Origin of the sequence: Xanthomonas codiaei, from assembly GCF_002939785.1 — a bacterium.
Taxonomy (GTDB): domain Bacteria; phylum Pseudomonadota; class Gammaproteobacteria; order Xanthomonadales; family Xanthomonadaceae; genus Xanthomonas; species Xanthomonas codiaei.
This window is the reverse complement of sequence record NZ_MDEC01000034.1, coordinates 1-51,265: the sequence shown is the minus strand read 5'-3', so window position 1 is coordinate 51,265 and position 51,265 is coordinate 1. Positions and strand designations below refer to the sequence as shown.

At 67.5% G+C, this 51,265-nt stretch carries 36 protein-coding genes, 1 other RNA gene and 2 pseudogenes; 19 read left to right on the top strand and 20 right to left on the bottom strand.

Annotated features, from left to right (window positions below; all coding sequences use genetic code 11):
• Positions 1-443: 443 nt before the first annotated feature.
• The 9 genes from XcodCFBP4690_RS19110 to mdcA form a co-directional block, all read right to left on the bottom strand.
• Positions 444-1,163, bottom strand: coding sequence for a GntR family transcriptional regulator (locus XcodCFBP4690_RS19110; RefSeq protein ID WP_104543483.1), 720 nt, complete (start codon positions 1,161-1,163; stop codon positions 444-446).
• 79 nt (positions 1,164-1,242) lie between these two features.
• Entirely contained in the window at positions 1,243-2,598 is a 1,356-nt protein-coding gene (locus XcodCFBP4690_RS19105; protein ID WP_104543481.1) for an SLC13 family permease, read from the bottom strand.
• An 87-nt stretch (positions 2,599-2,685) separates the two neighbouring features.
• Positions 2,686-3,606, bottom strand: coding sequence for a malonate decarboxylase subunit epsilon (mdcH, locus tag XcodCFBP4690_RS19100; protein WP_104543479.1), 921 nt, complete (start codon positions 3,604-3,606; stop codon positions 2,686-2,688).
• A 388-nt stretch (positions 3,607-3,994) separates the two neighbouring features.
• Entirely contained in the window at positions 3,995-5,041 is a 1,047-nt protein-coding gene (gene mdcB / locus XcodCFBP4690_RS19095; protein ID WP_410049711.1) for a triphosphoribosyl-dephospho-CoA synthase MdcB, read from the bottom strand.
• 104 nt (positions 5,042-5,145) lie between these two features.
• Positions 5,146-5,787, bottom strand: coding sequence for a malonate decarboxylase holo-[acyl-carrier-protein] synthase (gene mdcG / locus XcodCFBP4690_RS19090; RefSeq protein WP_104543477.1), 642 nt, complete (start codon positions 5,785-5,787; stop codon positions 5,146-5,148).
• A gap of 1 nt (position 5,788) precedes the next feature.
• Positions 5,789-6,493 (bottom strand): biotin-independent malonate decarboxylase subunit gamma, encoded by a 705-nt coding sequence (gene mdcE / locus XcodCFBP4690_RS19085; RefSeq protein WP_104543475.1) that lies wholly within the window; start codon positions 6,491-6,493, stop codon positions 5,789-5,791.
• Positions 6,484-7,404 carry a biotin-independent malonate decarboxylase subunit beta gene (locus XcodCFBP4690_RS19080; protein ID WP_104543473.1) on the bottom strand — a complete coding sequence of 307 codons (921 nt, stop codon included), beginning with the start codon at positions 7,402-7,404 and terminating at the stop codon, positions 6,484-6,486. The genes mdcE and XcodCFBP4690_RS19080 overlap by 10 nt, the downstream gene beginning before the upstream one ends.
• A gap of 121 nt (positions 7,405-7,525) precedes the next feature.
• Positions 7,526-7,843, bottom strand: coding sequence for a malonate decarboxylase acyl carrier protein (gene mdcC, locus XcodCFBP4690_RS19075; protein WP_104543471.1), 318 nt, complete (start codon positions 7,841-7,843; stop codon positions 7,526-7,528).
• 9 nt (positions 7,844-7,852) lie between these two features.
• A complete protein-coding gene (gene mdcA, locus XcodCFBP4690_RS19070; protein WP_104543469.1) occupies positions 7,853-9,499 on the bottom strand; it encodes a malonate decarboxylase subunit alpha in 1,647 nt (548 codons plus the stop codon).
• Between the two features lie 195 nt (positions 9,500-9,694).
• On the opposite strand from mdcA, the gene XcodCFBP4690_RS19065 reads away from it, so the two are divergent.
• Both XcodCFBP4690_RS19065 and XcodCFBP4690_RS19060 read left to right on the top strand, forming a co-directional pair.
• Complete coding sequence (locus XcodCFBP4690_RS19065; protein WP_104543467.1) at positions 9,695-10,228, top strand: PadR family transcriptional regulator; 534 nt, start codon at positions 9,695-9,697, stop codon at positions 10,226-10,228.
• 399 nt (positions 10,229-10,627) lie between these two features.
• Positions 10,628-11,416, top strand: a complete 789-nt coding sequence (locus XcodCFBP4690_RS19060; protein WP_104543465.1) for a siderophore-interacting protein — start codon at positions 10,628-10,630, stop codon at positions 11,414-11,416.
• A 410-nt stretch (positions 11,417-11,826) separates the two neighbouring features.
• On the opposite strand, the gene XcodCFBP4690_RS19055 is transcribed toward XcodCFBP4690_RS19060, so the two are convergent.
• Together XcodCFBP4690_RS19055 and XcodCFBP4690_RS19050 are read right to left on the bottom strand one after the other, a co-directional pair.
• Entirely contained in the window at positions 11,827-12,558 is a 732-nt protein-coding gene (locus XcodCFBP4690_RS19055) for a YceI family protein (RefSeq protein ID WP_104543463.1), read from the bottom strand.
• Positions 12,559-12,911: 353 nt separating this feature from the next.
• The gene (locus tag XcodCFBP4690_RS19050) at positions 12,912-13,502 is read right to left on the bottom strand and encodes a malonic semialdehyde reductase (protein WP_104543461.1); all 591 of its coding nucleotides are present in this window, start codon (positions 13,500-13,502) and stop codon (positions 12,912-12,914) included.
• A 117-nt stretch (positions 13,503-13,619) separates the two neighbouring features.
• On the opposite strand from XcodCFBP4690_RS19050, the gene XcodCFBP4690_RS19045 reads away from it, so the two are divergent.
• The 5 genes from XcodCFBP4690_RS19045 (at position 13,620) to XcodCFBP4690_RS19025 (ending at position 18,418) form a co-directional block, all read left to right on the top strand.
• A complete protein-coding gene (locus XcodCFBP4690_RS19045) occupies positions 13,620-14,585 on the top strand; it encodes a mitochondrial fission ELM1 family protein (RefSeq protein WP_104543459.1) in 966 nt (321 codons plus the stop codon).
• A 70-nt stretch (positions 14,586-14,655) separates the two neighbouring features.
• Positions 14,656-15,486, top strand: a complete 831-nt coding sequence (locus XcodCFBP4690_RS19040) for a DUF2145 domain-containing protein (RefSeq protein WP_167394709.1) — start codon at positions 14,656-14,658, stop codon at positions 15,484-15,486.
• A complete protein-coding gene (locus XcodCFBP4690_RS19035) occupies positions 15,483-15,983 on the top strand; it encodes a hypothetical protein (RefSeq protein ID WP_104543455.1) in 501 nt (166 codons plus the stop codon). The genes XcodCFBP4690_RS19040 and XcodCFBP4690_RS19035 overlap by 4 nt, the downstream gene beginning before the upstream one ends.
• 342 nt (positions 15,984-16,325) lie before the next feature.
• On the top strand, positions 16,326-17,768 hold the full coding sequence (locus XcodCFBP4690_RS19030; protein WP_167394708.1) for a carbon-nitrogen hydrolase family protein: 1,443 nt from the start codon (positions 16,326-16,328) through the stop codon (positions 17,766-17,768).
• A 92-nt stretch (positions 17,769-17,860) separates the two neighbouring features.
• Entirely contained in the window at positions 17,861-18,418 is a 558-nt protein-coding gene (locus XcodCFBP4690_RS19025) for a VUT family protein (protein WP_104543451.1), read from the top strand.
• Positions 18,419-18,577: 159 nt separating this feature from the next.
• On the opposite strand, the gene glnE is transcribed toward XcodCFBP4690_RS19025, so the two are convergent.
• Positions 18,578-21,403 carry a bifunctional [glutamate--ammonia ligase]-adenylyl-L-tyrosine phosphorylase/[glutamate--ammonia-ligase] adenylyltransferase gene (glnE, locus tag XcodCFBP4690_RS19020; protein ID WP_104543449.1) on the bottom strand — a complete coding sequence of 942 codons (2,826 nt, stop codon included), beginning with the start codon at positions 21,401-21,403 and terminating at the stop codon, positions 18,578-18,580.
• Positions 21,404-21,798: 395 nt separating this feature from the next.
• Between glnE and XcodCFBP4690_RS19015 the strand changes: the two genes are divergently transcribed.
• Positions 21,799-22,314 (top strand): cupin domain-containing protein, encoded by a 516-nt coding sequence (locus XcodCFBP4690_RS19015; RefSeq protein WP_104543447.1) that lies wholly within the window; start codon positions 21,799-21,801, stop codon positions 22,312-22,314.
• Positions 22,314-23,237 carry an SMP-30/gluconolactonase/LRE family protein gene (locus XcodCFBP4690_RS19010; protein ID WP_104543445.1) on the top strand — a complete coding sequence of 308 codons (924 nt, stop codon included), beginning with the start codon at positions 22,314-22,316 and terminating at the stop codon, positions 23,235-23,237. Before XcodCFBP4690_RS19015 ends, XcodCFBP4690_RS19010 begins: the two co-directional genes overlap by 1 nt.
• A gap of 229 nt (positions 23,238-23,466) precedes the next feature.
• On the opposite strand, the pseudogene XcodCFBP4690_RS19005 reads toward XcodCFBP4690_RS19010, so the two are convergent.
• The 5 genes and pseudogenes from XcodCFBP4690_RS19005 to XcodCFBP4690_RS18990 all read right to left on the bottom strand — a co-directional run.
• Positions 23,467-25,254 (bottom strand): annotated as a pseudogene (locus XcodCFBP4690_RS19005) (hypothetical protein); the annotation flags it as partial.
• 215 nt (positions 25,255-25,469) lie between these two features.
• Positions 25,470-25,890, bottom strand: a pseudogene (locus tag XcodCFBP4690_RS23475) (hypothetical protein); the annotation flags it as partial.
• Between the two features lie 374 nt (positions 25,891-26,264).
• A non-coding RNA gene (locus XcodCFBP4690_RS19000) (sX9 sRNA) lies at positions 26,265-26,340 on the bottom strand.
• Positions 26,341-26,400: 60 nt separating this feature from the next.
• Positions 26,401-28,578 (bottom strand): translocation/assembly module TamB domain-containing protein, encoded by a 2,178-nt coding sequence (locus XcodCFBP4690_RS18995; RefSeq protein WP_104543441.1) that lies wholly within the window; start codon positions 28,576-28,578, stop codon positions 26,401-26,403.
• 482 nt (positions 28,579-29,060) lie between these two features.
• A complete protein-coding gene (locus XcodCFBP4690_RS18990; RefSeq protein ID WP_104543439.1) occupies positions 29,061-30,134 on the bottom strand; it encodes a 3-deoxy-7-phosphoheptulonate synthase in 1,074 nt (357 codons plus the stop codon).
• Positions 30,135-30,802: 668 nt separating this feature from the next.
• Here XcodCFBP4690_RS18990 and yjjJ point away from each other — a divergent pair.
• Positions 30,803-32,188, top strand: a complete 1,386-nt coding sequence (gene yjjJ, locus XcodCFBP4690_RS18985) for a type II toxin-antitoxin system HipA family toxin YjjJ (RefSeq protein ID WP_167394707.1) — start codon at positions 30,803-30,805, stop codon at positions 32,186-32,188.
• 59 nt (positions 32,189-32,247) lie between these two features.
• Here the strand turns inward: yjjJ and XcodCFBP4690_RS18980 are convergent, their stop codons facing one another.
• Positions 32,248-35,061 (bottom strand): TonB-dependent receptor plug domain-containing protein, encoded by a 2,814-nt coding sequence (locus tag XcodCFBP4690_RS18980; RefSeq protein ID WP_167394706.1) that lies wholly within the window; start codon positions 35,059-35,061, stop codon positions 32,248-32,250.
• Positions 35,062-35,560: 499 nt separating this feature from the next.
• Here XcodCFBP4690_RS18980 and xopX point away from each other — a divergent pair, with 499 nt between their 5' ends.
• Positions 35,561-37,690: a XopX family type III secretion system effector gene (gene xopX, locus XcodCFBP4690_RS18975; protein ID WP_104543433.1), complete on the top strand. Its 2,130-nt coding sequence runs from the start codon at positions 35,561-35,563 to the stop codon at positions 37,688-37,690.
• Between the two features lie 117 nt (positions 37,691-37,807).
• Here the strand turns inward: xopX and groL are convergent, their stop codons facing one another.
• Together groL and XcodCFBP4690_RS18965 are read right to left on the bottom strand one after the other, a co-directional pair.
• A complete protein-coding gene (groL, locus tag XcodCFBP4690_RS18970; RefSeq protein WP_029218654.1) occupies positions 37,808-39,448 on the bottom strand; it encodes a chaperonin GroEL in 1,641 nt (546 codons plus the stop codon).
• Between the two features lie 142 nt (positions 39,449-39,590).
• Positions 39,591-39,878, bottom strand: a complete 288-nt coding sequence (locus XcodCFBP4690_RS18965) for a co-chaperone GroES (RefSeq protein WP_003483210.1) — start codon at positions 39,876-39,878, stop codon at positions 39,591-39,593.
• A gap of 451 nt (positions 39,879-40,329) precedes the next feature.
• Between XcodCFBP4690_RS18965 and XcodCFBP4690_RS18960 the strand changes: the two genes are divergently transcribed.
• From XcodCFBP4690_RS18960 to accC, 8 genes are all read left to right on the top strand, one after another.
• Entirely contained in the window at positions 40,330-42,099 is a 1,770-nt protein-coding gene (locus XcodCFBP4690_RS18960) for an endonuclease (protein WP_104543431.1), read from the top strand.
• A 484-nt stretch (positions 42,100-42,583) separates the two neighbouring features.
• Complete coding sequence (cutA, locus tag XcodCFBP4690_RS18955) at positions 42,584-42,907, top strand: divalent-cation tolerance protein CutA (protein WP_104543429.1); 324 nt, start codon at positions 42,584-42,586, stop codon at positions 42,905-42,907.
• Positions 42,908-42,923: 16 nt separating this feature from the next.
• Positions 42,924-45,245, top strand: a complete 2,322-nt coding sequence (locus XcodCFBP4690_RS18950; RefSeq protein ID WP_104543427.1) for a protein-disulfide reductase DsbD family protein — start codon at positions 42,924-42,926, stop codon at positions 45,243-45,245.
• 378 nt (positions 45,246-45,623) lie between these two features.
• Complete coding sequence (locus XcodCFBP4690_RS18945) at positions 45,624-47,747, top strand: prolyl oligopeptidase family serine peptidase (protein ID WP_104543425.1); 2,124 nt, start codon at positions 45,624-45,626, stop codon at positions 47,745-47,747.
• Between the two features lie 479 nt (positions 47,748-48,226).
• Positions 48,227-48,673, top strand: coding sequence for a type II 3-dehydroquinate dehydratase (aroQ, locus tag XcodCFBP4690_RS18940; RefSeq protein WP_104543423.1), 447 nt, complete (start codon positions 48,227-48,229; stop codon positions 48,671-48,673).
• Between the two features lie 97 nt (positions 48,674-48,770).
• The gene (gene accB / locus XcodCFBP4690_RS18935) at positions 48,771-49,262 is read left to right on the top strand and encodes an acetyl-CoA carboxylase biotin carboxyl carrier protein (RefSeq protein WP_104543421.1); all 492 of its coding nucleotides are present in this window, start codon (positions 48,771-48,773) and stop codon (positions 49,260-49,262) included.
• Positions 49,263-49,339: 77 nt separating this feature from the next.
• Positions 49,340-49,717: a four helix bundle protein gene (locus XcodCFBP4690_RS18930; RefSeq protein ID WP_228961641.1), complete on the top strand. Its 378-nt coding sequence runs from the start codon at positions 49,340-49,342 to the stop codon at positions 49,715-49,717.
• A complete protein-coding gene (gene accC, locus XcodCFBP4690_RS18925; protein ID WP_104543417.1) occupies positions 49,707-51,074 on the top strand; it encodes an acetyl-CoA carboxylase biotin carboxylase subunit in 1,368 nt (455 codons plus the stop codon). The genes XcodCFBP4690_RS18930 and accC overlap by 11 nt, the downstream gene beginning before the upstream one ends.
• The last annotated feature ends 191 nt before the right edge of the window (positions 51,075-51,265 follow it).

Genomic DNA, 51,265 nt, shown 5'->3' with positions numbered 1-51,265 from the left:
CCCTGGCAGGACTCCACTTCGTCGTCTTCTCCATCCTCATGCTTGGAAATGCCGCGTCTCTATTTCAAAGTTCATAACACGCTCTAAAGCAAGCCGAGCACCGCAGTCACGCGTGGCCGAAGAGGCGCCCTTGTCTGAGCGCAGCGAGTTTGGGCGCCGTGCCGCGCGTGGCGAGGAGCGCAGGAGACCGGCGCGGCTGTATCGCGCCGGATTGCGTCGGCGACAGCGGTTTTGGTGACTTTTGCCAAGACAAAAGTCACCCGCGCCGCCAGGCGCGGAAGCCTTTGCTCTTGCTCCAGAGCTCTTTGGTCTACAGCCCTTTGCGCCAACATCCTTTGCCCGAAGAGCTCCTTGCGTCAAAGTACCCGCACCTGCACCAAAAACCCTGCCTCACCCCTCTACGTCAAGCGCACGCTTCCAGGCCCTCGACAAGATCCCCACCACTACACCCCAGCCGAGCGCGGCAACGGCGCCGGCACGTTCAACATCCCACCGGCCGCCACATAGGCCGCCAGCGCCCGGCCCTGGCTCAGCAGATGCCCGTGCATGGTGCGCTCCGCGCCTTCCGCATCGCCGCGCCGCACGCACTCCATCAGCTGCCGATGCTCGGCCAGCGATTGCGCCATGCGACCCGGCGTGAGCAGCTGACGTCCGCGATGCATCTTGAGAATGCGGTGCAGGTCGTGGGTGACGCGGATCAGCCATGGATTACCGGCGTAGTGCTGCACCGTTTCGTGGATCAGATAATTGTTGCGGTAGTACTCGGCCAGATCGCCGGAAGCGGCCGAGACCTCCATCGCCGCATGCAACTCCTCCAGCCGCTGCACACCGGCTGGGTCGATGCGCTTGACCGCATCGTGCGCGCAGCGGCCTTCCAGCATCGCCATCACCGGAAACAGCTGGTTGAGGTCTTCCAGCGTCAGCCGCGTGACCCGGCTGCCGCGACCGGCGTCGAGCTGCACCAGGCCTTCGGCCGCGAGCAGCTTGAGACTCTCGCGCAAGGGGGTGCGGCTGATGCCGAGCTCTTCGGCCAGCGCAGGCTCGTCGATCCATTCGCCCGGCGGCAATGCGTAGTCGTAGATCTTCTGGCGCAGGCGCTCGGCCACTTCCTCGTACAGCGGTACGCGCTTCTTGGCGCTGCGCGAATCAGGGGCGAGGGTCATGGTGAGTAGGTCGTCGGCAGCGGAACGGAGGCCCCCATTCTAGCGGGGCGCCCCTGGACCCTGCCCGATGTCGCCAGCGTCACAGCCAACCCGGCACCACGAACACCAGCCACGCCACCAGCGGCCCCAACACCACCACCAGCCCGCTATAGACCAGGAAGCGGCGGAACAGGCCATCGCGCTCTTCCTTGGCGGCCGAGGCCACCACCAGCGCGCCATTAGTGGAGAACGGGCTGACATCGACGATGGTGGACGACACCGCCAGCGCGCAGATCACCCCGGCCGCGCCGAGCTGGCCCTGCATCAGGAACGGCACTGCCAGCGGAATGGTGGCGCCCAGCACCGCCGCCGACGAGGCGAATGCGGACACGATGCCGCCCACATAGCAAACCAGCAGCGCGCCGAGCAGCGGCATGCCGATCTGCGAGACGCCGGTGCCGATGTAGTCCACCGCCCCGGCTTTTTCCAGCACGGCCACATAGGTCACCACGCCACTGATCAACAGCACCGTGGACCAGCTGATGCCGTCCACCGCGCCCTTCTGCGCATTGGGCGAGATCAGCGCCAACGCCACGGCAACGGTGATCGACACCAGGCCGACATTGAGGTTGTAGACCAGCGCGGCGATGCCCAGGCCGAGCAGGCCGATCAGGGTGATCACCCGGTCGCGGGTGATGGCCACCGCCTCCAGGGCCAGTGGGTCGGTGGACAAGGTGCCGCCACCGGCAGCGACCAGCGCACCATGGCCTTCGATGGCGAAGCGGCGTTGCGAGGCCTGATCGCCGGTGACCGGCACGTACTGCGCATCGGCCAGCGACATCTCCTGCCGGCGCATCAGCTTGAGTCCGCCGAAGGCGCAGAAGCAGATGATCGCCATCATCAGGTTGAAGCCCAGGCTGGTGAGAAACACCGCCATTTCGGTGACATCCAGCCCGGCCTTTTCCACCACCTTGTTGGTGATGCCGCCATACACGCTGATCGGCGAGAAGCCGCCACCCTGCGCGCCATGGATCACCAGCAGGCCCATCATCAGCGGATTGATGCGGTACTGCTTGGCAAAGCGCAACGCGACCGGGCCGATGATGGCCACCGCCGCCGGCCCCAATGCACCGAAGGCGGTGAGCAGGCCGGTGATGACGAACATTACCCACGGAATGGCGACGATGCGCCCGCGCACCGCACGCACCGCCCAGTGCACCAGCAGGTCGATGGTGCCGTTCTTCTGCGCGATGGCGAACAGATAGGTGATGCCGACCAGGGTCAGGAACAGGTCGCCGGGAAAACCGGCCAGTACCTCCTTGCCGTCCAGCCCCACCCACACCCCGCCGACGATGAACGCCAGCGCGAAGGCCACCGCACCCATGTTGATGGGCAGTGCGGTCGCCACGACGAACATGACAACCAGACCAAGAATCGTTGCAATTTGCGGGGTCATGCGCCCTCCCAGACACCTGATTCGCGTACAGCACGGATGGCCACCCGCCATCCAAGGGTCACGCCGCGGATGCCACCTGCCAGTTCTTCATGCCGCGCGCTCGCAGGCAGCGGCGACCCACTGCACGACGCCATGGGTGCTGTGGAACTCATCGACCGAGCGCGCTTCGCACTCCGGTACGACCTCGCGCACCATGCGCGCCAATGCGCTGCCCGGGCCGAGTTCGAGAAACACGCGCGCACCGCGTTCGGCCGCCTGCACCAGCACGTCGCGCCAGCGCACGGTCTGCGCGATCTGTGCCGACAGGCTGTCGACGACCAGCGCTGGCGTGGTGACCGTGCGTGCATCGATACCGGCCAGCACGCGCAGCGCTGGCGTGCGTAGTGCCATCTTGTTCAATTCGATTGCGAACGCATCGGCTGCCTCGCGCAACCACGGCGTATGCGCGGGCACGCTGACCGGCAACACGGTGGTGCGCGCACCGCGTGCCTGCGCCTCGTCGCCCAGCGCCTGCAAGGCAGCGCGTGGGCCGCCGAGCACGGCATGGTCGTCGCCATTGATGATGGCAAGTGCGGCGCCATGGCTGTTGCAGAGCGATTCGAGCGTGGTGAGCGGCAGGCCGACCACCGCCATCAGCCCGGCCTGCGCGGGGCTGGCGGCATCCATCAGGCGGGCGCGGGTGGCGGCCAGCTGCAGGCAGGTGGCGATCTCCATGCTGCCGGCCACGGCGTGCGCGGCGAGTTCGCCAACGCTGTAGCCCAGCGCCATCAAGGGCGTCGGCAATTGCTGGCGCAGTGCCTGCCACTGCGCCAGCGTCCCTGCGCATACCAGCGGCTGGGCGATGGCATTGGCATAGCGGCCGGGGTCGGCCGCCAGGTGCTGGGACGAAGTGCCAAGTAGCTTGTCCGCGAGCACGACGACGTCGGCTGCAGCCGGCGTCTCCGCTGCCCGCGCGAACATGTCCGGATGCTGGCCGCCTTGGCCGGGGCAGAGGACGGCCAGGCTCATGGGGTTGCTCGGTGGCATGTGGTCGGATGATGGCTGCCAGAGCTACCCTCATCCGCCCTTCGGGCACCTTCTCCCGTGGCCGGGAGAAGGATAGTCATCTGCGCGGCGGCGGATGCTGCGGCGTGGCTGCGTGCGCTCGTTTGCTGGGGGAACGTTACGACTGCCGCAGCGCTGCCCTCATCCGTCCTTCGGGCACCTTCTCCCGTGGTCGGGAGAAGAGTGGTCATCCGCGCGGGAGCAGACGCTGCGGCGTGGCTGCATGCGCTCGTGTGCTGGGCGGACATTCCGGCTACTGCAGCCCTGCCCTCATCCGCCCTTCGGGCAGCTTCTCCCGTGGCCGGGAGAAGGAAGGCGATCCGCGCGGCGGCGGGTGGGGCGCTGTGGCGATTCATGCGTGCTCCTGGCAGTGCACAAACCACGCGCAGGCCAGCAGATCGGCACTGCCGCCGGGGCTGAGCCGGCGCTGGACAAAGCCATTGCCGATGGCAGCGAGCTGATCGCGCCAGTTCGGCTGCGCGGTGCCGCCATCGGCAAGAAAGCGCTGTGCCTGCGCCTTGGCATAGGCCAGTCCCTTGGCGCCACCGCGATGCAACAGATTGAGATCGTCCACCTGTGCGACCAACTGCATCAGGGTATGCGCGAGCGCGGCCTCTCGCGTGGCGCCGGTGGCCAACCGGGTACGCAAGGCCGGCAGCGCCACCTGGTGCAGCAGCGGATAGCCCATCGCCGCCTGCTCGCGCACGCCGCTGACCTTGTGCTGCGCACGCATGCGCTGGCCGTTGCTGCGCGGATCCAGCGGTGCGGCCAGCAAGGCCTCGCGCCAGAGCTGCACACCCTGGCAGACAGCGTCGGCTGCCGGCGCGCGCGCGTGGGCGGCGCGCAGGCGCGCGGCCTGCGCGGTGAGCAGGCCAAGGCTGAAGATGGCGCCACGGTGCGTATTGATGCCGCCGGTGGCGCGCAGCATTGCTGCCTCGGCGGCAATGCCAAGATCGCGCAGCCGGGCGAAGGGCGCGTTGTCGATGCCGGCCTGGGCGATGGCGACAAAATAGCCACGCAGTGCAAACAGGCTGCGCAGGAAGGTGGATGCGTCCATGTCAGTGTGGCTGCCGCTATCGAACGGCGTCACTAGGCCAGGCTTGGGCGCACACGCCAGCTCGGCATGCAACGCGCTAACCGCAAGCCGGCCAAGACGATGTGCCAGCGGGCTGGCGTGTACCTGGCCACAGGACGATGGCGGGTGGCGTAATGCTGCGTGCGCTGCGTGATCGCGCGCCAACGTGCGCAACGCGCGCGCTTGCACTGGCGCGCCGTTAGTTGGCTGCAGCGATGCCGCGGCAGTTGGCGCTGCGACGGGCTGATGCCGGTCATCCGCATGTCCAGGCTCAACGTCGTTACGTTCGGCAGTGGGCGTGGAGGCCTTGGATCGTTCCGTCATCGCCTGCCCTGCAAGGCGCAGCGAAGGCGGCCGACCGATCGGCTGCGCATCATCGCGCCTTGCGGCTGCACGTTGGGCATCACGCCTGCCTTGCAGCCGCGTCTTCATGCCGCGCTCCAGACCGGGAACAAGGCGGCCCGCGGCAGCAGGCGGCAGCCGCTGCTGGACTTCACCAGCACCTGCTGCGCACTGCTGGCGTATTCGCGCCAGTTCACAGCTATGTCGTCGGGCAGCAACAGCTCACCGTCGGCGCGTTGCCCATGGCGCTGCTCCCAACGCTGCAGCAACGCGACCACGGCATGCGCCTGTTCGGGTGTTTCGAGCGTCCATAGCAGATCCAGATCCGATTGCGCATGCACATAGGCCAGGCCGGTCAACGCCTGCCAGGCGAAGCTGCCGAACGCGCGCGGTTGCAGGCCATTGGCCTGACATTGCGTCAGCAGGGCCTGTAAGGCCGGTTGCGCCGTCTCCGGAGCGTGCGCGAGCACCGCCTCCAGTGCCAGCGGCGCAGTGCAGCGCGCAATGTCCTCAACACGCGCGCTCAGCGCCAGGCGCTGCTTGTCTTCTGCAGGCGGCAACGGCACGCCCAGGCGCAGGGCATCCGGCGCCTGCCTGGCGTCGCGGCGCGCCACCACCGCCGGCAGGCCGGCGGCAAACCACTGCTGCAGCCGCGGCTGCGCGCCGGGCGTGAGCGCCTGCCACTGCGCGGCAGGGCGCAACCACACCAGGGCGTGGCGGCCGATCATGTCAGGCCTGTCCTGCCGCCACGGTGGCAGCGACATCGCGTGCGAGTGTGCGGCCACCGCGTTGCGCGCCGCGTGCGCGGCGCTGGTCGCCATCGACAGGTGCGGCCAGTGCCTCGGCCAGCGCCTGTGCCAGGTCGCCTTCCCATAGCGAATCCATCGCGCCCATGCGCACGTAGTTCTCCACGCCCGGCGCAAACACCGGCGAGCGCTCGCTCAGCGCCTGCAAAGTCTCCACCGGCTGCTTGGTGACCCGCGCCATCGCACGCAGATCCATCACCCGCACCTGTGCCTCCGGCAGCGCGTGAATCCGGTCGGCCATCAGGCCGAAGGAGAGGAAGCCGCCGCTCACCGATTCGCCATAGACCAGGGTGACCAGCCGCGCGCCGCGCCTGCGCGCCAGATCCAGCGTGCGCGCCAGATGGGCGAAATACCCGTTGATGCCCAGCAATTCGTCGCGCCGGGCAAGCCGCTGCCCGGCGGTGTCGACCAGCATCACGATCGGCCGCTGCGGATGCGCGCGGGTGCTGGCCAGCACCGTGGCGGCCAGCGCCAGCGCGTGGTCCACGCCGACTTCCAGCTTGTTGGCGGTGCCGATCACCGTCACCTCGCCTGCAGCGGTGGTGGCGCTGCCGGTGAGCACATCGTCATTGCGGACGATGGCGTGGCCGAGCGGAAACAGCTGGTCGAGCAAGCGGCTCAGTTCCATGGCGTGCTCCGGTCCGCGGTGGCGGCAAGGAAGGCGTCGGTGTCCAGCAGCGGCAGGCGCTGCGCATCGGCGATGCCCTGGCGGGCCCAGATCTCCAGGCCGTCGCGGCAATCGCCATATGCATCGATGCGCGCGGACAGGTGCCGATGCGCGCGCTCCAGCGCCTGCAATGCGGCATCGCCGTCGGGTTCGGACAGCGTGTCCAGCGTGCTGGCTGCGGCGTCGGCAAAGGCGGCGATACGGTCGGCTACCAGGGTCTGCGCTTCGCCGAGCAGATAACGGTGCTTGCCGCCGGTGACGCGCCACACCAGTGCGCGGTCGCGCGCGTCGAACTCCTCCACGCCGCGCACGGTTTCGATCACATCCGGGCCGGACAGCGACAGGCGTCCCTCTTCGGACATGATCACCGCGCTGCAGCAGCGCGCCACGATGCCCATGCCACCGAAGGCGCCGTTGCCGCTGCCGATCAGTGCCAGCACCGGCACGCCGGCGGCACGGGTGGCCAGGGTGGCGCGCATGATCTCGGAGATGGCGATCAGGCCGGCATTGGCTTCGTGCAGGCGGACGCCGCCGGTGTCGAGCAACAGCAGTACGGCAGCCGGGCGCGTGGCGGTTGCGCGTTCGAGCAGGCCAGTGAGCTTGGCGCCGTGCACTTCGCCGACGCCGCCGCCCATGAAGGCGCCCTGCTGCGCGGCGATCAGCACGTTGCGGCCCTGCAACGTGCCCTGCCCCACGATGACGCCGTCGTCGAAGGCGCCCGGCACGTCGAGTTGGGCCAGGTGCGGGCTGACCAGGCGGCGGCGCGGGCCGACGAATTCGCCGAAGCTGCCGGCATCCAGCAGCCCGTCGATGCGCTCGCGCGCATCGGCTTCGTAATAGCTGCGCTCGGCCATGGGAACGGTGGTGCTCATGTGCGGCTCCGGATGGCTTGCGTAGGAGCGCAGCCGGGCGCAACCGAGGCGTTACCGGCCAAGCCCGTCGCGCCCGGGTGCGCTCCTACGCGATGCGTGGGGTGTGCTGGAGGGTGCTGGCTCATGCGGCAGCTCCCTGCAGCACATCGATGGCCTGGTCCAGGCGCAGGCTCACCACTGCCGGGGTGGCACCGACGTCGTTGATACTGATGCGCACATCGCGCAGCGGGTGGCGTGCGGCGAAATCGTCCAGCACCGCCTGCCAGATCGTGCCGAAGCCACGCGCGGCGGTGAGGATCTCGATCTCCATCGCGCCATCCAGCGGCACGCGCTCCACCAGCACTTCCAGGTTGCCGGAGGCGACCACGCCCACCAGCGCATGCTCCAGACCGGTGCCCGCACTGCGCTGGCCGTCAAAACGATAGCGAAGGGTTTCCATGCTCTGCCCCTACCAGTTGCGAAAACGTTTCGGCGGGTCGTACAGCCCACCGGACCAGCGCACCAGATCCTTGACCGTGCGCGCGGCAAGCAGGTCGCGGGTGGCATCGCGCGGGCGTATGCCCAGGTCGTCCGGGCGCTTGATCACGCCGCGGTCGCGCAGGTTTTCCACCATGCGTTTGTCGCGCGCCAGGCCTACCGCGGTGTAGCCGGACACGCCGCGGATCGCCTGTTCGCGTTCTTCCGGCGTGCGGCACAGCAACAGGTTGGCGATGCCTTCTTCGGTCAGCACATGGCTGACGTCGTCGCCGTAGATCATCACCGGCGGCAGCGGCAGGTTGGCGCGCTCGGCCAGTTCCCAGGCATCGAGGGTATCGACGAAGGCCGGCGCCATGTGCTCGCGGAAGGTTTCCACCATCTGCACCACCAGCTTGCGCCCGCGCGGCATCTCGCCCGGGCGTGCCGCCTCGCGCCCGGCCTTGAGCCAGGCAGCGCTGGCATGCCGGCGACCGCGTGCGTCCGACCCCATGTTTGGCGCACCACCGAAGCCTGCAATGCGGTCGCGCGTGGCGGTGGAACTATTGCCCTGCAGATCGATCTGCAGGGTGGAGCCGATGAACATGTCGCAGGCATACAGGCCGGCGGTCTGCGACAGCGCGCGGTTGGAACGCATGCTGCCGTCGGCACCGGCGAAAAACACATCCGGGCGTGCGGCGATATACGCCTCCATACCCAGCTCCGAGCCGAACGAGTGCACCGATTCGACGAAGCCCGATTCGATCGCCGGAATCAGCGCCGGATGTGGATTGAGCGCCCAGTGCCGGCAGATCTTGCCTTTCAGCCCCAGCGATTCGGCATAGGTGGGCAGCAGCAGTTCGATCGCGGCGGTATCGAAGCCGATGCCGTGATTGAGCCGCTCCACGCCGTACTCGGCGTAGATGCCCTTGATGGCCATCATCGCCATCAGCACCTGGATCTCGGAGATCTGCGCCGGGTCGCGGGTGAACAGCGGTTCGATGTAATTGGGCCTGGGCGCCTGGGTGACGAAGTCCACCCAGTCGGCCGGGATGTCCACGCGCGGCAAGGTGTCGAGAATCTCGTTGACCTGCGCAATCACGATGCCGCCCTTGAACGCCGTGGCTTCCACGATCACCGGCGTGTCTTCGGTGTTGGGGCCGGTATAGAGATTGCCGTGGCGGTCGGCCGCCTGCGCGGTGACCAGCGCGATGCGCGGGGTGAGGTCGATGAAATAGCGGCCAAACAATTCCAGGTAGGTATGGATGGCGCCGATCTCGATACGCCCCTCGCTCACCAGCCCGGCCAGGCGCGCGGCCTGCGGGCCGGAAAAGGAGAAGTCCAGCCGCTTGGCGATGCCGCGCTCGAACACATCCAGATGCGCGGCCAGCGACAGCACCGACTGCACCATGTGCAGGTCGTGCACACGCGATGGGTCGACCTCGGTCAGGCAGCGCGCCAGGAAATCGGCCTGCTTCTGGTTGTTGCCCTCCAGGCACACCCGGTCGCCGGGTTCGATCACCGCCTCCAGCAGCGCCACCACATCGTCGGCGGCCACCACCCGCCCGTGGGGCGCGAGCGCGGCGGCACGCTGCAGGCGCTGGCGGCGGCTTTCGGCCTGGGTGTCCCACTGTCGACTCATCGCATCGCCTCACCGGGCCAGGCCCGTAATGTCGAAGTAATTACATCGTAATTATGACGACTCGAGGTGTCTAGTCGCATTGCAGCATAGGGGTGGGCGGTGACGTCGGCCGGTCAGCGAGGCGACAGCCGGGCGCTTGCGATGCCCTCAAGTTCGATATATCGTTTTTCGCAGGATTCGATATATCGAAAATAGATGCGCTCCCGTCGTCATGGCCCACCCGAGCTGGACCCGTTTGCCAGCCGCGCACCTGAGCGCGACAACGGCCGGGTGCGCCCGCTGGAGCATGGCGATCTGCGTCTGCTGCTGCTGGCACTGATCGAACAACAGCCACGCCACGGCTACGAGTTGATGCAACAGATCGGCGCGTTGTTCAAAGGCCTGTACGCGCCCAGCGCCGGTGCGATCTATCCGGCACTGGCGCAGCTGGAAACCGATGGCCTGGTGCAGGCGGATCTGCAGCAGGGCCGCAAACGCCACCACCTCAGCGCGGCAGGGCGCCGCTACGCCAGCGAGCACCGCGATGCGCTGGACGCGGCGCTGGCGCGCAGCCAGCAACGTGCGCGTGCGTTGATCAAGGCACAGACACCTGCCCCGATCCGCGAGGCGATCCACCGCATCAAGCACGGCCTGTTCGCACGGCACGGGCAGTGGAGCGACGCCGAAACCGCACGCATCGCCACCCTGCTCAATGCCGCCGCCGACGCCATGGGGCAGGACGATGAGTGAGTGCGTGTGTTTGCCGCTGATGTCTTTCCAGCTTGCGCTGGTCCGGGATGCGGTCGGCTGCTGCTGTGGCCCCCCCCTGGCATGGGAGGCGCGCAGGACGCGCTCCGGTGCGAAGTGATTGCCGCAAGCGATAGCGCAGCCAGCAACAAATCACTGGAGTGGAGGTATCACGCGACGCTTCTGCATCGCTCCAACCGCATGAGGCGTCGCGCGTACCCTCATTCGCCGCTGCGCGGCACCTGCTCCCCCATGAAGGAGGGCAATGTCCGGAGAGGAGAAGGGATGGGCACTGCCTCGGCTGCTGCACCTGTTACGCCTCGGATTTCGATCCGTCATCGCGCTTCACCCACAACTCCCCAACGCCGTATCGCGACACGGTACCCACAGGAATCGCACTTCATGGCAACACATACCAACACCCAACTGCGTCGCGACTCGCGCCTGCGTACCGTGCAAGTGGTGCGCTGCGAGGCCATCACCCCGCAGATGCGCCGCATCGTGTTCGGCGGCAGCGAACTGGCCGGTTTCCAGAGCGAGGCCCCGGACGATCACGTCAAGCTGTTCTTCCCCAATGCCGACGGCGCCTTCGTCCTGCCGACGATGACTGCCGACGGCCCGCGCTACGACGCAGGCGCCCTTCCCTCGCCCGGCCGCGACTACACGCCGCGCCTGTTCGATCCGCAAACCGGGGAACTCAGCATCGACTTCGTGCTGCATGGCGACGGCGTGGCCTCCAGCTGGGCCGCACAAGCGCAGCCGGGCGATACGCTGTGCATCGGCGGGCCACGCGGCTCGTTTCTGGTGGCCGACGATTTCGATCACTACGTCCTGATCGGCGATGAAACCGCGCTGCCGGCGATCGGCCGCTGGCTGGAAGCGATGCCGGCGGACATGCATGCCGAAGTCTTTATCGAAGTGGCCGACGCCAGCGAGCGCCAGGAGCTGCCGAGCGCCGCCGACGTAGATGTGTACTGGCTGGAGCGCAACGGCTTCGATGCGGCCAGCAGCACGCTGCTGGAAGACAGCCTGCGCGATTACGAGCCGCACGATGGCGATACGTTCTACTGGATCGGCACCGAATCGATGCGCGCGCGTGCCATGCGCATGTTCATCGAAGAGCATCTGGGCGTGGACAAGGAATGGGTGCGCGCGAAGGGGTACTGGAAGGCGAACCCGGCAGCGGAGTAATGGCTTGCGTGCTCATTGCATCTTCGCGTGCCGCCTCCGCGCGTAGGAGCGAACCCGGGCGCGAAGGGCATTGCCGAGGACAGCCGCCTGCGTCGGTGAGCCTGTCGATAACGCGCTCGCGGCCAGGGCCGCTCCTACACAGGCTCGCGTGCTCACCGCATCATCGCGTGCCGCCTCCCCGCGTAGGAACGCACCCGGGCGCGATGGGCTTTGCCGATACGGCCGCCTGCGTCGGCGAATCTGTCGGTAACGCGTTCGCGGCCAGGGCCGCTCCTACGCAGCAGCGTCCAGAAGTGACGGAGCGTTTTGCGCACGCAAACAAAAGCCCGCCAATCGGCGGGCTTTTGCATTGACGCATTGCATTGACGCACCGGCGCGATCGCTCGCGCCGGCATGTCGGCAGCCGGCGCTTACTTCGCCGCAGCCGCCTCACCCGCCTTGGCCTGCAGGGCTTCGGTGGTGATGCGGATCTTGACCTCGTCGCTGACGTTCGGAGCGTACTGGCCCACGCCGAAGTCGCTGCGCTTGATCGTGGTGGTGGCGTCGAAGCCGGCCGCCGGCACTTTCTTCATCGGGTGCTCGCCGGCACCGTTGAGGGTCACGTCCAGCACCACCGGCTTGGTCTGATCCTTGATGGTCAGATCGCCGGTGACGGTCAGCTTGTTGTTGCCGGCCGCTTCGACCTTGGTGCTCTTGAAGGTGGCGCTCGGGAACTTGGCCGCGTCGAAGAAGTCGCCGCTCTTCAGGTGCTCGTCGAACTTGGCGGTGAAGCTGTTCAAGCCCGACAGCGGCAGGGTGACCTGCACGGTGGACTTGGTCACGTCGGCGGCGTCGTACACCAGGGTGCCGTCGACATTGCCGAAGTGCGCGCTGGGATTGGAGAAGCCGAAGTGGCTCCACTGCGCGATCACGTCGGTATGGGTCGGGTCCAGGGTGTAGGTGCCGGAGGCAACCTGCACGGCCGGGGCGGTCGAGGCTGTCGACTCGGCAGCGGCCGGTGCCGGCGCTGCGGCGGTCTCGGCCGGCGCGGTGGCGGCCGGGGTTTCTGCAGCCGGGGTGGCGGCGTTGTCGGCCGGCTTGGAGCAGGCGGCAATGGCCAGGGTCAGGGCGAGCGGCAGCAACAGCTTGTGGGTGGTCTTCATTGGAACTCCATGTGATGAGAGACGCGTTGGATCAACGCGGATGGGACAAAACGCAGACGGACGAGGACTGCAGGAAACTGGAAACGGCACACCTATCTTGCACGGCAGTGAGCAGACGGCGAAGGACGGCAGGCCCAGAACACGCAGTGGAGGCGACATCCCCGCCTCCGGGCATCGACCGCGCTCATCTGTGGGTGAGCGCAATCGCGTCATCGACGACATAAGACCATGCAGCAACACACATCGCGAACGACACCGGGCGGCTCCCATGGCGACGCTCATTCACTTCCGGGAAGACGCGCCGCAGCGTTGATGTCAGCCCGGATGCATCACGCGCGGCGCACTGCCATCGGTCACTCAAAGCGCGCCGCCTCATCGAAGCTCAGGCGCGGCGAGCGCGGGAACAGCCCGGCCGGGTCGCCGTAGCCGAGGTTGATCAGGAAGTTGGACTTGATCGGCGTGCCGGCGAAGAACGCCGCGTCCACCTTGGCATTGTCGAAGCCGGACATCGGGCCGGCATCCAGGCCCAGCGCGCGTGCAGCCAGGATCAGGTAGGCGCCCTGCAACGAGCCGTTGCGGAACGCCGATTCGGCGCGCCCTTCGCGCGGGCCGTCGAACCAGCTCTTGGCGTCGACATGCGGGAACAGGTACGGCAGCTTCTCGTGGAAGTCTTCGTCGTGCGCCACGATCACCGTCACCGGCGCGGCCAGGGTCTTGGCGGCGTTGCCTTCGGACAGCGCCGGTTTCAGCTTGGCCTTGCCTTCGGCGCTGGTCACGAACACGAAGCGCGCCGGCCCGCTATTGGCCGCGGTGGGGCCCCACTTGACCAGCTCATAGAGCTCGCGCAGCAGGTCCTGGCTGACCGGCGTATCGGCAAACGCGTTCTGCGTGCGGGCGGTGCGGAACAGCTGATCCAGTGCGGCGGCGTTGAGCGAGTCGGACATGAGCACTCCAGAAGAAGGGATGGCGCAACGGTAGGCTGCGGCGTCGGCGCCAGTGTGAAGACCCGCAGTGTAGAGTGGCGCGATTGCCGCCACACGCGTTCAATCTGAAACAAATCTATGTCGGATCTGAAACGATGGGGGCTGACCTGGGCGCTGAGCGACGGCCGCGCCGGCAATGCGCGCCAGGCCGAGGCGCTGGCGCGTGCGTTGCACCCCGATGCCTTCCAGCCCATCCACCTGCAGGCCAAGGCGCCCTGGCGCTGGGCGGCGCCGCGGCGGCTGCCCGGCGCGCAGCAGGCATTTGGCGCGGCGTTTGCCCTGCAGCTGCAGCAGCCGCCCGCGCTCGCCATCGGCTGCGGGCGGCAGGCAGCGCTGGCCACCCGGCTGCTGCGCGCCGGTGGCAGCCGCAGCGTGCAGATCCTGGATCCGCGCCTGGATCCGCGCCACTGGGACCTGCTGGTGGTGCCCGAGCACGATGCGCTGCGCGGCGAGAACGTACTCACCCTGCTCGGCAGTCTGCACCCGGTGGACGATGCCTGGCTGGCGGCCGGGCGCGCCATGTTCCCCGCGCTGGGCGGCTTGCCCGGCCCGCGGCTGGCGCTGCTGATCGGCGGGCCCACTGCGCAGGTGAGCTGGACGCCAGAGGCGCTGGCGGCGCTGTGCGCCCGCTTGAGCGCGCAGCTGCGCGCACTGGGCGGCAGCCTTCTGGTCACCCTCTCGCGCCGCACGCCGGCCGACGCCGTCGCCCCGCTGCGCGCGGCCTGCGCCGGCCTGCCGCATCTGCTGTGGTGCGACCAGCGCGATGGCCCCAACCCGTATGCCGGCCTGCTGGGCTGGGCCGATGCGATCGTGGCCACCGCCGACTCGGTCAACCTGCTCTCCGAGGCCTGCGCCACGCGCGTGCCGGTGGCCGCCGCATTCGGCGACCTGGCAAACGGGCGCGTGGGCTCCTACCTACACACGCTGCGGGACCGCCGGCGGCTGCACGACGCCGATGAAGTTCTCGGCGCCGGAGCCGATATCCCCCCGGTACGCGAGACCGCGCGCATCGCCGAGCAGGTGCGTGCGCGTCTGTCGCCCTGACCCACGCGCCCGACGATGGCGCCGGACACAAGGATGCTGGTCGATGAAGAAGCCAAGGAGCAGACCGACGATGAGGTGGGCGTTCGGGTTGGTATTGCTGGTCGCAGCGCCGTGGGCCGCCAGTGCAGCAACGCCGCAGTGCGTGCCGCGCTACCCCTCGCCGCATGCCACCGCGGCAATGTTCGACATGGCCGCCTCCACCGCGCAAGCGCTGGATGCTCTGCCCGACGCCAAGGTGGTACTGCTGGCGCGCGGCGGACAGGATCTGAGCCGATACGGGCTCAAACATAGCCACATGGCGTTTGCGTTGCGCGATGACGATGGTCTGTGGCGCGTGCGGCATCTGCTCAACCGCTGCAAGAGCGATGCATCGCAGCTCTATGTCGAAGGCCTGAGCAACTTCGTCGGCGAAAGCGCGTTGACCAGCGATCTGCGCGTGGGCGTCCCGACCCGTGCCGTGCAACAACGCCTGCATGCCTTGCTGGCCGGCAACGGCGAGCTGGCCCATCGCCTGCATGAACCCCGCTATAGCATGGTCGCCTACCCCTTCTCCACCGACTATCAGAACTCCAACCAGTGGGTGCTGGAAGTGCTGGCCGCGGCGCTGGCGGCCGATGCGCAACCAACGACAGTCATCAGCGATCGCCGCGCAGCGCAGGCCTGGCTGCACGCGGCGCGGTATCACCCCAGCATCCTGCATTTGGATTTGAAGCAGCGCGTGGGCGCACGTTTTGTCGCCGCCAATGCCACCACCACCGATCATCCTGTCGGCGAGCGCGTTTCCGGCAACTACTCGGTGGTCACCGTCGAATCGGTGTTCGACTTCCTGCATCAACGCGACGCAGTGGACAAGGAACTGTCGATTGCACGCACCGTCACCTCTGCTGGAGAAATGCCGTGAACCGTGCCGCGTTGGCCGCAGGCCTGTTGCTCGTCGCTGTGACGCTACCGTGCGCGCACGCTGGTGAGATGACCACGCCCGGCGAGAAGTCGGAATTCTATTCGGCCCTGGCGGTGTCCACGCCAGTGCTGGTCGTCGGTGGGGCGCTGGCCTCTGTGCTCTACCCTGCCTCCATGGCAGTGCAGACAGCGCGCGAAGCCAGCAGCCCACCACACGCCGGCACACTGCCGCCCATGCGGGTGCAAGCCGTGCAGACCTTGCCAGAGGGCACACGCGAGGTACAGCTGCAGGACCCGCAGCAGACCGACGCCACCCTGTCGCTGCGCTGGCCCGCGCGCCAGGACGACCCGGCAGCCGGGTTTCGGGTGGGCGACATGGTGTCGTTCCAGCCCAGCCCGGCCGGCAGTGGCTGGACTGTGCAGGATCGGCAAGGCCAGGCCCTGGCGTTCCTGCCGACCGGCGAGGCGGCGGCTCATACCAGCAGCCGCATCTGGTGACCCCGTCGCGCTGCCGTCGCAGCGCGCAGATGCTTGGCCGCGACGCTGCAGACGTGGTGCCGCGCCACAGGATGTCGCGGGTCACAGCGCCTGCAGCGACACACCCGCCGCCTGCGGCGAACCGATATCCAGGCCCGCCGACCGACGCTTTGCCGCTGCACGGGACACAGGTGAGCGCGCGTCACATGCCGCCAACCGATCGCCAGCGACTCCGCGACGCGACGCGCGGTGCCAAGACCGCACGCGTGCAGCCGTCATGACCGATGACACTGCCGCCGCGTTGGCCGGCATGCGAACACTGTACGCACCCTGGTGACGGAACCGATCATGCAGCCTGCGCCGATGCCGTTGTCACGCCTGTTACCGGCCTCGCTCGCCGCCGGGGCGGCGCTGTGGTTCGGGGTCGGTCTCGCGCCTGCATGGTGGTGGGCGTGGCTGGCACCGGTACCGTTGCTATGGCTGGCCCTGTCGATCGAACGCAGCGGCCAGGCACGGGTGGCGGTGGCGATCGCCACGCTGCTGGCCGCCACGCATTACACAGCCTACTTCGCCGTGGTGATGCCGCTGCCGGCTGCAATAATCGCCACGCTGGGCATGGCAGCGCTGTGGCATGTGGTGGTGATGGGCACGCGCGGTTTGGTGCGGCGTTTACACAGCGGCTGGAGCGTGCTCGCCTATCCGCTGCTGTGGGTGATGCTGGACTTGCTGATGGCGCGGCTGCTGCCCGATGGCAACTGGGGCAGCCCTGCCTATACCCAGGCAGCGGTATTGCCGTTATTGCAGCTCACCGCGCTGGCGGGCATGTCCGGGCTGCTGTTCGTGCTGTGCCTGCTGCCTTCGCTGCTGGCGTTGCTGCTGTGGCGTGGCAACCGGGTGCGTCGTCCAGCATTGCTGGTTGGAACCGTAGTGCTGCTGGTGGCGTCGGCCAGCGGCTACGGCCTGTGGCGGCTGCAGACGCCAGCGACCGGCACGCCGATGAAGATCGGCCTGGCCTCCATCGACGAGGCCATCAACGCATCGGCCACGCCGGCGTACTGGCAACCGATCCGCGACCGCTACGACGTACTGGTCGGCAAGCTGGCCGCGCAAGGCGCACATGTCGTGGTGCTGCCGGAAAAGATCGCGGTACTGCCACCGGCGGAGCTGGCGCGCTGGCAGGCGCATTTTGCGGCGCTGGCGCGCACGCCCCGGCTGTGGCTGGTGGTCGGCATAGGCGAGCACGGCGTGCATCCGCGCAACCTGGCCTGGTTGTTCGACCCGGACGGCCAGCGGGTGTTGAACTACGACAAGCACATCCTGGCGCCGCCGGAGCGCGCGCAGCACTACGCCACCGGCACGCAGTACGCGCTGCACGCCATCGGCGATGCGCGGTTTGGCCTTGCCATCTGCAAGGACATGCTGTTCGCGCGGCTGGCACGCGCCAATGGCCAGCGCAACGCGGCGATGATGCTGGTGCCGGCATGGGACTTCGACTACCGCGATGCCTGGATGTCCGCGCACATGACGGTGCTACGTGGTGTCGAAAACGGCTACGCGGTGGTGCGCACCGCGCGCGAAGGCTGGCTGATCGTCAGCGATGCGCAGGGCCGCGTGCTGCTGCAGACCGCCAGCGCACCGATGCCCGGGGCCAGCGCATTGGTCAGCGTCCCGGTGGGCGCGCAGCGAGCCACTCTGTATACCCGGATGGGCGACCTGTTCGGCGGGATCTGCGCGCTGGCGGCACTGCTGCTGGTTGCGGCGGCGTATCGCCGCAGAGCGTCTACACCATTGGCATCTGCGCGCTGAGCAACGCAGGCATCGCACTTCACCGCAGCCGCTACGCTGGCCCGACGGCAACGGCACACGGATAATCGGTGCACCACCTGCATGAAACCGCCATGTCCACTGCCCCCACGCCGCAGTTCGCACCGCTCACCGCCCGCGCAGTGACCTGGGCGGTGTTGGCGATGGGCGCGGTGGTGCTGCTGTCCAACATCCTGGTGCAGTACCCGATCAACGACTGGCTGACCTGGGGCGCGTTCTCGTATCCACTGGCATTTCTGGTCAGCAATCTGATCAACCGTCGCTTCGGGCCGCAGGCCGCGCGTACGGTGGCCTGGTGCGGGTTCGCGCTGGCGGTGCTGCTGTCGGTATGGCTGGCGACGCCGCGCATCGCGGCTGCCTCGTGCACCGCGTTCATCGCGGCGCAATTGCTCGACATCACCGTGTTCGACCGGCTGCGGCATGGTACTTGGTGGCGCGCGCCGATCGTGGCCACCACCTGCAGCGCCACGCTGGACACCGCGATTTTCTGGAGCATCGCCTTCGCCGGTGCGTCATTGCCCTGGCTGAGCTGGGCGGCGGGCGATCTGGCGGTGAAACTGGGCATGGGCGTGTTCCTGCTCGGGCCGTTCCGCGCATTGCTCTGGCGCAGTGCGCCGCGCCCGCAGGCCTGACACGCGATGCAGCGGCGTTTGCATGGCGGTCCGCGTTCGGGCTCCTGCGGCTCTGCGCGGGCATCTGCGACACCCGCGGTAACGGTTGCCTATCGCTGCTGCCGCCGGCGAAAAGCCGCCTGAAGAACAGGCGGGAAAGCCCCCGACCACAACACGCAGCTACAACGCAGCCACATCCTTGCCGATGGGAAATTCCAGCCCCTGCGCACGCGCTGCGTTGAAGATGCTGCTGCGCGCGTGCTGGATGGCCGGCGTGGGCGCGATCAGGCGCGGGCGCCGGTCCAGCGTGCAGGCCAGCCCGGCCTCCACCAGCGTGGCATGCGCTTGATGCAGCGGCGGCGCCAGATCGGCGGGCAACCAGTGCGCCTGCACCAGCGCATCGATCAAGGCCGGCGTCTGGCAGGTCTCCAGCAAGGCCGGGTGCTGCGCGGCCTGGCCGAGTACACCGGCCTGTAGCACGAATTCCAGATCGACCAGGCCGCCGGCGCCCTGCTTGAGGTCCAGCCGGCCAGCATCGCTGCGATCCAGTTCGGCACGCATGCGCGCACGCATCTTGCGCACGTCCTCGTGCAGCAGCGCGACATCGCGTACGCGGGTGAGCGTGTCGCGGCGCACCTGTGCGAACGCATCGCACAGCGCGGCATCGCCGGCCACCGCGCGGGCACGCACCAGCGCCTGGTGCTCCCAGGTCCAGGCGCGCTCGCGCTGGTACTCGCGGTAACTGGCCAACGACGACACCAGCGCACCCTTGCCGCCGTCCGGACGCAGCCGCACATCGATGTCGTACAAGCGGCCGGCGCCGGTTTCGGCAGCGAGCAGCGCCATCACCTTCTGCGCAAGTCGCGCGAACCAGCGCCCCGCATCCAGCGGCCGCTTGCCGTCGGAGTGTTCGCTCTGCCGCGGGTGGTTGTAGAGAAACACCAGATCCAGGTCCGAACCGAAACCCAGCTCCAGCCCGCCCAGGCTGCCGTAGCCCACGATGGCGAATGTACCGCCAGGCACCTGCCCGTGCGCGGCCACCAGTTCCCTGCGCGCCAGCTGCAACACCGTCTGCACCACCGCCTCGGCCAGCCAGGCCAGCTGGCGGGTGCTTTCCACCGCCTGCTGGCGGCCGTCGAGCGTGGCCAGCGCAATGCGGAAGCTCAGCGCCAGCCGGCGTTCGTTGAGCTCGCGCAGGGCCGCTTCGGTGTCCTCGATATGCACGGTGTCGGCGCAGGCGGCCTGCAGCGCGGCGCGATCGGGCAGCGCGCCGCCGATGCGGGTGTCGAGCAGCTCGTCCAGCAGCAGCGGATAGGCCGCCAGGCGCTCGGCCAGCAGCGCGCTGCGCGAAAGCACATCCACCAGCCGCGCCAGCGCGCTGGGCTGTTCGTCCAGCAGCGCCAGATAGCTGGTGCGGCGCAAGGTGGCCTGCAACAGGCCCAGCATGCGCCGCACCGCCGCGTCGGGCTGGCTGGCCCGGGCGGCGGCATGCAGCAGCGCCGGCACCACGCGGTCCAGCCGTGCACGTGCGGTATCGGACAGGGCACGCACGCCGGAGGACTGCGCGAAATCGCCCAGCACCTGGTGCGCGCTGCCGGGATCGTGCAACCCGATACCGAGCAGAGGCGCGGCATCGCCATCGGGCAGGGCGCGCCAGTAATCGGCCAGCCCATCGGGGGCGCTGGTGCGCACGCGCGGTGCCAGCAGTTCGGCGAATTCGGCAGCCACCTGCGTGCGATGCGGGGCCAACGCGTCCAGCACTGCCTGCCAATCCGTGTAGCCCAGGCCCAGCGCGATGCGCTCGCAGTCCAGAGGGGTCTGCGGCAGGGCATGGGTCTGCGCATCGCGCAGCATCTGCAGGCGGTTTTCCAGCCGGCGCAGGAACCGGTACGCCGCGGCCAGCGCCGCGCCGGTATCGGGTTCGATCTGGCCCGCGGCGACCAGCGCCGCGAGCGCGGGCAACAGCCGACGCTCGCGCAGCGCCGGCTCGCGCCCGGCGCGGATCAGCTGCAGCGATTGCGCCAGAAATTCGATCTCGCGAATGCCGCCCGGTCCGCGCTTGATGTCGTCCAGCCGGTCATGCCGCGCAACCTCGGCGGTGATGGCGGCCTTCATCTCGCGCAGGCCATCGAGCGCGGTGAAATCCAGATAGCGGCGGTAGACGAACGGCCGCAGGGTTTCCAGCCAGGCCTCGCCGGCGGCGATATCGCCAGCCACCGCGCGCGCCTTGAGCCAGGCATAGCGCTCCCAATCGCGACCTTCGCGCTGGAAATACTGGTCCATGCCGGTGAACGACAGCGCTACGCGCCCGGCACTGCCGAACGGACGCAGGCGCAGATCCACGCGGTGACTGAAACCCTCGGCGGTGGTTTCGTCCAGCAGCTTGGCCAGTTGCTGGCCCTGCCGCGCGAAATATTCCTCGGCCGCCAGCGGGCGCGGTCCATCGGATTGCCCGCCCTGCGGGTAGGCGTACACCAGGTCCACGTCCGACGAAAAATTCAGCTCGCCGCCGCCCAGCTTGCCCAGGCCGAAGACCACCAGCCGCTGCACGCTGCCGTCGTCGGCAATCACCTGCCCATGGTGGCTGGAAAATTGCTGCTCCAGCGCCTGCAGGCCGAGCTGCAGGCAGGTTTCGGCCAGGTGGGTGGTGCCGGCCAGGGTGGCCTCCACGCTGTCCAGGCCGAACACATCGCGCCACACCAGGCGGGTGGACGCGGCGGCGCGGTAGCGGCGCAGCTGCGCCGGCCACTCCTGCGGTTGCGTCGGATCCAGGATGGGCAGCGGCACTGGCGGCGGGTCGGCCTGCGCCAGATGCGCAAGCAGCGCCGGTTGCCGCGCCAGGGTCTCCATTGCGAAATCGCTGACGAGCGCGAGCTGCGCCAGCTGCTCGCCGACAGCCTCATCGGGCTGCGGCTGCCCGGCGGGCAGCGCCTGGCGGACACGCGCCACGGCCCGTTCGATCAGGGCGGTCAGCGCAGGAGAGGCGGATGCGGTGGAAAGCGACATGTGCCGATTCTGGCATCCCCACCCTGCAGCAGCACGTCTACATCACTGCGTGGATGTCTGGTCGTCTGCAAGCACTGCTCGCAATGGGATGGATGCAGGAATGCAACGAGACGCCTGAGCGATACAGCATGCTCGCCTGCACCGTGCATTGCGCGACACCTGCGGCCGATGCCAGCGCAGACTGCGATGGCTGTTCCTGCAGTGATGCAGCTGCACGCGCAGCGAACGGTATCGCAGTCCCGGCACCGGAACGCCTTGGCCGCCTGCAACGCAGAATGCAGCCAGATCAAACGCAGGGTCGCAGCGCCACACGCGTTTTCGCTGCATTGAACAGATCGCTTACGCCGCCCTGACAATGCCCGTGGTGCACTGCGTTTTTCGCACGAGGCCCTGCCATGCCCACGCTACTGCCTGCCGCGTTGCTGCCGTCGCAGATCCCGCTGGACAACGACGGCAACGATCTCGATCTGCCGCCCAGCCTGCCGTTCCTGCACCTGTGGACCGGCCCGGACGGCAACAGCCGGCTTAATCCCTCGCAACTGCCGGGCTTCGGCAGCAAGAGCGTGGGTGGCGGTGCAGCGCCGCAATGGCTGCGGCCCTTTCCCGGCGAGGTGCTCGGCATCCAGTTCGCGGTGCTGCCGGTGGGCTGGGTCGGCGACTGGCATGAGAGCCCGCATCCGCAATGGGTGATTCCGCTACGCGGCCGCTGGTTCATCGAGACCGGCGACGGCACGCGTGTGGAAATGGGTCCTGGCGATATCCACTTCGGCCAGGACCAGGGCACTGCCGATGCACGCGGCCACCGCTCCGGCCAGCTGGGCGACACTTCTTGCCTGCAGATGCTGGTGCAGTTTGCGCAAGCGCCGGCCGCGGCGGTTGCACATCCGTTCGGCCACGAGGCACCGCGTTGATGCAGGCGCACTGCCGTGTGCGTGCACCTGGCCCGGCGCAGCCAACGCACTGCGCACCGCCACACGCGCACGATGCGGCACTGGCTGCGCGCCTGGGCGATGCGCGGCTGTACACCCTGTACGACCAGGCCACCTGGTCCGAGGGCCCGGCCTGGTGGGAAGCGCAACGCACCCTGGTCTGGAGCGATGTGGTCGGCCGCCGCGTATTGGGTTGGCGCGAAGACGGCGCAGTGGACGTGTTGCTGGATGCCACCGCCTTCACCAACGGCAACGCCGTGGATGTGCAGCAGCGGCTGGTGCATTGCGAACACGGCCGCCGCGCGATCACCCGCAGCGACGCACACGGCCGCGCGCACCTGCTGGTGGGCCGTTTCGACGGCAAGCGGCTCAATTCGCCGAACGACCTGATCGCGGCGCGCGACGGGGCGATCTGGTTCACCGACCCACCGTTCGGCCTGCTCAAGCCCAGCCAGGGCTGTCCCGGCGAGCAGGAGCTCGATTTCCACGGCGTGTACCGACTACCGCCCGATGGCGGGCCGTTGCAATGCCTGGCCCGGCTGGATCACCCCAACGGGCTGGCGTTTTCGCCCGATGAACGGGTGTTGTATGTCTCGCAGACGCCGGAGCACGGGCCCGGCACACCGCAGATCACCGCCTTCGATTGGCGCGATGGTGCACTGCACGATCCACGCCGCTTTGCCGTGGTGCCCGATGGCATTGCAGATGGGTTCTGCGTGGACCGTCAGGGCTGGCTGTGGAGCAGTTCCGCCACCGGCATCTGCATCTTCGATCCCGCCGGGCGCCTGCTCGGGCAGGTGCCTACACCGCAGACCGCCTCCAACTGCACGTTCGACCCACCCCAGCGGCGGCTGTTCGTCACCGGTGGCAGTTCGCTGTGGATGCTGCAATTGCAGGGAAAATAAGCAGAAAAACGCGCGGCGTGGCCGCCCTGCGCACGCTTGACCCGGCAAACGCCAGGCAATAAAAAAGCCCGCTTGCAGCGAACTGCCAGCGGGCTTTGCTCCCTCCCCCACGTCGGGATGCAGGATCATAGTGCGCGCCCCGGATGCGACTTGCACGCTGCACTGCAAAACAACACCAGACAGTACAGAACTGGCTCAACTCTTCACATGATGCTGGCGCTGCAGGTACTCACCGCAGCAGATCCGGCTGCGCCCGGTACCACTGCGGCGCACGCAGCAGATGCCATTCGGGCGTGTCGTTGCGCAGGCCCACCGCCGCACTGAGCATGCCCCAGCGTGCGAGCAGGCTGCCGCTGCGCTGGCGGCCCTGCAAACGCAGGCGCGCATCGACCTGGAAGCGATCGTTGCGCGCCTGCAGCCGATCGACGATGACCGTCTCGCCCTGCCAATGCACGCGCCCAGTCACCTGCGCCTGGCCTGCATCCACCAGCCGCAACATCCAGTCCGGAATCGAGCGGTCGCGCGCATACAACGCCATCAGAAATGCCAGGTCGCGTACCTGGATGCGCACCCGCCCATCCACGCCGATCGGCTGCCGCCATTGCATGCGCGTGTCGTCCAGCACGATGCGCGCCCACCATCCATCGCGGCGCTGACCATCCGGGCCGGTGAAGCCGACATTGCGCAATTGCACGGTACTGGCATCGAGGCGAAAGGTTTCCTCGCGCAGATCGCCGCGCTGCAGGCGCAGATCCGCATCCACATCGCCACGCATCGCAAGCCCTGCAAATTGCAGCCGCGCCGCACGCGCACCGATGCGCAAACCACCGGTACCGATCCGTCCACCCGGTTCGATCTGCAGGTCGCCGCTGAGCACGCCGTTGCCGCCATCGAAGCGCAGTTGTTGTTGCGGCAGATAGCGGTTGTAGGCACGCAGATCAGGCACGCGTGCGTTGGCAAAGGTCAGGTGCGCGCGCGTGGCATCGCGCAGGCTGGACAGGTTGCGCGCATCGAGACGTGTGCTTAGGTCCAGCCGCAGATCGTGGCCTTGCACGAACGGACGTGCCGGTGCATCGGTATGTGCAATCGAAAACTGCTGCATCTGCAGTGCGAGCGCGGGCAGCAACTGGCCGTTGGCGTCGGCGGCTACGCGCAGATCGGCACTGGCCTGGCCCGCGATCGCATGGCCCATCACGCCGACCTGCGCACGCACATGCGGCACCTGCAGGCGGCTGCCGGCACCGAGGCGGCCACGATCGATCCGCAGATCCGCATCCACCAGGCCATCGCCTTCCAGGGTGAGCCAATCCACATCCGGAAACAGCGCCGGAATCCAGCTGAGCGAGGCCAGCTGCCAATGCAGGCGAGCATGCCCGGAGGTGCGCGGCAACAACGCGCGCAAACCGTCCAGCGGTACCTGCCTGCCCTGCACGCGCAGATCCGCATCCATAGTGAGTCCGGCATCGGCCGGCTCGGGCATGGCGATCTTCAGGCGCATGTCTTCATCCACCTGCAGCTGCGCGGTGAGTTCGCCCAGCAAGGCTGCCGGTGCGCGGGTGCTGTCGTGCAAGGGGGAGCGCCAGTGCCACTGGCTGCCTGGCTGCAGGGCACCGCGCGCCCAGCGCAGCTCGCCGTCTGCGCGCCCCTTCCCCGGCCGGGTCACGACGCGGTGGCGCCCCTGCGCATTGCGCGTGACATCCAGCGCCGCGGTGTCGCCGTGCACGGCCAGCAATGCATCGGTGAGCTGCAGCAACGCCAACCCACGCGCCTGATCGGGCCTGTGCCGGGCGATGTTGGCGTCCAGGCGAAGCTGTCCGTTGCGCAGCATTTCGCTCTGGCCCCATCGCACACGCGCACTGTCGAAGCTGGCGCGCGAGGGAAACAGCTCCATCGGCCCGCCGCGCAGCTGCTTGAACACCCCCAACTGCACCTGCCCCTGCCCTTCGATGTGGAGCTGGTGCAGCGACAACGCCTGCACCTGCTCGGCATCGATGCGGTCGAACTGCAGCGTCCACGCGCGAGCCACCGGCTGCTGGGCCGCACGCGGGCGCGTTCCCGGCCGAGCAGTTGTAGTTGACTGCGAAGCAGCGCCATCTGCCTGGTCGAAGGTTGTGCTGCCCGATGCCGTTGGCGTTGCAGCGACAGCGGATGCCGAAGGTGCGGCGCTGACGGTGGTGCGCGCTTGCCCGGCGGATCTCTCCGGTGTGGCGCGGGCTGTAGCGGCGGGCCGCTGTGTAGAGGGTGTGGCGCCAGCAGATGCGTTTGCCACAGCTGCCGGCAGCGTTGTGGCCTGCAGCGCGGCGCGCACGCCATGCACCTGCAACTCCGGCACCAGCAGTTGGCGGTGCAGCAGCGGCAGCAACCGGATCTGCCCGCGCATGCGCCGGGCGCTGACCGTCCAGCGCTGACGCGTGGAGCGGCCCTGCAGCGCCACGTCCCACATCACCAGCCGACCCGGCCACCAGGTCAGCGCCGGTCCCCACTGCATGGCGAATGTCTCCGGCTTGCGATTGAGCGCAGCTGGACCCAGCGGGGTATTGAGCAGCAGGTTGCCCAGCAACAGATAGCCCGCGTACAGCGCGATCGCGGCCAGCACTGGCCAGCGCAGGGCACGCGGCAGGGCGCGCCAGCGGGCGCGAGGCGGCATCGTCATGACGGCAGGCTCCTTGAGGACCGCGCACGCGGCGCCGCGCAGTGTGGCAAGTGGGCCGTGAGTGCGGTGCGCAGCGGGACGGCCCGCATGAGCTCGCCCGGCTTGCATGGTGGACGCGTGCATGTCGCCGGGCGGGCTGGTGGTTGCGGCCGACGACACGGCGAGCACCCACCGATGCATCGATCGGCCATTGCCGTGCCCATCCAGCCCACCACGCCCACGCGATGCGTGGCGCCACATTCAATACGCTGCAACGCTGCATCATCCGCACGAACATCGATTCCATGCCCGCCTGCCAGCCAACCGCCCTACACGGATCGCGCTCGGGGCGAAGCGGACATGCGCGTTTCACTCGACAGAGTGCGCCTTGGAGCGGCCAACAAACCGTAGCGAGCGGTCGTCGGGTGGATGCGGATGGCGTGGAGGAACCGCAGTGTACGCGTGGTACATGTCGCACCGGGCACCGACCGCGCCCGCCTGGCGGCGGCGCAGTAGTTTTGCTGGCTGCTTTTAGTTGCTCGTGGACACCGCAGGCAACAGTCCGGGCTGCGCCTCATACCACTGACGCGCGCCAGCCAGATGCCATTGGCGCTGCTTGCCGTCGAGTTCGATGCCGGCACCGAGCACGCCCCAGCGCAGGTAGAGATCGCCGCGTCGCTGTGCGTCCTCTAGCGTCAGGCGGGCACGCAAGGACAGGCGCTGGTTTTCGGCATGCAGATCGTCGACGGTGAGTTGGCGCTTGCGCCAGCGCACTCGCCCGGTGGCATCGAGTTGCCCCGAGTCCAGCAGGCCCACCACCCAGCGCGGATAATCGCTGCGCTGTGCGAACACCGACAACAGCGGTGCGGCATCGCGCATGTGCAACGCGGCATCGGCGTCCAGCTGGAACGGCGCGCTGGCCTGGATGGTGCCGGCACCGACCTGCAACTCGCCCCACCAGCCGGCGTCGGCGCTGTCTTCGCTCACTCGCATGTTGCGCAGGCGCACGCGGGTGCCGCTGAGGTCGAAGAACTTGTTCTTGAAGTCGGAACGCTGCAGCTGCGCCTGCAGTTCGGCGTCGCCGCGCATCTGCACGCCGGCCAACGCCAGATGTGCGCCCTGGCCGCGCAGATGCGCATGACCGCTGCCCACATCGCCGGAGGCGTTGAGCGCGACATCGCCGGTCAGGCTGCCGCGCCCGCCGAGCAGGCGCACGTTGTTGCCCGGCAGATAGCGGTTGTAGACGGTGAGGTCGGGCACCTGCGCATCGCTGAAACGCAGCTGCGCCTTCAGCGTGTCGCGCAGGCGCGCCAGCTCGGCGTCGCCATGCATGGCCAGCTGCAGGTCGCGGCCGTCCAGCAACACCTGCCGCGGCGCATTGCGCGGTGCGGCCTTGAAGGTGGGGATGCGCACGTCCAGATGCGCCTGCGGCGTGGCGGCGTCGTCGATGCGCCCACGCGCGTTGGCGACACCCGCCAGCCGCGTATCGAACACCTGCGCCACCGCTTCGACGCGCGGAATCTCCAAGCTGCTGCCACTGGTCAGCCGCCCCTGCGCCAGGCGCAGGTCGGCCTCGACCAGCCCGCCGCCTTCCAGCTGGAACCACGGCTTGCGCACGAACAGCTCGGCGATCCAGTTCAGCGATTCGAACTTCCAGCGCCCCCGCACCTGGCCGGACAGACGCGGCAGCAGCTGCGCCGGCTGCTCGAACGGAACGCTGCGGCCGGCGATGCGCAGGTCGGCGTGCAACTCGCTCCCCGTGTCTTCATCGCGCGGCAGACGCGCCTGCACGCGGATGTCCTGTGCCACGTCCAGTTGCAGCGCGAGCATGCCGCGGTCGGTGGCCCCCACCCCTGCCATCAACGGCAGCCGCCACACCGCATGGCTGCCCGGCTGCATCGCGCCGTTGGCCAGCGCGATGTCGGCCTCCACCCGCGCCGCGGACGGCCCGCTGCGGATATCCACATGCGGCGCACCGGTGTCGATCTTCAGTGCCACCGTGCTGGCTTTCAGCTGCAGGCGCGCCTGGGTGATGCCGAGCTTGCGCAGGCCGGGCGCGGTGTCGCGGTAATGGCGCGGAAACTGGAATTGCGCATCCAGCTGGGCGCCATTGAAGACCTGTACGCCGTCGTAGCTGACCACCGCATCCTCGAAACCGGCGTCGGAGGGAAACAACTCCGATGGCCCGCCCTTGAGCTGCTTCAGGAAACCGACCTTGCCGTTCCCCTTGCCGGCGATCAGCAACTTGCCCAGGCGCGCGCTGCGGATGCTGTTGCTGGTGATCGCATCGAAGCGCAGCGTCCAGCCCCGGTTGCCGCGCGGCGGTGGCGGGATGGGGGTGTCGGAGGTCTCCACTTCCGCGCTGACATTGGTGGCATGCAGCCACGGCAGGCGCACCTCGCGCCGGAACAGGGCCAGCAACGCGATGCGCGCATGCGCGCGATCGGCGTGGAAGACGTACACGGTGCGGTTGGCCTGCCCGCGCATGCGCACGTTCCAGGCCATCACCTCGCCCGGGAACAGCGTCAGTGCCGGGCCGGTCTGCATGGTGAACTTGTGCGGCTGCCGGTTGGTGCTGGCATCGAACAACGGGGTATTGAGATAGATGTTGCCGGCCAGCAGGTAGAGCAGGTACAGCGTCACCATCACGACCACTGCAAGGCGCCACGGCCGGGGCCAGCGCTGGAAGCGGTCGCGAAGAGAGGGCATGGGCACAGGCGCAAGACAGGTCTGCGCGCACTATCGCGGGTGCGCCGACGCCGGAGCGTGAATGCGGGCACAGGCTGGCAGCTCTCGGGTGCGCCCGCCCGATCGCGGTGCGGGGGACGCCTGGACCGGATCCCGGGCCTGCAGACCTCGTGCGCAGCGGCGGCGTCCACCGGATGGCGTTGCTGGGCGCGAGGTGGGCGATTCACCCTTCTGCAACTGCATGTCCTTGTGCGCCACACAGCGACATGCGCAGGTCATGTGCGCAGCGGATAAGGTTGCCACCTGTTCGTCTGCGGCGCAGACGGCGCCCTCCCTCCTGGCCGCCGCAGCGACGGGTCACCGTGGGTGGTGTGTTCGATCCGCCGGGCCGGCTCCTGGAGTCGGCCCGGCGTTTTTTAGTCGGCGCGGACCATCCACCCGCTCGGCGCCTGCACGGCCTTATCGGCGCATCCGGCACCCGCGACGCCCCCTGCACCCCTGCCTCATGCGGCCTCGTCGATGCGGCGCGCCCGACGCGTGCGCACCGCCGTCGTCAGCCGGTCCAGTACCTGCACCGAGGTGTCCCAGTCGATGCAGCCGTCGGTGATGCTCTGACCATAGGTCAGCTCGCAACCCGGCACCAGTTCCTGGCGGCCGCCGACCAGGTGGCTTTCGACCATGACGCCGACGATGCGCGTTTCGCCGCCTTCCAGCTGCGCTGCGATGTCCTCGACCACCTTGGGCTGGTTCTCGGGATTCTTGCTGCTGTTGGCGTGGCTGGCATCGATCATCAGGCGCGCCGGCAGGCCTGATTTGTTCAACACCTGGCTGGCCGCTTCCACGCTGGCCGCATCGAAATTGGGCACCTTGCCGCCGCGCAGGATCACATGGCAATCCGGGTTGCCGGCAGTGGCCGCCACCGCGGTGTGGCCGTCCTTGGTCACGGCCAGGAAATGGTGTGGATGCGAGGCCGCGCCCACCGCGTCCACCGCAATCTTGACGTCGCCGCCGGTGCCGTTCTTGAAGCCCACCGGGCACGACAACCCCGAGGCCATTTCGCGATGCACCTGGCTTTCGGTGGTGCGCGCGCCGATCGCGCCCCAGGCCACCAGGTCGGCGATGTACTGCGGCGAGATGATGTCCAGGAATTCCACGCCTGCCGGCAGGCCCAGGTTGTTGATGTCGCGCAGCAGGCCACGCGCCACGCGCAGGCCCTTGTTGATCTGGAAGCTGCCATCCAGGTCCGGATCGTTGATCAGGCCCTTCCAGCCGATGGTGGTGCGCGGCTTTTCGAAGTACACCCGCATCACGATCTCCAGCGCATCGCCGAACTGGTCACGCAACGGGCGCAGGCGTTGCGCGTACTCCATTGCGGCCACCGGGTCGTGGATCGAGCAAGGCCCGATCACCACTGCCAGGCGGTCGTCGCGCCCCTGCAGAATGGCGTGCAGGGCGGCGCGCGATTGGGTCACGGTCTCGGAGGCACGCTCGTCGCAAGGCAGCAGCGACAGCAATTGGGAAGGGGGGGCAAGCGCTTCGATCTTGCGGATACGCAGGTCATCGGTCACGGGCGGCATAACGTTGTCTCGGGTCGGCAGTGCATCGGGGAAGCCAGGCGAAGCGGCAACAAAAAAGCCGCCAGTGTGCGCTGGCGGCTTTTCGGGAATGCTGCTGAAGTCTCCTTCAGGGTAAGCGCACTCCTTCCTCCGCCAGCGGCATCGGAAAGCCGTAGTACCAAAAATAAAACTGGCTGCGGGGTGCGTTCATGGGATGCATTGATACCACGCGTTTTTGCGCGATGCCACTGTTTCATCGGCAACGGACCCTGTGCGTCGGAGCAATCAGATGCGTGACGCGGCAGGTAGAGAGAGATATGGCATCGACGGCTGACCAAGCCAACGTGATGCAGGCCGACCGCTGCTGACATGCCGATGGCCTTGCGTGCGGTGGCAGGATCACGGGATGTCGCTGGGCGGTCCAGGCCAGATCCTGGCGGCAGGCGGAACTCGTCTGGGAGTTGCGACATGAACAGTGCCGCGCTGCACGCTGTTTTTCCAAGGCGTCGCTGCCGCCTTGGAGCCCTGCACGGGGCTGCGCTCCCACCTCTGTTTCCAGTTCGAGAGCATCGAAAGTATCGTTTCACCCCTGATGTCTTATTTAATCCCTTGGATTGCCATTATCTATGCAATTCAGTGACTTGCTAGACAATTAGCCCTGAAGTATCGTTTCATAAATCGTTTCACAGGTGATCTGCATGCCCCTGCCCGAAGCAGTAGAACGCCTGGTCGCCACGCTGCGCACCGACGGCCCATTGCGCGGCGCCGATCTTGCCGCACGATTGGGCGTGAGCAAGGCAACCCTTTCTCGTCTGGTTGCCGCCGCAGGAACTTCGGTGCGGCGCTACGGCAGCGCGCGCGCTACCAGCTATGCCGCCGCGGGCGAGGTGCGAGGCGCGCGCGCCTGGCCGCTCTACCGCATCGACAGCCATGCTCGCGTTGCGGCGCTGGGCCAGCTGCATGCACTCCATCACGACCATTTCTTCGTGGAGCTGCTGCAGGAAAACCCGGTGCTCCTGCATCCGCCGATGCAGCTGGGTGTGTTCGAGTCGCTGCCCTGGTTTCTGGATGACCAACGCCCGCAGGGATTTCTCGGGCGCAATCTGGCACGTCGCGTCTCCGGGCCGTTGCGGCTTCCTGAAAATCTCATGCTGTGGTCGCCCAGTGACACACTCGTCGCGCTGCTGTCCGATGGTCACGACCAGCTCGGCGACCTGCTCGTTGGCGAGCATTCGCTGGCTCGCGCACTGTCGTCGATCGATCAGCCCGAGTGCATCGACATCCAAGCGCGTCCGCAGGCGTATCTCAAGCACGCCGATGCCGCACTGCGCGGCGAGGACGTCGGTTCGTCCGCTGCAGGCGAGCAACCGAAGTTCACTGCCGTGCTGCGCGAACATGACGTGTATCGTCCGGTCATTGTGAAGTTCTCCGACCGGATCGATCAGCCGGCCGGGCGGCGCTGGGCGGACCTGCTGCAGATGGAGCATCTGGCCAACCAGGTACTGCTTGCCGGTGGCATCGCAGCCGCAGCGACACAGCGGCTGCAGGCCGGTGAGCGCGTCTTTCTCGAATCCACACGCTTCGATCGCACCCCCACGCTGGGCCGCCACGGCTTTGTTTCGTTGATGGCGATCTTTACCGCGTTCTATGGGCAGTCGGAGGTCGGCACATGGCGCGCGCTTGCGCCGCTGCTCAAACGCGATGGTTGGCTGAGTGCGGAAGATGCCGAGCATCTTGAGGTGATCAGCTGGTTCGGCGTGCTCATCGGCAACACCGACATGCATCTGGGCAACGCAGCACTGATTCTTGCCGACACGTTGCCGCTGCGGCTCGCGCCGGTGTATGACATGTTGCCGATGGCGCTGCGGCCGGCGTCCAGTGGCGAAATCGTGCCGAGGGATATCGAGAGTCCCCCCCCCACGGTCGGCCAATTCGCACAATGGCGACGCGCGGCGGAGATGGCCGAACAGTTCTGGCAGCGCTCCATCGACGACGCGGCCTTGAGCGATCAGATGCGTGGCATCGCCACGCGCGCGTTGGCAAGCCTGCGCCGAACCGCATCGCGCCTTGCCTGATCGCCTTGCCACACGCCACGGCAACGGTGCCGTAGCGTGTCCGCAGCAATGACACTCACTCAGAACGTGAAGATGTACTCCGCCGCCACTTCGCGGCCGATCGGGTTGAACAAGGTGGTGTTGTAGAAACCGTAGCCGTAGAAGCGCTCCTTGTTCTCGTAGCCCACTTCGTTGAACACGTTGTTGACGTAGAAATTGACCTTGGCGTGGTCGGTGATCCTGTAGCCGGTGCTGAGGTTCCAGTAGATCGCCGGACCCACGCGGCCGAAGTAGCGCTTGCTGGTCTGGCCCAGATTCACGTTGCCGGTATCGGTGACCAGGCACTGGTCCGAAGCGCTGGGCTGGTAGCCGTCGTCGAAGCGGGCGCAGGTGCCCCAGTTGACCGCGCGCATCGAACCGAGCCGGCGGAAGTACACGGTCCAGTCCCAGGCGCCGCCGTTGTCCCAATGCACGCTGCCACGCACGCGGCTGCGCACGCGTTCGTCGCGGCGGTTCTCGTCGCTGTCGGTGCGGTAGATCTGCTCGCGGTAGGCGATCAGATTGTTGTATTCCAGCGACAGCTGGAAGTTGCCCCAGCCGGCCGTGCTCAGCCGGTATTTCAACGACGCGTCGATGCCGGAGGTTTCCATCTGCGCGAGGTTGATCGGTCCGCGTTCGATGCTGGCGATGGTGCCGTCGGCATTGCGCGCCACGCGCGAGGTGATGGTGTCGCAGTAGCCGGCGCCGCCGGGATTGTTCCAGGCGCCGCCGCTGATGGTGGTGCCGGTACGGCAGCCGGCTTCGGCCGACAGGATCTCGTCGCGATCCAGGTCCTTGATCATGTCCTCCAGCCGGATGCGGTAATAGTCCACGCTCAGCGACAGGCCTTGCACGATGTCCCACACCACCCCGCCGGTGAACGAGCGGCCGGTTTCCGAGCGCAGGTCCGGAGTGCCGCGCCGGTTCACGTCCACGGTGTAGAAGATGTTGTTGTTCTCGTCGTTGCAGCCGCCGGTCTGGTACGCGCCGGAGGTGATGCAGCGGTACTGGTCGATCACGGTCTGGTTGGTGGAACTGGGTTCGCCCAGCACGTAGTGCATGTCCGGTGCGCGAAAGCTGGTGGCCAGGGTGCTGCGCACCAGCAGGCTGTCCACCGGCCGCCATTCCAGGCCGGCGCTCCAGGTGGTGTCGCTCTGCTCGCCCACCTCGGTCTGGATGGCCGCAGACGAACGATAGTTGCTGTAGCGGTCGTAGCGGCCGGCGATATTGGCGCTGAGCGTGGACAGCAGCGGGATCTGGAATTCCAGCCCGGCCGAGCTGCGCAGGCGCTCGCCACCACCGCTGTCGACCACGTCCACCGGGTAGCACTCGTTGGCGCAGGGGTCGGGCGAGAGCTGATAGCCCTGCTTGGCGACTTCGGCCACGGTGGCGAAGCGGATCGGCCCGGCCCAGCCCTGCACCACGTCGCCACTGAGGCTGAAAGCGGCCTGGTTCACCCACGAATAGGCCGAGTTATGCGACTTGGCAACCAGGTCGTCGTACGCGTTACCGGACAACGGCGTGTACCAGCGCGCTTCGTTGACCGCGTAGATCGGATTTCCGCTCGCACCGGTGCCGAGCGGGCTGCCGAGAAAATACTCGGTAGCGCGCGCGGTATCCACGGTGCGGATGTACTCGTCCACGGTGTAGCGCGAACGGCCCACGCTCAGCTCCCAATCGAAGCGGTCGGCCCACACACCGCGCAGGCCCGCGCCCAGATCCCAGGACTGCTCCTTGTTGTAGTTGGCCAGGCGATCCCAGCCACCGGCTTCGCGGCGGGTGAGCTGGCGGATGGCAGTCAACTGGCGCCCGGTGCGCGCATCCTGGAACGGCCCGATCAGCACATACGGCGGGTCGTAGGTCCAGCGCCCGATGCTGCGGTTGGCCGACAGCGTGGCCCAGGCCTCGGTGGCCTGACCGAACTTCCAGGTGCCGTACAGATACGCCGAGTAATCCTCGCTGCCGGTGACCAGGCCCCAGTCGCCGTAATCGCGCGCCATGCCGCAGTAACTGCCGGCGTCGGTGAGCGCACCGGTGTTCTGGTTGTAGCTCAGCCGTTGGCCGTCGATGAACTCGCCGCCGAAGCGCGCGCAGGTGCCGGCCGGCGGCGCCAGGCGCTCGTTGGTCGTGGCGTCGACCAGGCTCAGACCGGTGAACGGATTGAAGCCATAACGGCGGTTCTGGCCGGTCCAGTTGGAGTAGGACATATCGTCCGAATCGTCCATCTGCGGGCGATCGCGCCCGCTCAGCGGGTCGCGCCGGGTGGCCTGCAGCGCGTAGGTCACGCTCCAGTTCTCGCCGGTGCGCCCGCCGGCCCAGGACGCGTCGAAGGTATCGCGCCCGCCCTCGGTGGCGGTACCGCCGCGCAGGCGGAATTGGTCGCCCTGGTAGTCGCGCTTGAGGATCACGTTGATCACGCCGGCCACCGCGTCCGAACCATAGATCGCCGAAGCGCCGCCGGTAAGGATGTCGATACGCTCCACTGCGGCGGCGGGGATGTTGCTGTAGTTGGAGAAATTGCTTTCGCCGCCACAGGGCAGCGGGTAATCGGCCACGCGGCGGCTGTTGACCAGCAGCAGCGTGCGGCCCGGCCCCAGGTCGCGCAGGTTGATCGGCGAGGCGTTGGGCGTGTGCGATCCCCACTGCGTGTCGGCTTCCACCGAGCCCTGCTGGTTCATGCTGTTGAGCACGTCGTAGACGGTGGCGAAGCCTTCCTGCTGGATCTGCTGCGCGGAGATGGTGACCACCGGTTGTGCGCCTTCGACCTGCGCACGTTTGATGCGCGAACCGGTCACGCTGACCGCATCCAGCGTGGATGTGGCACGCGGCGCATCCGTTTCGGTTTGCTGGGCCATGAGCGGCGGCGCGAACGCGGCGGTCATGGCAAGGGACACGGAAATCGACAAGGCAAGGCGATGACTGCGGCAGTTCATAAGATCCCCGGGAGAAGCCGGACATGGCCGGCGTGGCGGTGCGCTGCAACGACGCCTGCCAGCGATGCATGCACCGCTGCCCCTTGTCCGACGGCCCCCCGACCGCTCGGCGCAAACGCCTGCCAAGCGACGCTAAGGCTGCGATGACATCGGTGTCAACAGGTGGTGACAGAGTGTGACGGCGATCGATGATGCGGCCGGCTGGGGTGCCTCCACCACGATTCCTGCGCGCCCAGCGCACTCGACCCTGCGCAGGTGCAACAGGTCATGCGATCACAAGTTGCCACCGTCCTGCCTGGTTGGTTCTTCCTGCAACGCAGGAGTTCGCATCGCGTTATGCCGGCCGGGCAGGCTTGTTCGAATGATGCATGTGCGCCAGCCAGTACCCGCTGGCCGCTCCCTCCCATCAAGGAAACCCACCATGGAGATCAAGAAACAGCAAACCGCAGGCCCCTCTTCCCCGGCGCCATTGCACGACACCCATACCGACAACGCTCCGGTCGCCGACGCCACGTCGCCGACGCAAACGCCGCTCCACCCCAGCTTGTCGGCGCTCACTCCGCGCAGCCGTTCGCGCGCGTCCACCGCCGACTCCGAGCACGGCGCTTCGCCGGTGCCCTCGCACGACGCTGAACCGCCAGCCCATTCACCCGAACGCGCCGCCGGCCCGTCCACCGCCCCCTCGCTTGCCGCCCGCGCAAACGCTGCATTGGCAAGCGGCGTTCAGCAGGCTTACGCTGCGGTATCGAAGGGGGCGTCCGATCTCTGGTCGCTGGCGGATCTGCGCACCATGCTGCAGATCCATGCGGACGATCCTGCATTCCTGCAGATGGTGCGTCACACCGACCCGGAACAGCACGCGCCGCACAGTCTGGCCGCGTGCCGCCAGCAGATCACCCAGCTACGCGATGTCATCGAAGCGGCAACCGGTCTGGAAGCACGCTTTCGCCAGCAATTGCTCGGCGACATCAAGGCCGTGGAAGACGCGCTGCAGCCGCTGGAGCACGGCACACCTGCTGCCGGGCGGGCGCTGAAGTCGCTGGCCAACCTGGTCAATCTGTGGCCCCTGGTCGTTCCCAGTCCGTTTCTGGGCAACCAGGCCAAGACCTTCGCCTATTCCATCGCCGCGGCAACCAAGGGCGTGATGACGCTTTCGGCCTCTGCGCTGCGCCCCACCGCCGACGGGCTTCCGTTCCCGCTGATGGGCGGGCAGCTGGGGCGCGACGCCAACGAGATGCACTTCTACTCGATTTTGCTCAACGGATTGTTCCTCACCACCGAACTGCCCAAGAAATTCGGCAACCCGTCCATGCGGCACCAGGCCGAAGCAGTGGAAAACAACCCGGGATTTGCCGCGGCCGCATCGACCGCGTGCGCGGCGATGGTGCTCACGCCTTTCCTCTGGAACAGCCTCAACGTGCTCGGCAATCGACTGCAGCACAAGGTGTCGCACCTGGGCGCCGGCATTGCAGAAAGCGCCGGGTTTCAGAGCCAGGCGCAGCGGTTGCGTGCACGCCTGACGCCCGGCCAGATCAGCGCGCAACTGCGCACGCAACTCAACGAGATCTGCGCCGCTCTGGAGAACGGCCGAGAAGCGTTTCAACAGGCACGTCGCGCGTTCACCGACCCGAGCCAAGGGCACGAGCTCACCCGTACGCTCAATGCCCAGTGCACGCACCTGCTGGAGACGCTGGACCAATGCAGCAAGCGACTGAGCACTGCGCTACAAGTGGACCAGAACCAGAATCAGGACCAGCCAACCACCATCCCGCGCCAGGTCACCAACCACGACATTGCCCCCAAGCTGGCACTGGCGACGCTGGCGGCCGGAGTGACCGGGCTGACGGTCTACCTGATCCAACCGGATCGGATCGGCACGGTCGACCTGGTTGCCGACTCCATCCTTGTCACGACCGTGATGATGCAGTCGGCGCTCAACGCACATGCGACCCGCCAGGACGCAATGGAGCGCTTCAAGGCCATGTGCTCCGGCAGCTTGGTGATGGCGCTGGCCCTGGGCGTGGAGAAACTGTCCAAGACCTTGGCAGACAAGAGCCTGATCGAATCCTCGTCGGCATCGCCCTACTACGCCGGCGCGATCATGTCGCTGATGTCGATGACCATGCCGGGCCCGATGGCGCGTGGCGCAGAGCTGGCGATGAACTGGGGCGGCGCGCAGGTCATGCGGGTGTTCAGAGGGCCCGACGGCACCACGCTCGCAACCCGCATGCCGTCCTCGCCCGAGGAGCTCATCCAGAACGTGGAAGACACGGCCAGATATGTGCAGAGCCTGTCGCCGGACCAGGCACAGGAGTATGCGCAGCGGGTCGGCGAGATCGCCCTGCAGGTGATCGAGGACGCCGGCGCGCAGGCGCAGACCAGGCCCAGCAGCAGCGTCACGATCACCGAAATCGACGACATCGCCGATATCGAGGAGACGAACGACGACGCCGCGTTGGCCGCAGCCAGCGCCTCGCCTGAGCAACGCTCGCCTGCGCACGCGCATCGGTCGCCGGATCAGGCCGCAACCAGCACAGCGCCTTCGTCCTGACGGGACGAGCGCCGGTCATCGGCAACTGCCATGTGCATGCGCAAGCGTGAGTGACGCGCATAAAAAACCCCGCCGTTCGGCGGGGTTTTTTTAACGCAACAGCCGAATTGGCGCGGATCAGAAATCCATGCCGCCCATGCCGCCCATGCCACCGCCGGCCGGCATTGCCGGCTCGTCCTTCTTCGGTGCATCGGCCACCATGGCTTCGGTGGTGATCATCAGGCCGGCGATCGAGGCTGCGTTCTGCAGCGCCGAACGGGTGACCTTGGTCGGGTCCAGGATGCCGAATTCGACCATGTCGCCGAACTCGCCGTTGGCGGCGTTGTAGCCGTAGTTGCCGCTGCCTTCCTTGACCTTGTTCAGGATCACGGACGGCTCTTCGCCGGCATTGGCGACGATTTCGCGCAGCGGGGCTTCCATGGCGCGCAGGGCGATCTGGATGCCGTGGGTCTGGTCTTCGTTGGCGCCCTTCAGCTCGCCCACGGCCACCAGCGCACGCACCAGGGCCACGCCGCCGCCCGGGACCACGCCTTCTTCGACGGCTGCACGGGTCGCGTGCAGGGCGTCTTCGACGCGCGCCTTCTTTTCCTTCATTTCGATTTCGGTGGACGCGCCGACCTTGATCACCGCCACGCCACCGGCCAGCTTGGCCACGCGCTCCTGCAGCTTCTCACGGTCGTAATCGGAGGAGGTGTCCTCGATCTGGGTCTTGATCTGGCCCACGCGCGACTCGATCGCGGCAGTGTCGCCGGCGCCGTCGATGATGGTGGTGTTTTCCTTGGAGACCTGCACCTTCTTGGCGCGGCCCAGGTCCTTGATGGTGGCCTTTTCCAGCGCCAGGCCCACTTCCTCGGAGATCACGGTGCCGCCGGTCAGCACGGCCATGTCTTCCAGCATCGCCTTGCGACGGTCGCCGAAGCCCGGTGCCTTGACGGCCACGACCTTGACGATGCCGCGGATGGTGTTGACCACCAGGGTGGCCAGCGCTTCGCCTTCGACTTCTTCAGCCACGATCAGCAGCGGCTTGCCGGCCTTGGCCACGCCTTCCAGCACGGGCAGCAGGTCGCGCACGTTGGAGATCTTCTTGTCGTGCAGCAGGATGAACGGGTCGTCCAGGTCGGCCGACTGGCTCTGCTGGTTGTTGATGAAGTACGGGGAGAGGTAGCCGCGATCGAACTGCATGCCCTCGACCACGTCCAGCTCGTTTTCCAGGCCCGAGCCTTCTTCAACGGTGATCACGCCTTCCTTGCCGACCTTCTGCATCGCTTCGGCAATGATGTTGCCGATCGACTCGTCCGAGTTGGCCGAGATGGTGCCGACCTGGGCGATCGCCTTGTCGTCGGTGGTGGGCTTGGAGATGTTCTTCAGCTCGACCACGGCGGCCTTGACGGCCTGGTCGATACCGCGCTTGAGGTCCATCGGGTTCATGCCGGCGGCCACGGCCTTGGCGCCTTCGCGGATCAGGGCCTGGGCCAGCACGGTGGCGGTGGTGGTGCCGTCGCCGGCGTTGTCGTTGGTCTTGGAAGCGACTTCCTTGACCATCTGCGCGCCCATGTTCTCGAACTTGTCGGCCAGTTCGATTTCCTTGGCGACGGAGACGCCGTCCTTGGTGATGGTCGGCGCGCCGAAGCTCTTCTCGAGCACGACGTTGCGGCCCTTCGGGCCCAGGGTGGCCTTCACGGCATTGGCAAGCACGTTGACGCCACGGACCATGCGGGTACGTGCGTCTTCACCGAAACGAATGTCTTTAGCAGCCATTGTCTGAAACTCCGGAATTTGAGATTGGGGATTGGGGATTGGCTAGGGCGGGTTCCGGGGAGATGCGGGATCGGCTGCGCGAAGCGCACTGACCAATCCCGAATCTCGACTCCCGAATCCCGAATCCCGCCGGCAACGGCTATCAGCCGATGACGGCCAGGATGTCGTCTTCGCGCAGCACCTTGTACTCGACGCCTTCGGACTTGTAGCTGCTGCCGGCGTACTGGCCGTAGATGACCTTGTCGCCGACCTTAACCACCGGCGCGCGCAGGCTGCCGTTGTCCAGGGGCTTGCCGGCGCCGATGGCGACGACTTCACCCTTGGTGGACTTTTCCTTGGCCGAGTCCGGGATCACGATGCCGCCGGCGGAAACTTCGTCGGCTTCGATCGGCTTGACTACAACGCGGTCGTGAAGCGGCTTGATGCTCATAGAGAAAGACCCTCTTAAGTGATTGATTGGCCTGGAAATTATCGGCGATGTTAGCACTCGCACATGACGACTGCCAGCACAGCGCGCGGAAAAAACCCGACAGAGCGGGTGCGGGCCAGAGATTGTGCTGGGCGGGCGGGTTTCAAGGGCCGGGCGCAAAAAATTTTCATCCGCTCGACACGCGGGGGCCACCGTGCAGCCGGGAACTGCGTGAAGGTTCGGGCCGCGCGCGCGGGCCGCGCCATCGCGAACGGAGCAATGGGGCGATCGCCTGGGCCGGGGCACGCTCCACCGACCGGCGCGAGGCGGGCGCACCGCACCGGCAGGGCGCCGCGCCATGGCACCCTACCCTCCCGAGTCGACATTGCCCTGAAGTGGAACCAGGTTCCACCGACTGTCATGCGCAGGCTCTACAGTCGGCGACGCATTCCCCGATCACAAGGAGCTGTCGATGAGGTTGCCGTTCCGTAGTCTTGCCCTGGCCTGCGCCGTCGCCCTGGCCGTCCCCACCGCCCACGCCGCGGTGTTCATCAACGAACTGCATTACGACGACGCGGGCGCCTCCGGCGACAGCGGCGAAGGGGTGGAAGTGGTGGCCACTGCCGGCGAATCGCTGAGCGGCTACCGCATCCAGCTCTACAACGGCAGCACCCCAGGTGCGGCCACGGTCTACTCCACCACTGCGGTGCCGGCCGGCAGCTTGGTCAGCTGCGGCAGCCAGGTGCGTATGGCCACTGTGAGCTATGCCAGCAACGGCGTGCAGAACGGTCCCAACGACGGCGTGGCGCTGGTCGACCCCAGCGGCCAGTTGGTGCAGTTCCTCAGCTACGAAGGCGCCATCACCGGCAGCGGCGGCGCGGCGGCCGGGGTCGCCAGCCAGAACCTGCCGGTCAGCGAGAGCAACAGCAGCGCGGTCGGCAGCTCGCTGCAGCTGACCGGCACCGGCAGCAACGCGGCCAACTTCAGCTGGGCCGGCTCGGCGGCGCAGACCTTCGGCGCCTGCAACCGCGGCCAGAGCTTCAACGGCAGCGGTGGCGGCACGACTGGCGCGCCGACGATCACCAGCACCACCCCGACCCAGGGCGCCACCGGCTTCCCGGCCGCCGGCGATCTGGCAGTGGGCTTCAGCGAGGCGGTAACTCTGAGCAGCGGTGCCTTTGCGCTGAGCTGCGCCAGCTCCGGCAACGTGGCGCTGAGCTACGCAACGACCGGCACCCGGTTCACGCTGTCCACCAACACCGCCCTGGTCGGCGGCGAGCGCTGCACCCTGGCGATCACCGCCAGCGCCATCCGCGATGCCAGCGGCCTGAACCCGGCGGCCAATCAATCCATCGCCTTCACCGTGGCCACCGCCAGCGGCGGCGGCACCGGCTACTACTCGCGGGTGAACACCGCCAACGCCAGCCAGCTGCGCTGTTCGCTGCATGCCACCATCAAGGGCCACACGGTGTACCCGTACAGCGGCACCGGTACCAGCACCTGGACCATCCTGGAGATGGCCGACGAGGACCCCAACAACAGCGGCCGCATCCTGGACGCCTACCGCAACCGCAGCTACGCCAAGGTCAGCGACCGCGCCGGCACCGGCAGCGGGCTCACCTACAACCGCGAGCACACCTGGCCCAACTCGCTGGGCTTCGGCAGCGCCACCGGCGACCGCGGCCTGCCGTACGCGCCCTACACCGACACCCACATGCTGTACCTGACCGACACCGCCTTCAACGCCGACCGCGGCAACAAACCCTATGCCACCTGCACCAGCAGCTGCGGCGAGCGGGTGACCGAGGTCAACGACGGCAGTGGCGGCGGCAGCGGGCGCTATCCGGGCAATTCCAACTGGGTGCGCACGCCAGACGGCAACGGCGGCAGCTTCGAGGTGTGGGGCCGGCGCAAGGGCGACATGGCGCGTGCGGTGATGTACATGGCGATCCGCTACGAAGGCGGCACCGATGCAGGCACCGGGCAGTCCGAGCCGGACCTGGAGCTCACCGACGACCGCAGCCGGATCGTGCAGACCTCGGCCTCGCCCGCCTACATGGGCCTGCTGTCCACGCTGCTGGCCTGGCATCAGGCCGATCCGCCGGACGATGCCGAGCGCGCCCGCAACCAGGTGATCTTCAGCTTCCAGGGCAACCGCAATCCGTTCGTCGATCACCCCGAATGGGCCACTGCTAGCCTGTTCAACTCGGCCAAGCCGGCCAGCTGCCAGCTGGCCAACTGAGCGATACCGGCCCGGCGCGGGATGCGCCGGGCCGGGGCGCTGTGTCTGCAGCGACGCGTGACGGCAGCCGCATCGCTGCCCGGGCGGCCGCGCCCTCCACCCTGTCGCTGACGACCGGCACCATGGACGCTGCGCGATCTGCGCCAGCAGTCGCCCGAGAGCTGCCTCACCCACCCCGGCCTGGGGTGAGGCACCGACCCGGCACGCGCCGCGGTCACCGCCACCCCACCTCGGCGCCTCATCCGATGGCACCGTCCGCGCAGTGCCGCGCGGCCGGCTGTATCGAAGGCGGATGCCGCGTGCGGATCCGGCGCTCCGTCCAGCCAGCGCGGGTCATGCCATGTTTCACGACGTGAGAGCCACCCCGCCTCCCGCGAACGCCATCGTGCCCTGCAGGCACGCCGGCCGTGGGGCGAAATGGATGCCGCGTTCCGGAATCCCCGGTCGATCCCCCGCAGGCAGGAGGATTACACTGCCGGGTCCGATGACTGCCTCTTCCCTCCATCTGTTGCTCAGCACCTGCCCGGATGCCGACAGCGCCGACCGTATCGCCCATGCGCTGCTGGACGAACGCCTGGCCGCCTGCGTGACCCAACTGCCCGGCGTGCAATCGCTGTATCGCTGGAACGGGGCGATCGAGCGCAGCCAGGAAGTGCAGTTGTTGATCAAGACCTGGGAAGACCGCCTGCCGGACGCCATCGCACGGCTGCAGGCGCTGCATCCGTATGAACTGCCGGAGGCGGTGGCGGTCCAAGCCAGCGCCGGGCTGCCGGCCTATCTCGATTGGGTCCGCACCGAAACCCGCTAAGGAATCCTCAACCTCCATGAAGTCCCTGTCCCGCTGGATCGCCCGCCGCGTACGGTTGGCCGCCCCCCTGTTGGCCGCGTCGCTGGCGCTGCTGGCGCCCGCCGCGCAGGCGGTCAGCGAAGCCGACCTGCTGCCGGTGGACCAGGCCTTCGTACTGAGCGCGCAGGCAGACAGCCGCGACAGCATCGCGCTGCAATGGAAGATCGCGCCCGGCTATTACCTGTACCGCCACCGCATCAGCGTCAAATCCGGACAGGGCTTCAGCGCCGGCGAACTGGCCCTGCCGGAAGGCCAGAGCAAGCACGACGAGTTCTTCGGCCAGGTGCAGACCTACCGCAAGCTGCTGCAGGCCACCCTGGCCGGCAAGGCCGAGCCGTCGCTGCAGACCGCGGTGCTGCAGGTCCAGTACCAGGGCTGCGCCGACGCAGGGGTATGCTACCCGCCGCAGCGCCGCGAGATCCGCGTCGCCCTGCCCGACGCACAGGCCACCGCTGCCGCCCCGCCGCGCGAGAACCTGGGCGCACTGGTACCGCGCAGCGCCTCCGGCCCGCGGCTGTTCGGCGCCGCCGGCCAGGCCGCCGGCATGGAGGCGCTGCCGCTGCCGGCCGAGCAGGCGTTCACTTTCGAAGCCATCGTCGGCGACGGCAACAGCCTGCTGCTGCGCTTCACCCCGGCCCCGGGCTACTACCTCTACCGCGACCGCACCTCGCTGGCGGTGGAAGGCAGCAGCGGCGTGCGTACCGGCCTGCCGCGCTGGCCGCAGGGCAAGACCCACCGCGACGAGCACTTCGGCGATGTGGTGGTGTATTTCGACCAGGCCGAAGTCACCCTGCCGCTGCTGCGCGAGCGCGCCGAGCCGGCACGGGTGACCCTGGTGGCCACCTTCCAGGGCTGCCAGACCGACGGCATCTGCTACCCGCCGATGACCCGCCGCGTGGCGCTGGACCTGCCTGCCGGCACGGTGTCGCCGCAGAACCAGGCGCAGGCCGCGCCGCTGATGATTTCGCCGCTGGCCGCCGGGCAGACGCCTGCCGAACCCGCCCCGGCCCAGGCCCAGGCCGCGCAGGGCACTGCGCGTGCGGGGGCCGACGCCTCGGCCGACAACCCGCAGCGCACCCAGCCGCCACATACCGACAAGGGCCTGCTGGCGATGCTGGCGCTGGCGCTGCTGGGCGGGCTGGTGCTGAACCTGATGCCCTGCGTGCTGCCGATCCTGTCGCTGAAGGTGCTGGGCCTGGCGCATAGCGGCGAGAGCCGCAGCCACGCGCGCAGCCATGCCGTCTGGTATTCGCTGGGCGTGCTGGTGTCCTTCGCCGCCATCGGCGGGCTGGTGATCGCGCTGCGCGCGGCAGGGCAGGCGGCCGGCTGGGGCTTCCAGCTGCAACAGCCGTGGTTCGTGGCCGCGCTGGCCTATCTGATGTTCGCGGTCGGCCTGAGCCTGTCGGGCGTGTTCACCCTGGGCAGCAACCTGGGCGGCATCGGCCAGTCGCTGGCCGCACGCAACGGGCCGCTGGGCGATTTCTTCACCGGCGTGCTGGCCTGCGTGGTGGCCAGTCCCTGCATCGCCCCGTTCATGGGCACCGCGCTGGCCTATGCGTTCACCGCACCGGCGCTGCTGGCGATGCTGGTATTCCTGACCCTGGGCCTGGGCCTGGCGCTGCCGTTCCTGCTGATCGGCTTCATCCCCTCGCTGGCCCGCCGCCTGCCCACGCCCGGTGCCTGGATGGAAACGCTCAAGCAGGTGCTGGCGTTCCCGATGTACCTCACCGCGATCTGGCTGCTGTGGGTACTGGGCAAGCAGCGCGGCGTGGACGCGGTGGCGCTGATGCTGGTCGGCGCCACCTTGCTGGCGCTGGGGCTGTGGTGTTTCGAGCGCAGCCGCTGGAGCAGCAATCGCCCGGGCATGCGTCTGGCCGCGGTGATGCTGGTGCTGGCGATCGTGCCGGTGGTCGGGGTCACCCGCCTGCGCCTGCCTGCGGCCACCGCCGCCAGCGAAGGCGTGGTGGCGTTCTCGCCGCAGCTGCTGGACCGCCTGCGCGCCGACAACCGCGTGGTGTTCGTCAACATGACCGCCGACTGGTGCGTGACCTGCAAGGCCAACGAAAAGAACGTGCTGGGCAGCGCCGAGTTCCGCGACGCGCTGCGCCGCGTGGATGCGGTGTACATGAAAGGCGACTGGACCAATGTCGACCCGGCCATCAGCACCTTCCTGGACCAGCATCAGGCCGTGGGCGTGCCGCTGTACGTGGTCTACGGCCCCGGCGCTCCACCGGCGATCCTGCCCACGGTGCTGACCGGCGCGATCACCGAGGATGCGCTGCTGCGCGCGGCGCGCTGAGGCGGCATCTTCGAGGCCCCAATGCGTCTGGCGGGGGGCTGCACCGGTGTACATTGGGCCTGCGAGGCGATCCCAGGAACGTATGCGCCTTGCTGTCATCGGGCAGCCTGCCCGCTTGCCGACTCACCGCCAGACGCCGCGCATGCCCACGACCATCATTTCGTCGCGTCCGAGCCCACACGCGATTAACTCGACAGCATCCAGTCATTTCTTTTCCTAGAAAGTCGCCGCAGCGTGAAGCGCTTTCTCTATGAGCGCATTTCTCAACATTACTCACCGCGCGGTCACAGCGCGATATTCGACCTTATGCTGTCGCCCCCTCTCGGCGATGGCGACATAATGGCCCCCACGTCCACCCGCATCTTTTTCGGCGCAGCAATGCTTTTTGCCGGCATTGCAGGCGCCGATGCAGCACCTGCGACGCCCGGCATTGCGACTGCTGCGGCCGCCCCGGCCAACACAGACCCGTATCTCTGGCTGGAGGATGTCACCGGCACAAAGGCGCTCGACTGGGTGAAGCATCAAGATGCGCGCACCGAGCAACAGCTGGCCGGCACTGCCCAATTCCAGCAACTGGAAACACGTATCCGTGAAGTCATGGACTCGGATGCGAAGATTCCCGATGTGCAGAAAATCGGCGACAGCTATTACAACTTCTGGCAGGACAGGCAACACAAGCGCGGCATTTGGCGACGGACCACACCGGCCGAATACCGCAAGCCGTCACCGAAGTGGGAAACCGTGCTGGATCTGGATGCCCTCAACCAGAGCGAGGGCAAGGACTGGGCATGGCAGCACGAGGACATCGATTGTCTGCGTCCGGCCTATCGCCGCTGCCTGATCACGCTGTCGCGCGGCGGTGCCGATGCCGATGTCACGCGCGAATTCGATCTGATCGACAAGCGGTGGGTGCAGGACGGCTTCGTCCGGCCCGAAGCCAAGGGCGAGCTCTCCTGGATAGACCAGGACACCGTCTATGTCAGTACCGATTTCGGCGCTGGCACCACGACCGATTCGGGCTACGCGCGCGTGGTCAAACAATGGAAACGCGGCACTGCCCTGGATACCGCCACGACCGTCTACGAGGGCAGCCCGCAGGATATGCGCGTGAGGGCCTTCCATGACCACACCCCGGGGTTCGAACGGGATATCGTGATTCGCGAGTTGGGCATCCGCAACAAGCGCTGGTATCTGCGCGACCGCAACGGACGCCTGGCCCAGATCGAGGTACCGGACTCGGCGACCAAGCAGTTGCATCGCCAATGGCTCACGCTGGAGTTGCGCGAGCCGTGGAGCGTCGCCGGCAAGACCTATGCAGCCGGCACGCTGCTGGCCACCCGCTTCGACGATTTCATGGCGGGCAAGCGCGCGTTCGAGGTGGTCTTCCAGCCCACCGACACTGCCTCGCTCAGCAGCGCCGTCTGGACCCGCACGCACCTGGTACTCAACATCCTGGATGACGTCAAAACACGGCTGAGCGTGCTGACCCCCGGTGCGCACGGCTGGAAGCGCAGCGCGTTCGTCGGTGCCCCCACTTTCGGCGCTGCACAGATCAAGGCGCTGGACGACGTCGACAGCGATGCGGTCTGGCTCACCGTCGCGGACGACCTCACTCCACCCACGCTGTCGCTGGCGCAGATCGGCAAGCAACCGCAGCGCCTCAAAGCGCTGCCGGCGTTCTTCGATGCCAGCCGGTTCCTCATCGAGCAACACTTCGTCACCAGCCAGGATGGCACCCGCGTCCCGTATTTCCTGGTCCGCCCGAAGGCGCTGGCATTCGATGGCAGCGCACCGACCCAACTCTATGGCTACGGCGGTTTCGAGATCCCGATGCTGCCGTACTACTCGGGCGTCATAGGACGAGCGTGGCTGGAGAAGGGCGGGGTCTTCGCACTGTCCAACATGCGTGGCGGCGGCGAGTATGGCCCGCGCTGGCACCAGGCCGCACTCAAGCAGAACCGGCACAAGGCCTACGAGGACATGGCCGCCATCGCGCAGGACCTGATCGCACGCAAGGTCACCTCGGCCAAGCATCTGGCCGTGCGCGGCGGCAGCAACGGCGGATTGATGGCCGGCAACATGCTGACCCAGTATCCGCAGCTGTTCGGGGCAGTAGTGATCGAAGCCCCGCTGCTGGACATGCGCCGCTATAACCACCTGCTGGCCGGCGCGTCATGGATGGACGAGTACGGCAACCCGGACACTGCGGACTGGTCGTTCATCCAGACCTTTTCCCCGTATCACCTGTTCGATCCGAACAAGACCTATCCGCCCACGCTCTTCCTGACCTCCACCCGCGACGATCGCGTCCACCCCGGGCACGCACGCAAGATGGCCGCCAAGATGCTGGATGCGGGCAAGGACGCGGTGTTCTACGAAAGCATGGAGGGCGGCCACGCCAACCCTGGCGACAATGCCCAGGCTGCGCATCGTGCTGCGCTGATGTACGCCTTCCTGTGGCGGCACCTCGGGCGCGACACTGCGGCAGCAGAAGGCCGGTAAGGCCCGTCCGTACTGCCATCGGGCCGGCAACTGCGTCCATCGTGCACGGTGGTCACGAGCAGGCTGCGTGGATGCCACCCACTGCGGCGGGCCAGCCGGGCGCGCGCGGCCTGACCCAGGGCGCCTTGCGCCCGTTGGCCGGGACGGCCGAACTTGCTGGCGCGGACACAGAATCCCGACGCGGGGCAGCGGAAGATGCGCCTGGACCGGCGCTGCAGACCGCCGATGTCGGCGCCCGCTGCGCACTGGAGGCGCGCATCCGAAAAACGTGCCCCGGCAGCGGCAGGGGCGCGGAGCCGGCACTTCGGAACGCCACGGCATGCCGCTGCATCGGCACCGGCCGATGCCCGTCGCGCCTGACGCGGCCGGCACCCATCGCAAGAATTCAATCGCTTGTTTAAAACAGCTATAACTTCTGCTATCTGGACAGCATCGCCAGCATCGCGCAGACTTCCGGCCTTTCCGCTCTGCTGGATCTCATGGCCCACCTGCTGCTGCTGCATGGCCCCAACCTCAATCTGCTCGGCACCCGCGAGCCGGAGGTCTACGGGCGCACCACGCTGGCGCAGATCGATGCGGCGCTGGTGGACCGCGCGCAGGCCGCCGGCCACGCGCTGAGCTGCCTGCAGTCCAATGCCGAGCACGTGCTGGTGGAGCGCATCCACGCCGCCCGCGAGGACGGCACTGCCTACATCCTGATCAACCCGGCCGCCTTCACCCATACCTCGGTGGCGCTGCGCGACGCGCTGCTGGGGGTGGGCCTGCCGTTCGTGGAGGTCCACCTGTCCAACCCGCATGCGCGCGAGCCGTTCCGCCACCACAGCTATCTCAGCGACAAGGCCGACGGGGTGATCTGCGGCTTCGGCGCCGACAGCTACCGGCTGGCGCTGGAAGCGGTGATCGCGCGCCTGGAGCGCGACCCATGATCCCCGTCCTGCCGACGCCGGCCACCGCGCCGACGGCCTGACCCCATTCCGCCGGCGCCCGCCGGCACTCTCCACCGATTCACCTCAAGAGGCCCTCATGGATCTCCGCAAAATCAAGAAACTGATCGACCTGCTCGAAGAATCCAATCTCGCCGAAATCGAGATCAAGGAAGGCGAGGAAAGCGTGCGCCTGGCGCGCGTACCCAAGGGCACCCAGGTGATGAGCGCGCCGGTACAGTCCTACGCCCCCGCGCCGGCCGTGCAGGCGCAGGCACCGGCGGCGGCCAGCATGCCGATGCATTCGCCCACCGAGGCCTCCACCGGTGGCGCCAAGCACGCCGCCGCGCTGCCGGAAGGCCACGTGTTGCGCGCCCCCATGGTTGGCACCTTCTACACCTCCCCGTCCCCGGACAAGCCGGCCTTCGTCAGCGTGGGCCAGGCGGTCAAGGCCGGCGACACCCTGGCGATCATCGAGGCGATGAAGATGTTCAACCCGATCGAAGCCGACGTCTCCGGCACCATCGTGGCCATCCTCGGCGAAACCGGCCAGCCGGTGGAATTCGATCAGCCGTTGTTTGTGATTGGCTGAAGCGCGGGGATTAGGGAATCGTGATTCGGGATTCGCAAGAGCGACCGCACGAGCGCCTGACGGTGTGGCGCGATGCGATGTCGCTTGTCGAAGCGGTCTATCGCCTGAGCCACGATTTTCCTGATTCCGAACGCTTTGGACTGACGGCACAGATGCGACGCGCCGCGATCAGCGTTCCTTCCAACATCGCCGAAGGCGCTGCGAGGCGCTCCACTGCCGAGTACCTGCGTTATCTGTCGATGGCGCGCGGCTCATTGGCGGAGCTGGACACGCAACTGCAGATTGCAACGCGACTGCAGTTCACCTCGCCCGATGCGGCAATTGCCGACCTGCTGAATCGCACGTTTGCCAAGCTCAACGCATTGATCCGCACGCTGGACGAATCGCGACATGTCCGCGAGACCGGCGCCTTCTACGAATCCCCAATCCCGAATCCCCAATCCCATGCTAGATAAAGTCGTCATCGCCAACCGAGGCGAAATCGCGCTGCGCATCCTGCGCGCGTGTCATACGCTCGGCATCCGCACGGTCGCGGTGCATTCCACGGTCGACCGCAACCTCAAGCACGTGGCCATGGCCGACGAGTCGGTGTGCATCGGCCCGGCTGCCTCCAGCGACAGCTACCTCAACATCCCGGCGTTGATCGCCGCGGCCGAGGTGACCGATGCGCAGGCCATCCATCCCGGCTACGGCTTTTTGTCGGAGAACGCCGACTTTGCCGAACGAGTGGAGGAATCCGGTTTCATCTTCATCGGTCCCAAGGCCGACACCATCCGCCTGATGGGCGACAAGGTCGAGGCGATCCGCGCCATGAAGGCCGCCGGCGTGCCCTGCGTGCCCGGCTCGGGCGGCCCGCTGGGCGATGACATCGTCGCCAACACCAAGGTGGCGCGCGAGATCGGCTACCCGGTGATCATCAAGGCCGCCGGCGGTGGCGGCGGGCGCGGCATGCGCGTGGTGCATTCGGAAGCGGCGTTGAAGGCGGCGATCGAAACCACCAAGTCCGAAGCCAAGGCCGCTTTCAGCAACGATCAGGTCTACATGGAGAAGTTCCTGGAAAATCCGCGCCACGTGGAAATCCAGGTGCTCGCCGATGGCCAGGGCGGTGCGATCCATCTGGGCGAACGCGATTGCTCGATGCAGCGCCGCCACCAGAAGGTGGTGGAAGAAGCGCCGGCACCGGGCATCACCGAAGAACTGCGCAACGAGATCGGCAAAGTTTGCGTGGATGCCTGCATCCGCATCGGCTACCGCGGCGCCGGCACCTTCGAATTCCTGTTCGAGAACGGGCGTTTCTACTTCATCGAAATGAACACCCGCATCCAGGTGGAACACCCGGTCACCGAGCGCATCACCGGCATCGACCTGGTGTGCGAGCAGCTGCGTATCGCCGCCGGCCACAAGCTGAGCATCAAGCAGAGTGACATCGTGCTGCGCGGGCATGCGATCGAATGCCGCATCAATGCCGAGGATCCGGAAACCTTCATGCCCAACCCGGGCCTGATCACCGCCTTCCATCCGCCGGGCGGCCCGGGCGTGCGCGTGGATACACACATCTACAGCGGCTACAAGGTGCCACCGAACTACGATTCGATGATCGGCAAGCTGATCGTGCACGGCCCGGACCGCGAGACCGCCATCGCACGCATGCGCGTGGCGCTGAGCGAGATGGTGGTGGACGGCATCAAGACCAACATCCCTTTGCAGCAGCGCATCATGCGCGACAAGGGCTTCCAGGCCGGTGGGCAGAACATCCACTATCTGGAGAAGCGCCTGGCCGAGCGCAAGAACAAGTCGATCGCCTTGACCTGATCGCCAGCGCCATGGCACGCAACGAAAAGCCCGGGAAACCGGGCTTTTTCTTTGCTCCCAGGTGCATCGGGCCGACACTGCGTCGCGCCATCAAGCCAGTCCCTGCGTAGATACCGTCTTGCCCCTCACCTGGCAAGGGCTTTCTGTGGGTCAAATGCGGTGCCCGATTTGAGGACGCCATAGACCAGATG

Coding starts and splice junctions, on each gene's coding strand:
- XcodCFBP4690_RS19105 (WP_104543481.1), bottom strand. CDS start 2,598: ATGACCCCGCAAATTGCAACGATTCTTGGTCTGGTTGTCATGTTCGTC.
- XcodCFBP4690_RS19015 (WP_104543447.1), top strand. CDS start 21,799: ATGCCCACGCTACTGCCTGCCGCGTTGCTGCCGTCGCAGATCCCGCTG.
- XcodCFBP4690_RS18990 (WP_104543439.1), bottom strand. CDS start 30,134: ATGCCGCCCGTGACCGATGACCTGCGTATCCGCAAGATCGAAGCGCTT.
- XcodCFBP4690_RS19045 (WP_104543459.1), top strand. CDS start 13,620: ATGTCGGATCTGAAACGATGGGGGCTGACCTGGGCGCTGAGCGACGGC.
- accC (WP_104543417.1), top strand. CDS start 49,707: ATGCTAGATAAAGTCGTCATCGCCAACCGAGGCGAAATCGCGCTGCGC.
- mdcB (WP_410049711.1), bottom strand. CDS start 5,041: ATGACGGAACGATCCAAGGCCTCCACGCCCACTGCCGAACGTAACGAC.
- mdcA (WP_104543469.1), bottom strand. CDS start 9,499: ATGAGTCGACAGTGGGACACCCAGGCCGAAAGCCGCCGCCAGCGCCTG.
- mdcG (WP_104543477.1), bottom strand. CDS start 5,787: ATGATCGGCCGCCACGCCCTGGTGTGGTTGCGCCCTGCCGCGCAGTGG.
- mdcC (WP_104543471.1), bottom strand. CDS start 7,843: ATGGAAACCCTTCGCTATCGTTTTGACGGCCAGCGCAGTGCGGGCACC.
- XcodCFBP4690_RS19055 (WP_104543463.1), bottom strand. CDS start 12,558: ATGAAGACCACCCACAAGCTGTTGCTGCCGCTCGCCCTGACCCTGGCC.
- XcodCFBP4690_RS19030 (WP_167394708.1), top strand. CDS start 16,326: ATGCCGTTGTCACGCCTGTTACCGGCCTCGCTCGCCGCCGGGGCGGCG.
- mdcH (WP_104543479.1), bottom strand. CDS start 3,606: ATGAGCCTGGCCGTCCTCTGCCCCGGCCAAGGCGGCCAGCATCCGGAC.
- XcodCFBP4690_RS19060 (WP_104543465.1), top strand. CDS start 10,628: ATGGCAACACATACCAACACCCAACTGCGTCGCGACTCGCGCCTGCGT.
- XcodCFBP4690_RS18950 (WP_104543427.1), top strand. CDS start 42,924: ATGAAGTCCCTGTCCCGCTGGATCGCCCGCCGCGTACGGTTGGCCGCC.
- XcodCFBP4690_RS19080 (WP_104543473.1), bottom strand. CDS start 7,404: ATGAGCACCACCGTTCCCATGGCCGAGCGCAGCTATTACGAAGCCGAT.
- groL (WP_029218654.1), bottom strand. CDS start 39,448: ATGGCTGCTAAAGACATTCGTTTCGGTGAAGACGCACGTACCCGCATG.
- mdcE (WP_104543475.1), bottom strand. CDS start 6,493: ATGGAACTGAGCCGCTTGCTCGACCAGCTGTTTCCGCTCGGCCACGCC.
- XcodCFBP4690_RS18965 (WP_003483210.1), bottom strand. CDS start 39,878: ATGAGCATCAAGCCGCTTCACGACCGCGTTGTAGTCAAGCCGATCGAA.
- XcodCFBP4690_RS19040 (WP_167394709.1), top strand. CDS start 14,656: ATGAGGTGGGCGTTCGGGTTGGTATTGCTGGTCGCAGCGCCGTGGGCC.
- glnE (WP_104543449.1), bottom strand. CDS start 21,403: ATGTCGCTTTCCACCGCATCCGCCTCTCCTGCGCTGACCGCCCTGATC.
- XcodCFBP4690_RS19065 (WP_104543467.1), top strand. CDS start 9,695: ATGCGCTCCCGTCGTCATGGCCCACCCGAGCTGGACCCGTTTGCCAGC.
- aroQ (WP_104543423.1), top strand. CDS start 48,227: ATGGCCCACCTGCTGCTGCTGCATGGCCCCAACCTCAATCTGCTCGGC.
- XcodCFBP4690_RS18945 (WP_104543425.1), top strand. CDS start 45,624: ATGCTTTTTGCCGGCATTGCAGGCGCCGATGCAGCACCTGCGACGCCC.
- XcodCFBP4690_RS18930 (WP_228961641.1), top strand. CDS start 49,340: ATGTCGCTTGTCGAAGCGGTCTATCGCCTGAGCCACGATTTTCCTGAT.
- XcodCFBP4690_RS19050 (WP_104543461.1), bottom strand. CDS start 13,502: ATGTCCGACTCGCTCAACGCCGCCGCACTGGATCAGCTGTTCCGCACC.
- xopX (WP_104543433.1), top strand. CDS start 35,561: ATGGAGATCAAGAAACAGCAAACCGCAGGCCCCTCTTCCCCGGCGCCA.
- XcodCFBP4690_RS18960 (WP_104543431.1), top strand. CDS start 40,330: ATGAGGTTGCCGTTCCGTAGTCTTGCCCTGGCCTGCGCCGTCGCCCTG.
- XcodCFBP4690_RS19010 (WP_104543445.1), top strand. CDS start 22,314: ATGCAGGCGCACTGCCGTGTGCGTGCACCTGGCCCGGCGCAGCCAACG.
- XcodCFBP4690_RS18980 (WP_167394706.1), bottom strand. CDS start 35,061: ATGGCCCAGCAAACCGAAACGGATGCGCCGCGTGCCACATCCACGCTG.
- XcodCFBP4690_RS19110 (WP_104543483.1), bottom strand. CDS start 1,163: ATGACCCTCGCCCCTGATTCGCGCAGCGCCAAGAAGCGCGTACCGCTG.
- cutA (WP_104543429.1), top strand. CDS start 42,584: ATGACTGCCTCTTCCCTCCATCTGTTGCTCAGCACCTGCCCGGATGCC.
- XcodCFBP4690_RS19025 (WP_104543451.1), top strand. CDS start 17,861: ATGTCCACTGCCCCCACGCCGCAGTTCGCACCGCTCACCGCCCGCGCA.
- accB (WP_104543421.1), top strand. CDS start 48,771: ATGGATCTCCGCAAAATCAAGAAACTGATCGACCTGCTCGAAGAATCC.
- XcodCFBP4690_RS18995 (WP_104543441.1), bottom strand. CDS start 28,578: ATGCCCTCTCTTCGCGACCGCTTCCAGCGCTGGCCCCGGCCGTGGCGC.